The sequence below is a fragment of the Paenibacillus sp. GbtcB18 genome (assembly GCF_019091125.1).
Lineage (GTDB): Bacteria > Bacillota > Bacilli > Paenibacillales > NBRC-103111 > Paenibacillus_F > Paenibacillus_F chitinolyticus.
In genome coordinates this window covers 57,672-115,342 of sequence record NZ_JAGXJX010000002.1, presented here as the reverse complement: position 1 = coordinate 115,342, position 57,671 = coordinate 57,672, and the positions used below count along the sequence as shown (strand labels likewise).

Genomic DNA, 57,671 nt, shown 5'->3' with positions numbered 1-57,671 from the left:
AGGAGCTTGTTGAAGCGTATACATCGGGTGATGTAAAACGCGCGGCCCGTCTCAATGCGAAGCTGCTTCCGGTATTTACCGGTTTATTCTGCGCCCCGAGTCCCGCTCCGGTTAAGTACGCCCTTAATTTGAAAGGCGTGAACACAGGCAGCGTCCGTCTCCCTCTTATCGATTTAAGTGAGCAGGAGCAGGCTTTCGTGGCGTCGCTGTTCTAATCCAATCGCAAAAATTTCCTTCTTACGACCGGTGCCGCCTGGCATCGGTTTTGTCATTTTAGGGGAGACTACAAATCATATACGCACCAACTTGTAATCGGGTAGATCTTTCCTGTATAATGGTGGCAAGTGACTGGTTCGGTTTCATTATAAAAATCGTCGTCAAATGAATTCAAGGAGGTTACTTTTTTGTCTAAGAAAAATAACGATAAAGTTCTGATTTTTGCCCTTGGCGGCGTGGGCGAAATCGGTAAAAATATGTATGTGGTGCAGTATGCGAATGATATTGTGGTTATCGACAGCGGTTTGAAGTTTCCTGAGGAAGATATGCTTGGAATCGACATTGTCATTCCGGATATCAACTACCTGCTCGAGAATAAGGACAAGGTCCGCGGTATTTTGCTGACTCACGGCCATGAAGACCATATCGGAGGATTGCCTTACGTACTTCGGCACTTGAATGTGCCTGTTTACGGTACTCGGCTTACCCTTGGACTTGTGGAGAATAAGCTGAGAGAAGCGAATCTGCTTGGCGAAACCAAGCGGATTCTGATCAATGCGGATTCCGAGCTTAATTTGGGAACGATTACAGCCACGTTCTTCAAAACCAACCACAGCATTCCGGATTCCGTCGGGGTTGCTCTTGAAACTCCCGAAGGAGTCATCGTGCACACCGGAGACTTTAAATTCGACCAGACACCGGTTAATGATCAATATGCTGACCTGCACCGGATGGCCGAAATCGGAAAGAAAGGCGTACTTGCCCTTCTTTCCGACAGCACCAATGCCGAGAAACCCGGGTTTACGGGTTCTGAGAAAAGCGTCGGCGTTACTATCGAGGAAGTATTCCGCAAAGCCAAGCAGCGCGTAGTTATCGCGACTTTCGCTTCGAACATTCACCGTGTTCAGCAGGTTATCGATGCGGCTGAGGCTACCCGCCGTAAAGTTACGGTAATCGGGCGGAGTATGGTTAACGTGGTGTCGATCGCTTCGGAACTCGGATATCTCCGCGTTCCGGACGGCATGCTGATTGAACCTGAAGAGGTAAACCGTATGGCGGCCGACCGCGTGGTCGTTCTCTGTACGGGCAGCCAAGGGGAGCCGATGTCGGCTTTGACCCGTATGGCTCGTTCCACTCATCGCAAAGTGGACATTCTTCCAGGCGATACGGTAATCATTGCAGCTACTCCTATTCCGGGTAACGAGCGCTATGTCGGCCGTACGGTAGACGAACTGTTCCGTTTGGGTGCGGATGTCATCTACGGACCGGGTTCCAAGACGGGCGTACACGTTTCCGGACACGGAAGCCAGGAAGAGCTCAAGCTTATGCTGAACCTCATGAAGCCGAAATATTTTATTCCGATTCACGGGGAATACCGCATGCTTCGTCTTCACGGTCAACTTGCCGAATCCGTCGGAGTGGACCAAGAAGATATCTTCATTCTGGATAACGGGGACACCGTTGAAATCCAGAGTGGAGTAGCTCGTAAAGGCGCAAGAATTCAGGCAGGCAACATTTTGATCGATGGACTGGGTGTCGGAGATGTAGGTAACATCGTCCTGCGCGACAGAAAGCTTCTTTCTCAAGACGGCATTCTGGTCGTTGTCGTGACACTAAGCAAACAGGATGGGACCATTCTTTCCGGTCCGGACATCATTTCCCGCGGCTTTGTATATGTCCGCGAATCCGAAGGTTTATTGGACGAAGCGAATCGTATCGTGACGAGTACGCTGAATAAGTTAATGAATGATAACGTAAATGAATGGGCGTCTTTAAAAACACATGTGAAAGACGCGCTTGGACGATTTTTATATGAACAAACCAGAAGAAGACCAATGATTCTTCCGATTATCATGGAAGTTTAGTCTCTCAAACTAGTCACTTAACCCAACCGAAACCAAAGCTCTCTCCATAGCCGGAGAGGGCTTTTTTAAATGTTTACGATGACCTCATTTATGGCTGCCTGAGAAGAGGGTGAATAAAGGTATAGCGTTCCTGCCCACACTAACCTCGATGATCAATTAGGAGGAATGGCTATGGGAAACGGAAATCGATATAAAGGACAACAGAATAGACCCGGTCACACGGGAGCAGGTGTATCTTCGGAGCGCTATGCAGGCAGAAACGAATATCCGTTTCAACAAGCGAGTGCGAACGTTTCAGCGGGCAGCGGCGGCTCTTTGAGAGGAAACGGGTACAGCCAGGGTGCCGGACAGAATGCCGGACAGAATGCTTTTCCTGAAGCCGGCAATACGAACCAAACCTATACAAGCGGTGCTCCAAGAGGCGCTTACGGGCAGGGAACTGCCCATACATTTAACCCGGCACCGTACGGTCTGAGGCAAAACGATTCCTCCTACACAGCGGAAGAAACGGCTAACGATGCCGATGACGTTACGCTGCAGCAGGTTCATTTTGAAGAGCCGGGAGAGGGGATTACTGCGTTAAGAGCGGACGCTTCCGTTACAAGCGACTACAGCCCGCGTCCTCAGGCGCCGTTTCCCGGTCCGGCTCCTTTCAACGAGCCGCCTTCTTTCAGAAGCGAAGAGCAGCCCACGGAGGAACAGAAGAAGCTGGCAGCGGTAGAAACCATCCAGCAGCTTGGACAAATCAACACGCCAGCCGGCGAGTCGAACATTTATTGCATGAGCATCATCGGTCAAGTGGAAGGGCATATCGTACTACCGCCGCAAAACAAAACGACAAAATACGAGCACCTGATTCCTCAACTCGTAGCAGCCGAACAAAATCCGAAAATCGAGGGGATTCTCGTTATTCTGAACACGGTTGGCGGCGATGTGGAAGCGGGACTTGCTATCGCCGAGATGCTGGCAACCATTTCGAAACCTACGGTTACCCTTGTATTGGGCGGCGGACACAGCATCGGTGTGCCGATCGCGGTAAGCTCGAACCGTTCTTTTATCGCCGAGACGGCCACAATGACGATTCATCCGATCCGGTTGACGGGACTAGTAATCGGTGTTCTTCAAACATTTGAATATTTGGAGAAAATGCAGGAGCGGGTAACCCGTTTTGTCACGAAGCATTCCAAAATCTCCGAAGAGCAGTTCAAGGAGCTTATGTTCAAAACAGGTGAACTCACCAGAGACATCGGAACTACGGTTATCGGCCAAGACGCCGTTAAATACGGATTGATCGACGAAGTGGGAGGGATCGGGCAGGCAATGGCCGAACTGAACCGCAGAATCGAGGAACGCCGTGGTTCCCAGGGAGGCGGAACGGCATGACCCACTACACGATCCTGCCGGATGAAGTCATTTACGAAGGCTTGGATGAACACGAACCCCGTTTCCGGGATGTTGAAATCAGCGGCATCCTGATGCAGGTGGAAGCTGTCGATGAGAGCCGGGTGCGGATTGTGCGGCTTTACAGCCCGGAGCCAAAACATTACTTAAATCCGCTTTTTACGCCAGGAAGTCTGATTAATTACGTGCCCGGTCCGCAAGGGATCTAGGCACTGCCGCCCGTGTTCCGCCTACCGAAACTGTGGTATAATGATTTATCGGAGGTGGAATAGAGTGGCAAAACGCCGTAAGAAAAGCAAGACGGTCAAGACTAATCTCATGTTTGAGCTGTACGGTATTTTAATCCTGATTTTCTCGGTGATTGCGCTGGCCAGAGAAGGTCATGTGGGACGTTCGTTTCATTACGTTTGCCGCTTTTTCATCGGTACGTGGGATTTTCTAATCCCGCTGATCTGCATATACATAGCACTGCATGTTATGGTGAAGCGTTCATGGCCCTCACGATGGACAACCCGCAAAACCGGGGTTTTGTTAATTGTGGCGGGTCTTCTTGTCATGAATCATATTAATTTATTTCAGGCTCTTTTTCCAGAAGGCAACTACGAGGCGACAACGATTCTGTCCGTGACCTGGGACGCTCTGAAGCAGGGGCTGCAGCCCGCGAACGGCAAAATTCTTCTGAACGACGTAGGCGGAGGGATGATCGGGGCGGTCATCTACAGCCTGCTGTATTTTTTGTTCGACACACTGGGCGCCCGTCTCGTGGAATTCGCTTTATTTGCCATCGGGCTCATTCTGGTTACGAACTTGTCTTACGTGGAAGCCATGCAGAAGCTGCGCGCGCGCGCGAAACGCTTTTTTACCTTGTTGGAAAAGAAATTCCAGACCATGCAGCGCGGTAAAAGCAAATCTTCCTCGGCTGCTAAAACAAAAGGAAAGGCAGCCGTTTCCGCGAGTAAAAGCGAACGAACCTACAAAGAGCCGGACTTTCCTTATGACGACGAATTTGACGAGGAAGTATACCGTCCGGACCCCAAGAGGAAGAAACCCCGTTTCCTGCAGTTGTTAAAGCAGCCCGTTCCGCAACAGGATGACGACCAGGACGAGGACGACTTGGTGATTTCCGGCGCCGCCGGCGGTTATTCCGAGGAGAAAGTCGTATACAAGGTCGATTCCGGCAGAGATTCTGCGGCGCTGGACATGAACGATGAACCTCAAGCCGACCGGGAGTTTTCCACCGTTTTCCGGGATTTTCAAGAACAGGTGCAGAAGGAAGAAAAGATCGTACCCTCCTCTCCGGCAGCGGAAGGTACGGTAGAACCCGCAGCTTTGGCTGTGAGCCCTAAAGCGGTACCTTCCCCGCACGCAGAGCAGATTCCGGCCGATGAGCAGCTTGAAACTTTGGACGACCTTCAGCTGGTCGACACAGCCGTGCCGCCGGTTCTCCCGCCTTACGATCTGCCGTCTTTGACGCTTCTTTCGAAGCCGGCGGCCGGCAAGGGCTCCGAGATGGCGGATTACAAGGCCAACGCCCGTAAGCTCGAAGCCACGCTGGAAAGCTTCGGCGTGCGTGCGAAGGTGCTGGAAGTCGTCCGAGGACCTGCGGTGACCCGGTATGAAATTCAGCCCGACGTGGGGGTGAAGGTAAGCCGGATCGTCAGTCTGACGGATGACATCGCGCTTGCCCTGGCCGCCAAAGATATCCGGATGGAAGCGCCGATTCCCGGCAAATCCGCGATCGGTATCGAAGTGCCGAATTCCGAAGTATCCGTCGTTACGATGCGCGAGGTGATGGAAACTTCCGCCTTCCAGGAAGCCAGTTCCAGATTGTCCGTCACTTTGGGCAGGGATATTTCCGGACAGCCGATCGTCGGCAATCTGGCGAAGATGCCCCATCTGCTCGTTGCCGGTGCCACAGGCTCGGGGAAATCCGTCTGTATCAACGGAATTATTACGAGCATCCTGTACAAGGCGAAGCCCAATGAAGTCAAGTTCCTGATGGTCGACCCCAAAATGGTTGAACTTAATGTGTATAACGGCATTCCGCATCTCATGGCTCCGGTCGTCACCGATCCGCGAAGGGCGTCTCTTGCCCTGAAAAAGGTCGTCGTCGAGATGGAGAAGAGGTACGAACTTTTCTCCAAGAGCGGTACGCGGAATATTGAGGGCTACAATGCCATGCTGATCGAAAACGGTACGGAAGCGCCCCTTCCGTACATTGTGGTCATCGTGGACGAGCTGGCCGATCTGATGATGGTGGCTGCCAACGATGTGGAAGACGCCATCTGCCGTCTGGCTCAGATGGCGCGCGCGGCGGGCATCCATCTGATTATCGCGACGCAGCGACCGTCCGTGGATGTCATCACCGGCGTTATTAAGGCGAATATTCCTTCGCGGATCGCCTTCGGGGTATCTTCTCAGGTAGACTCGCGGACGATTTTGGACATGGTGGGGGCGGAGAAGCTTCTCGGCCGCGGCGACATGCTGTATCTGCCTGTCGGAGCGTCCAAGCCAGTCCGTGTGCAGGGAGCTTTCCTTTCCGATCAAGAGGTCGAGACGGTAGTCAATTTCGTCCGGACTCAGCAGGAAGCGAATTACCGGGAAGATATGGTGCCCCAGGTGGAAGAGCAGCCGGAGCAGCAGGACGAGTTCGGAGACGAGCTCTACGATCAGGCCGTTCAGATCGTCATCGAAGCCAAGCAGGCTTCGGCGTCTCTGCTTCAAAGACGGATGCGCATCGGCTATGCGCGCGCGGGACGGCTCATCGACTCGATGGAATCCAACGGAATCGTCGGGCCGCATGAAGGAAGCAAGCCCCGTGAAGTTCTTATTTCGCTGGAGCAGTTCCAGCACAACCGCATGAGTTCCTGAACCGAATTTAAGGACGCCCTGCCTGGTTTACGGCAGGGCGTTTTTGTTGCATAGAACGTTTCCTCCTTTCTCATAATAATCACTAACAGCCAGTCATCATGAGAGAAAGGTTGATAATGGAGCATGAATAAACGCATGAACAAACGTTTGATCGCTATCACGGTTTGCGTCGTATTTACGCTATTTGCGGCTCTGCAGATTAAGCAGAACTTCACGACTGAAGCTACTTTCAGCAAGAATCTCATCAGTTATGGAGCCAAAGGCTCCGATGTCAATGAGCTGCAGGGACGTCTCAAGTTTCTGGGATTTTACACGGGGGCTGTAGACGGCGATTACGGCTGGAGAACACTCCGGTCCGTAAAATGGTTTCAAAGCGAGTTCGGTTTGAAAGTGGACGGCCATGTGGGCCCCAAAACCAAGCTTAAGCTGTGGGAAGCCACGAAGGACTGGAAGCCGACCGCGGCTGAAGCCGGCAATGCAGGCAAAGCGGCAGAACCGGCTAACCAGGGCAATCAAGGCGGCGCGGCCGCTTCCGGATCGAATCTGACGCCGACGACGCACAAAGGATTTTCCAAATCCGACCTCGATCTGATGGCGAACGCCGTTTACGGCGAATCCCGCGGCGAGCCTTACATCGGTCAGGTGGCCGTTGCGGCGGTCATTCTGAACCGGGTGGATTCGGCCAGCTTCCCGAATACCGTTTCCGGCGTCATTTTCCAGCCGGGTGCGTTTACCGCCGTTGCGGACGGCCAAATCTGGCTTACGCCAAATGAAACCGCCAAAAAAGCGGTCCGGGACGCCATCAACGGCATGGACCCTACCGGCGGCTGCGAATACTATTTTAACCCCGAAACGGCTACGTCCAAATGGATCTGGACACGCCCGCAGGTGAAAACCATCGGCAAGCATATTTTCTGCAAATAAGCTGAACTGAATAGAACGACAGAGGAAGTGACCGCTCGGTTGCTTCTTCTGTTTATGAAGGAATATAATGGGTATAGCCATTTGGAGATCCGAATAGTTTAGACCCAAGACGGTTGTGAAGGGAGAACGACAACATTGAGCACCCAACAGTTTGAACGGAGTACACTGCGTCAGATCAGGCTGCATGTACTGCCTACAGACCGCTATAAAACATTCGCCATTTCCGCTTACATAGGACGCCCTCTTTCCGAGGAAGACGTAACGCAGACGGCATTGGTTCCTTTTGTTCTGAGAAGGGGAACGGAAAGTTATCCCGAAACGAAGCAGTTCCGAGAGCATCTCGACGATCTCTACGGAGCGGGCTTCGGTTTTGACATTTACAAGCGCGGAGACTACCAGATCGTTCAGTTCCGCATGGATGTAATTAACGACCGGTTTGTGTCGTCCCCCGAGTCTCTTTTGGAGAAAGCCCTTTCGTTTCTGGGTGAAGCCATCACGAAGCCGGCAGCCGAGGGAGACGCTTTTCTCTCCAAATATGTGGAATCCGAGAAGGAAACGCTGCGCAAACGGATCGAATCCATCATTAACGATAAAATCCGCTTCGCCGCCGAACGCTGCATTGCCGAAATGTGCAAAGGGGAGCCGTACCGGCTGCATCCTCTGGGGGAGCTGAAGGATATTCCCGCTTCCACGCCGGAATCCCTTTTTGCCTACTTCAAAAAATGGCTGGCCGAAGCGCCTATCGACTTATACGTAGTCGGCAATACGACCCTCCAGGAAGTCGAGAACATCGTGAGCCGTGCTTTCCGGCTGGAGAGGGAGGAGAATCCCGCCTATACGCGCACCGCGCCTCAGCGCCGGACAGGGGAGACCCATGTCGTGGTGGAACGATTCCCCGTCACGCAGGGCAAGTTGAACATGGGCCTGCGTACGCCGATTACGTACGGAGACGATGCGTATCCCGCCGCGCTTATGTATAACGGCATTCTGGGCGGATATCCCCATTCCAAGCTGTTTTTGAACGTGCGCGAAAGGGCGAGCCTCGCTTACTATGCATCTTCCCGCCTTGACGGGCACAAGGGCATCCTGACGATCCAATCGGGCATCGAGATGCAGAATTACGAGAAAGCGGTTGATATTATCCGCAAACAGCTGGAAGACATGAGAACCGGCTTTATCAGCGATATCGAGCTCAGTCAGACAAGAGCGATGATAGCCAACCAGCTGCGGGAAATGCAGGATTCCGCTTTCGAACAGATCGCTTTTGATTTCAATGCCGTTCTTTCGGGCAAAGAGCGCACCGTTCAAGAGCTGATCGACGGAGTGACGAACACGAGCATCGCAGAGATTCAGCAGGCCGCCGAGGGAGTATTCCTGGACACCATCTATTTCTTGAGGGATGAAAAGGAGGAAGCCAAGTGAACGTCATTCCCTATCCTCACTTAAACGAAACTTTGTACGAAGAAAAGCTTCCGAACGGCCTTCACGTCTACGTGCTGCCTAAGGAAGGGTTTCAAAAAACGTACGCGACGTTTTCCACCCGCTACGGGTCGATCGATAATCACTTTCAAGTGGAGGGCGGGCCCGAAATCCGCGTGCCGGACGGAATTGCCCATTTTCTGGAGCATAAAATGTTCGAGGAGCCTACCGGCGATGTCTTCGCCACGTTTGCATCCCGCGGAGCTTCCGCGAACGCATTTACGAGCTTCGAGAGGACGGTCTATCTCTTTTCGGCTACGGGCCAGATTATGGAGAACATCACGACTCTGATCGATTTTGTTCAGAATCCGTACTTTACCGAAGAGAATGTCGAGAAGGAAAAGGGCATCATCGGGCAGGAAATCAACATGTACCGCGACAATCCGGACTGGAGAGCGTACTACGGCCTTATCGAAGCTTTGTACAGCAAGCATCCGGTTCGGATCGATATTGCGGGCACCATCCCGTCCATTACCGAAATTACCAAGGATATGTTGTACGACTGCTACCACACGTTCTATCACCCGAGCAACATGACGGTCTTTATCGCGGGCGGCGTGAATCCCGAAGAAGTGATTTCGCATATCCGGGCGAATCAGGCGGCCAAAACATTCAAACCTCAGGGGGAAATACGCCGGTTTTTCGAATCGGAGCCGGAAACCGTCGAGACGGAACGCAAGGAAACGATCCTGCCGGTATCGCTGCCTAAATGCCTGTTCGGTTTTAAAGAAAAAGCTCTGCACGAAGAAGGGGACGCGATCCTCAAACGGGAGCTTACGACGAAGCTTGTACTGGAAGTCCTGCTGGGCGCAAGCTCCCCGATCTACCAGAAGCTGTACAATGAAGGGCTCATCTCGGACAATTTCAGTCATGAGTACAACTCGTCTCCGGAGTACGCGTTTTCCGCGATGGGCGGAGATACGAAAGATCCGGATCTTCTGCTGAGCAGAATCCGTGAAGAGTTGGACCGTGTGAAAGCGGAAGGGCTGGACGAAGAAGCTTTCGAAAGAAGCCGCAGAAAAAAAATCGGCGGATTTCTGCGGATGCTGAATTCCCCCGAGGCGATCACGAATGAATTTACCCGGTATTTGTTCAAAGGGGCCGATATGTTTGATATTTTAAAAACGTACGAATCCATCACCAAGGATGAGGCGGAGTCCAGGCTCCGGGAACACTTTGACTGGAGCCGCTTTGCCGTTTCGCTCGTGCGAAGCGAGCGTTCGTGACGGGGCTCCGACCGTTTACCGAGCAGACGGTCCTCGTAACGGGCGGCAGCCGCGGAATCGGAGCGGCCGTCGCCGAACGGTTCGCCAAGCTTGGCATGAACGTGGTGATCCATTACTTGCAGTCTCATGAAGCGGCCAACGAAGTGGCGCGCCGCTGCATGAACCATGGAGCGAAGGTCATGACGGTGTGCGCGGATCTGAACTCGAAGGAACAGATTGTGGCTATGCGCGACAAAATGGAGCAGCGGGGCTTTATACCCGATGTGCTGGTCAATAATGCGGGGATTTCCCACTACGGCCTGCTTTCCGATGTGACGGAAGAGGAGTGGGACCGGGTTATGGACATTAACCTGAAGGGCACTTTTCTGTGCAGCCAGCTCTTTATGGACCGAATGATCTCCCGGAAATACGGCCGCATTATTAACGTGTCTTCCATCTGGGGAATTTCGGGCGCATCCTGCGAGGTCATCTATTCCACGGCAAAAGGCGGCATCAACGCGTTTACGAAAGCGTTGGCCAAGGAATTGGCTCCTTCGGGCGTCACTGTAAACGCCGTTGCGCCCGGAGCGGTCGATACCGATATGATGTCCGGCTTCGATCCAGCGGAGAAAGAAGCCATCGCGAGCGAAATACCGGCCGGCCGTTTTGCGGCGCCCGACGAAATCGCCTCGCTGGTATATTTTCTGGCTCTGCCCGAGTCCGGCTACATTACCGGCCAGATTATCAGCCCCAACGGGGGCTGGCTGACGTGAACGGCGGCCTGCGGTATTCCCTTAATTACCAAGGGTTTGGATAGCTTCCCGGGAATATTTGATTGTCCGGATGCAGATATTACAGGTGTTCCTCTCATCCTAACAAATCAAAGGAGGCCCGACCCATGTCTACGGTACTTACAGTGTTTGACAGATGGAAAGAATTTTTGGCTGAACGGGTGGACCAAGCCGAGAGAGTAGGCCTGAACGACGAGAAAATTTCTAACCTTGCTTTCCAGATCGGTGAGTTTCTGTCCGATAAAGTGGACCCGGAAAACCGCGAAGAGCGTCTGCTCAAAGAACTCTGGGACGCAGGTGACGAGAACGAACGCAAGGTTATGGCCCGTTTAATGGTCAAACTGGTGAATAAAGAGTAGAATAGATGATGTACATGCGAAAAGCCCCACTTCAATGCGGGGCTTTTCCATGCCATCATTTCAGGAAAGGATTCGGTATCATGAGTTTCTCGCGGGTAAAACTTGCACTTTTCCTGCCAGTCATCACAGTCATGCTTTCTTCATGCGGGACTCGCGGGCTTCCGACGATCACCGAACAGCAGCTGGCGTCCAAACATTCGGTTCTGGTCGTAACGGCCTCGGATGTGACACAGGAAACGAAAACGAGCGTGGCGGCGGCGCTCGCAAAATGGAGAAGCGGCAGCGGGCTCACTTCGGAGTGGAAGCAGGACGCCGCTTTTGACAGCGCCATGGGAACACGGCTCGAATCGAAGCGCTATGATTATGTCGTTGTAATCGGCAGCAGTCTTGTTCCTCAAGCTTCGGCAGAGGCGGTCAGGCTCAAGAATCAGAAATTCGTCGTGCTTGCGGACCGTTTGGAAGATCCCGGTATGCAGGCGGAGCAGACGGCTCCTCCGAATACCGTTGTTCGTGGCGTAGATCATGCGATGATCGAACAGGCGATGAGCGGCTGGGTCAAAGATCAGGCGGACAAAAGAAAATCCATCGAATGGGTAACAAAATCTTCGGTTCCCATACCCTCAGGTTTATCCCCTTCCGGCTTATCCGGTCATACCGTAAATACGGACAGCAATCCCGAATGGTTCGACCAGTTGAAAAAACAGGCCGCCGAGCATCGTTCAAGCTGGATTATCCCGTATACGACTCTTCAGAAAACGGATCAGCAGAAAATCAAATCGCTCGGGATTCCCGTCGTGCCGCTGGATCAATCTTTTGCCGTACAAGTGAACTGGGAAGCCGTTATGGCAAAGGAGCAGAACCGGATGATTCAAGGGGATTGGAAGCCGGGTATACAGACCTATTCTGCGGAAGAAATGAAACAAGTCGAATTTCTAAAAAAGTCGTAGTTACAAAGAAGTTGGCAGGACTTTGTCAAACGTTGTAGAATAATAACTCGGAATGTCTAATTCGTGCCATGGCAAATGAGGTGCTTACGTTTTGGAAATCAAAGAATGGTACATGGAATATCGAATACATAAGAACCGTCCGGGACTTCTGGGGGATATCGCTTCCCTCATGGGGATGCTCGATATCAATATTGTGACGATCAACGGGGTGGAGGACCGCACGCGCGGTATGCTTCTTCAAACCAACGATGATGAAAAAATCGAGTTAATGGGTAAAATGTTAAAAAAGGTGGATAATATCACCATAACCGCCTTTAGAACCCCAAAACTGGTTGATATTCTTGCCGTAAGACACGGCCGGTACATAGAACGCGACTCCGACGACAGGAAAACGTTCCGTTTTACAAGAGACGAACTCGGGCTCCTGGTCGATTTTCTGGGTGAAGTATTCAAACGCGAGGGCAATCAGGTGATCGGACTCCGCGGAATGCCGCGGGTAGGCAAGACCGAGTCCATCATTGCAGGCAGCGTATGTTCGAACAAACGCTGGACGTTTGTTTCGTCCACTTTGTTAAGACAGACCGTTCGAAGCCAGCTTTCGGAGGACGAGATGTCCATGAACAACGTTTTTATCATTGACGGAATCGTTTCAACTATCCGTTCCAATGAGAAACACTTCTCGCTGCTGCAGGAGATTATGGCTACGCCGTCTACCAAAGTAATCGAGCATCCGGATATTTTTATCAAAGAGTCCCATTACACGTATAACGATTTCGATTACATTATCGAACTTCGTAACAATCCGGACGAAGAAATCAATTATGACAGTTTTACGTATAACACAGAACCATTTTGAGGTTTTGTTCGTCTAAAAGGGGAAGGACCCGCTGAATTTACGGAGGTGAGAACATGTCGGAACTCGGTCAGCGATTGAAGCAGGCCCGATTGGAAAAGAGAATGTCTCTGGACGATTTGCAGGAAGTTACGAAAATCAGAACCAGATATCTTGAAGCAATTGAAGAGGAAAATTATAAAGTTTTGCCCGGCAGTTTTTATGTGAGGGCTTTTATCAAAAGCTACGCGGAAGCGGTCGGTCTCGATCCGAACGAAGTTCTGAACATGTATCAGGGCACAGTTCCGGCAGCTCCGCCGGAGCCGACGGTCGAAACGATCCGCACACCGCGCCGGAGTTCGGCAAGAAGCACGGACAGACTCAGCAAGTGGGCGTCCACCATTATGGTCGTTTCGTTCGTGCTGTTGATAGCGGCTATCGTGTATTATTTCGTCGTGGTTAACAACAAGGGAGACAGCTCGGGCGCGATCAATGAGCCCAACAGACTGACGGATACGGCGGATCCCAACGCGACGTCCGTTCCGAGTCCTGCTCCGGGCAACGGAGGGGGCGCGACAGCCACAACTACGCCTACTCCTACACCGACGCCGAGCGCTACTCCTACGCCGACCCCGACGCCTGGGGGAGGAGCCTTGACGCTTGTTAACAGCAGCAACAGTCTGGACAATTACACGGCAGTGGGCGGTAAACTCGACATTACCGTGACGGCGGCTGGAACGCAGTGCTGGTACAGAGTAGATAGTTTCCCGAACAACAGCAAGAAAATGGAGAAGCAGGGAACTTTGAAACAGGGCGAAACGGAGACGTTTTCTCTGACGACTACCGCACAGATTCGTGTAGGCGCGGCCAACGCCGCTAAAATCACCGTAAACGGGCAAGAGCTCAACGTCGGAGATGCCTCCAACCCTAAGAACATTAAAATTACGCTGCAGCCGCAGCCTTGATCGTAAACTTGTGAGTGTAATTACGCAGGAGAGGACGAAGCCAAAATGAGTTCGGAAAGCTCTTTCGATATCGTATCCAAGCTGGATATGCAGGAATTAAACAACGCCATTACGCAGGCCAAGAGAGAAATCGAAACCCGTTTTGATTTCAAAGGCAGCAAGAGCGAGATCACATTGGAAAAAGAAGAACTCGTTCTTCATTCGGACGACGATTTCAAGCTTCAGAACGTGATTGACATCCTTCACGCCAAGATGGCTAAACGGGGCATCGCCCTTAAAAATCTCGAATACGGCAAAATCGAGTCGGCTTCTTTGGGAACGGTCCGCCAGCGCGTTAAGCTCAAACAAGGAATCGAAGCGGACATCGCCAAGAAGATTAACATCATGATCCGGGATTCGAAGCTGAAGGTAAAGAGCCAAATCCAAGGAGACTCCATCCGTGTAACCGGCAAAAGCAGAGACGATTTGCAGAAAGTGATTCAAATGCTGAAAGGCGCCGATCTTCCTATCGATCTGCAATTTGACAATTTCAGATAAGTGAAAGCAGCCCTCCGGTGTCCCGGTTTTTCCCGCGGATATCGGAGGGTTTCCCTATTTTGACACTCGGATTAACGTTGTATTATACTTGTAAGGATGGCTTTGCTACGACGTTTGGAGGTTTCAGCATGACGGAGAAGGTAAGAGTAGTAACGCTTGGATGTGAGAAAAACTTGGTGGATTCCGAGATCATGTCCGGACTGGTCGATCAGCGAGGGTACAGCGTGGTCGAGAACAACGAAGAAGCTACCGTGATTATTGTAAATACGTGCGGATTTATCGATGCCGCCAAAGAAGAATCGGTTGCTACCATTCTGGATATGGCCGATCTGAAAAGAACCGGGAATTTGAAAGCGCTAATCGTTTCGGGGTGTCTGACACAGAGGTACAAAGAAGAACTGATGAAAGAAATGCCTGAGATTGACGGGATTGTGGGAACGGGCGATTTTCACAACATCAATGCCATTATTGACGAAGCCCTGAAAGGCAAAAAGCCGGTCTATGTCGGGAATCCGGTGTTTAACTATGAGCAAGCGCTTCCGCGCAAGGTTTCCACCCCCCGGTATACCGCATACGTCAAAATCGCGGAAGGCTGCGATAACGCCTGTACGTTCTGCTCCATTCCGATTATGAGGGGAAAATTCCGCAGCCGTTCGATGGAGTCCGTCATTTCGGAAGCTCGGCAATTGGCATCGCAAGGGGTTAAGGAGGTCAGCCTCATCGCCCAGGATTCCACCAATTACGGAACGGATCTGTACGATAAGTTCATGCTTCCCGAACTGCTCAATCGTGTGAGTGAAGTGGAAGGCATCGAATGGGTCAGGCTGCATTACGCCTATCCCGGATTTTTTACGGATGAGCTGATCGAAACGATGGCGAACAATCCGAAGATTTGCAAATACATAGATATGCCGCTTCAGCACAGCTCCGACGCTATTCTCAAGCGGATGAGACGTCCCGGAAGAGAGAAGGACGCCCGGGAACTTATTCTCAAAATACGCAAAAGAATGCCGGATGCGGCTTTGCGCACTTCGCTTATCGTCGGATTTCCGGGTGAAACGGAAGAAGATTTCGAACATCTTGTGCAGTTCGTTCAAGATGTCCAGTTCGACCGGCTCGGCGTCTTCACTTATTCAATGGAAGAAAACACGCCGGCGTCACGCCTTCCCGACCAGGTGCCGGACGAAGTAAAAGAATACCGCGCGGCCGCTCTTATGGAGCTTCAGCGTGAAATATCCAACCGCCGCGGGGGCCGCAGACTGGGCGAAGCGGTCGATGTGCTTATCGAGCGTTATGACGGCCGCAACGACGTATATATCGGCCGTTCCCAATACGATGCGCCGGAGATCGACGGGGAAGTTTTCGTAACCGGCACGAATATCGGAATAGGCGGCGTTGTAAAAGTGCGGGTTACCCACTCCTTTGAATTCGACCTCTCCGGGGAGGTTATCGCATAATGAATTTAGCCAACAAGATTACGCTTGCCAGGATTTTCCTGGTGCCGATTATTATGTTTTTCCTTCTTGTGAACATCCAGTTTCCACATATTAAAATTCAAACGTTTTCCATCACGTACAACCAGATTATCGCGGCGCTCATTTTCATAATTGCGGCGAGCACCGACAGTCTGGACGGATACATCGCCCGCAAAAACAAACTGGTTACGAACCTCGGAAAGCTGCTGGATCCGCTGGCCGATAAATTGCTTGTAACCGCCGTTCTGGTGTCCCTCGTTGAAATGGATAAACTGGGCGCATGGATCGTGATCGTGATTATCAGCCGCGAATGGGCCGTGACCGGACTCAGGCAGATCGCTCTGCTGGAGGGGGCTGTTATTCAGGCGAGCAAATGGGGTAAAGCCAAAACAGCGGCACAAATCACGGCGATTATTGCGCTGCTGATCAACAACTTCCCGTTTGCGTTTATCAACGTTCCGTTCGATTTGATCGCAAGCTGGATTGCCGCGATCATCACGGTGTACTCCGGGCTCGATTATTTCATCAAAAATAAACATGTAATTGATTTTTCCGAGAAAACACAGTAGATACTGTGTTTTCTTCGTCTCCGGCAAATGCAGCCCACACCATGCAAGTTTACATAAGTGAAGGAGGATTTACAGCATGAAAGCAGAATTGATTGCGGTTGGAACTGAGCTTCTGCTGGGGCAGATTTTAAATACGAATGCTCAGTACTTGGCGCAGGAATGCGCGATGCTCGGCATCGACTTGTACTTCCAGACTGTCGTAGGCGACAACCCCGCCCGCATCCGGGAAGCGTTGGAACAGGCCGGGAAACGGGCAGACCTGGTTATCACGACAGGGGGACTCGGTCCGACTCTGGACGATCTGACGAAGGATGTACTGGCCGATATGACCGGCCGGGGGCTCTATATCGACGAGATTTCCATGGCCAAGATCCGCGAGCTGTTCGATTCGCAGGGGCTTCATATGGTCGAGAGCAATTCCAGGCAGGCGAACATGATCGAAGGAGCGGAACCGCTTCCGAACGATACGGGATTGGCCGTGGGGCTCGGCCTGGATCACGAGGGGACCCGGTATCTGCTTCTTCCTGGCCCGCCGAAGGAAATGAAGCCGATGTTTGAGCGCTACGCCAAGGACTGGCTGAGCGGCCTCATAACCGATGAGATGCCTTTGTATTCGAAGATGCTCAAGTTTGCCGGGATAGGCGAATCGTCCCTCGAGCATAAGCTGTTTGACCTCATCGAGAAACAGACCGATCCGACCATCGCCCCTTATGCCAAGGAGGGCGAGGTGACGATCCGCCTGGCGACGAAGGCGCACACGGAAGAGGAAGCTCTCCGCAAGATGGAACAGGTAGAGAAGGAAATCCGCAGCCGTGTAGGGGAACACTTATATGCGGAAGAGGATATTCCTATCGAGGAAGCGGTGCTCGCGATACTTCAATCCAGAAATCAGACCCTGACGACGGCCGAGAGCTGTTCCGGCGGACTCCTGAGTGATTTGATCACATCCATACCGGGGCGTTCCTCGGTGTTTCTGGGCGGAGTCGTCTCTTATTCCAACGAAATGAAGCACAGTATGCTCGGCGTTCCTACGAAGCTGCTGGAAGGTGAGGACGCTCCCGGAGCGGTGAGCGCCGAAACGGCCGAGGCAATGGTGCGGGGCCTGCTGGAGCGCACAAATGCGGATTATGCCGTATCCGTAACGGGAGTTGCCGGACCGACTACCTCCGAAGGCAAACCGATCGGGCTTGTCTATGTCGGAGTCGGCTGCAAGGACGGAGATGTTCATGTTCAAAAGCTCCAGCTCCCCGGACTGAGGGAGTCGATCAAGCTGCGCGCGGCCAAAACGGCTCTGCACCAGCTTTGGAAACTTATAAAAGCGGACGGCTGATCGGCGTTTTTTGTTGAAAAACCGCAAATTTTAAGCTATAATGAAAGCATGTTAACGGAAGAACCGTAGCGAAGAATTTGTCTTTGCTGCGGTTTTTATTTTTTTGCCGTGCAAGGACCGAAAGGAGCGCCGTTTCCTTTAAATAAGAGAAGCTTCTGTCCGAATTCCTCACCGGGCGGCGATAGAGGGCTGTCACAAAAAAAACGAATGTATGTTCGAAAAAATGCTTGGCAACGGGTGAAAAAGAAGGTATGATATACCTATAACAGTTAAAGGAAGTGAGTGTATTGTCAGATCGTCGTGCCGCATTAGAAATGGCATTGCGCCAAATTGAGAAGCAGTTTGGCAAGGGTTCGATCATGAAACTCGGAGAATCGACACACATGCAGGTGGAGACCATCCCCAGTGGTTCCCTTGCTTTGGATATAGCACTTGGAACCGGAGGTTTTCCTCGCGGTAGAATTATCGAAATCTACGGACCCGAATCTTCCGGTAAAACAACGGTCGCTCTTCACGCAATCGCAGAAGTGCAAAAATCTGGCGGACAAGCCGCATTTATCGATGCAGAGCATGCTCTTGACCCGCTTTATGCAAGCAAGCTCGGAATCAACATTGACGAATTGCTTCTCTCCCAGCCGGACACAGGCGAGCAGGCGCTTGAAATCGCGGAAGCCCTTGTACGCAGTGGAGCAGTAGATATTATCGTTATCGACTCCGTTGCGGCTTTGGTTCCTAAGGCGGAAATCGAAGGCGAGATGGGGGACTCCCACGTCGGTCTTCAGGCCCGTCTGATGTCGCAAGCGCTGCGTAAACTTTCCGGCGCCATCAATAAATCGAAGGTTATCGCCATCTTTATTAACCAATTGCGTGAGAAAGTCGGCGTTATGTTCGGTAATCCAGAAACAACTCCGGGCGGCCGCGCGTTGAAATTCTATTCGACCGTGCGTTTGGATGTTCGCCGCGTTGAAACGATTAAGCAGGGCAACGATATGGTCGGTAACCGTACCCGTATCAAGGTCGTGAAGAACAAGGTTGCGCCTCCGTTCAAACAGGCCGATATTGACATTATGTACGGCGAAGGTATTTCCCGTGAAGGCAGTATCATCGATATCGGAACGGAACTGGATATCGTGAATAAGAGCGGTGCCTGGTACTCCTATAACGGCGACCGTCTCGGCCAGGGACGCGAGAACTCGAAGCAGTTCCTCAAGGAAAACAAGGAAGTTGCCGACGTTATTGAACAAAAAATCCGGGAAGCGAGCAATCTCACGAATGTAGTTCCTCCGACGGGCGTGGATGTAGACGATCCGGACGAAGAACTGGCACTCTTTACGGAAGAAGAAGAATAAGAACAAGGGCCGCCTCTTACGTACAGCGCAGGATGCGGCCTTGTTTTAGCTCCCTGGGGAGCTTTTCTTTGTTTATGGACCCATTAGGTGTCGAAAGGGGAAAAAGCTTATGAAAGACGAAACAGAGGCTTCCGTCATTACGGGGATAGAACGGCAAAAGCGCAATAAGAAACGTTACAATGTTTATGTCAACGATGAATATGCCTGCTCCGTGCATGAAGATATCTTGATTAAGAACCGCCTGCTCAAAGGGGAACAGATAGATGCGCAGCGTTTGCGGGAAGCGATGGAGGAAGACGAGAAGCATGAAGCCTACCTGAAAGCGATCCGTTTCGTGGCGGTCAGGCCGCGATCGGTCCAGGAAGTAAAAATGAAGCTTAAGGACCTGGGCTACGAAGCCGATCTGATTGATTGGGTGGTGGGCCGCCTATTGGAACAAAAGTACCTGGATGATGCCGATTTCGCAAAGCTTTGGACGGAACAACGTATTCAATACCAGCGTAAAGGCCGCAATGCGGTCCGCTACGAGCTCGCCCAGAAAGGGCTTTCCCGGGACGAGATTTCCAAAGCGCTGTCGGCGGTCGATACGGAGGAAGAAATGGAAGGGGCCCTTATTGTGGGCCGTAAAAAATGGAAAACCGTGTCAGGCGAGAAGATGGACCGCAAAAGAAAAACGATGGCTTTTCTGCTTCGGCGGGGATATCCGTCTTCGCTCGTTAACGATGTGATGCGCCGGCTTTCCGAAGAAGAGCTCGAAAATGAGGAGTAGCTTTCCCGTGAAAGCGCACTCAGTCACGGTTGACGAAGCCAATAGCTTGACAATGTTCTTTGTGAACAGATAAAATACAATTGTATATTTTCATAAAAAATCATCAGATTTTCTATGAGGTAACAGAAGCGATTTCCGCCAAGATTGCTTCTGCTCCATGCTGTTCCGAACAACCCCCGTTGTACGGACAAACAAACCGAACCATTTTCTAGCACGGAATGTGGTCCATACGGCTTGAACAAACGAATATCGGATTAAAAAAACCGAATCATCCCAAGCTAACACCTTGGAGGAACCAACGAGGAGGTGAACATGATGAATCCAATTATCTGGGTCCTGATCATTCTCGTTGTTGGCGTTATTTGCTTAGGGATTGGTTATTTTATCCGCAAGTCTCTTGCAGAAGCGAAAATTTCCAGTGCTGAAACTGCCGCTGCACAAATTGTAGAAAATGCCCGCAAAGAAGCGGAGGCACTGAAAAAAGAAACGGTATTGGAAGCCAAAGATGAAGTTCATAAGCTCCGGGCCGAAGCTGAAAAAGACATTCGTGAACGTCGAAATGAATCTCAACGACATGAAAGACGATTGTTGCAAAAAGAGGAGTCGCTGGATAAAAAATTAGAATCTCTTGAACGCAAAGAAGAGCAAGTCGCCAACAAAGAGAAGAGAATTGAAGAAACGCAGAATCAGATTGATGAGCTCTACCGCAAACAGGTTTCGGAACTCGAACGTATTTCCGGCATGACCATGGAAGAAGCGAAGACCATCATCCTATCCGGCGTTGAACAGGAAGTTCGTCATGAAACCGCACAACTTATTAAAGAAATAGAGCAGCAGGCCAAAGAAGAAGGCGACAAGAAAGCGCGTGAAATCATCACGCTCGCCATTCAGCGCTGCGCTGCCGACCATGTTGCCGAAACGACGGTATCTGTCGTAAGTCTTCCGAATGAAGAAATGAAAGGCCGGATTATCGGTCGCGAAGGCCGTAATATCCGAGCCCTTGAAACCTTGACGGGGATCGATCTTATTATCGACGATACTCCGGAAGCCGTTATTTTGTCCGGCTTTGATCCGATCCGCAGAGAAATCGCGCGGACCTCGCTTGAAAAGCTCGTGGCCGACGGACGTATCCATCCGGCTCGTATCGAAGAGATGGTGGAGAAATCCCGCAAGGAAGTGGACGAGCGGATTCGCGAGTATGGAGAACAAGCTACGTTCGAAGTGGGCGTACACGGTCTGCATCCGGATCTGATCAAAATTTTGGGACGTCTCAAATTCCGTACAAGTTACGGACAGAACGTTCTCAAACACTCCATGGAAGTTGCTTATCTTTCCGGTTTGATGGCTGGAGAACTCGGCGAAGACGTGACATTGGCGAAACGTGCCGGGCTTCTGCATGACATCGGTAAAGCGCTTGACCACGAAGTGGAAGGGTCACACGTGGAGATCGGTGTTGAAATCGCCAAAAAGTACAAGGAACATCCTGTCGTTGTGAACAGTATCGCTTCCCACCACGGAGACGTGGAAGCGACCTCGGTTATCGCCATGCTCGTCGGAGCGGCGGACGCATTGTCTGCGGCCAGACCGGGTGCACGCCGGGAAACGCTGGAAACCTATATCAAGCGTCTCGAGAAGCTTGAAGGCATCTCCGAATCGTTCGAAGGCGTGGAGAAATCGTACGCCATCCAGGCCGGACGCGAGGTTCGCGTCATGGTTCAACCGGAGAAAATCGACGATGCGGAAGCATTCAGACTCGCCCGCGATATTACGAAGAAGATCGAAAACGAGCTTGACTATCCCGGTCATATCAAAGTTACGGTCATTCGTGAAACCCGCGCGGTTGAATACGCCAAATAAAAGAAGTATACTTGTGAAAAGTGGCTGCGTAAGCCACTTTTCCTTTTTTTAGCCGGAAAGAGAAAGAGGCAGGAGTGATGGGTTATTAAGATCGTATTTATCGGAGACATTGTCGGATCAGTCGGCCGGAATGCAGTAAAAACAATGGTGCCTAAACTGAAATTAAAATATGCGAACGCGGTATTTATCGCGAACGGTGAAAATGCGGCCGGAGGCCGAGGGATTACGTCGCAAATTACGAAGGAGCTCTACCAGCTCGGGATTCATGGAATAACGCTCGGCAACCACACCTGGGACCAGAAAGAAATTTTTGATTTCATCGACGATGAAGTTCAGATGGTGCGTCCCGCGAATTTTCCCGAAGGAGCGCCGGGGCGGGGATATACCGTTTTAAAGGTGCGCAACCAGGAAATCCTGCTTATCAATCTGCAGGGGCGGACTTTTCTGCCTCCGATCGACTGTCCGTTCCGCAAGGTAGACGAGATTCTCGAGGCGGCGAAAGGAAAGTACAAGCATATCTTCGTCGATTTCCACGCGGAGACAACGTCGGAGAAAATTGCGATGGGCTGGCACCTGGACGGCCGTGTTTCGGCGGTAGTAGGCACGCATACGCATGTCCAGACGAACGATAACCGCGTGCTGCCGCAAGGAACGGCTTACGTGACGGACGTAGGCATGGTAGGTCCCCGGGACGGCGTACTCGGCATGGAGCGCACAGCCGTTCTGCGTAAGTTTACGACGCAGCTGCCGGTAAGATTCGTCGTAGACGAAGGGCAGTGGCATTTCCATGCGACCGTTATCGATCTCGACGATACGACAGGCAAAGCGGGCAAGATCGAACTCATTCGGATTAATGAGGAAGATCTTCTTTTCGAATAGGAGCGTTCAGCAGCCGGCTTTCTGCCGCAAATTTAACTTGTACCTCCCGGTGATGCCGGTTCAGGAATGTTTGATCACCTGTCCGAATAGGATGGAAAGAGGAAACCTTAATCCTTTATCCATCAACCCAAGGAGGTACTTTTCCATGGAAGTATTAAAAGTTTCAGCAAAGTCCAATCCAAACTCCGTAGCAGGGGCGCTTGCAGGCGTGTTACGGGAGCGCGGGGCGGCGGAGCTTCAAGCCATTGGCGCGGGTGCTCTGAATCAGGCAATCAAAGCGGTAGCGATCGCAAGAGGATTTGTGGCGCCCAGTGGAGTCGACTTAATTTGCGTACCCGCCTTTACAGACATCGTCATTGACGGGGAAGACCGCACGGCGATCAAACTCATCGTAGAACCGAGATGATTCACGCGCGCTCCTCGGGTTGTACATACATGAACGGACCTGTTTACATACTCTGTAGACAGGTTTTTTTCGCATCGTGCAGCAAAGGCAAGGCCCACTAAAGAGCCTGGAGGTAACCATGATTATCGATGCTCACTGCGATGTTTTGATGAAGATGTACCGGAACCCGCTGCTTGATTTTAACGCGGCCGAGCCTCTATTGGACGTAAACTACCCGCTTATGAAGCAGGGGGGAGTCAAAATCCAGTTTATGGCGGTCTACCTGCCGGAAGAAATCAAGAATCCCGATGCGGGGCACATCCTGGAGTACGTGGATATTTTACACAGAAGAGTGCTCTGCAATCCCGATATCGTCCTGATCCAAACCCGCTCGGATCTTCAGCATGTGCTGACGACGGGCAAACGGGGCGTGCTGCTGACTTTGGAAGGAGCGGAAGGGCTGAGGGGCAGCCTGGCTCAACTGCGTATGCTTTACCGGTTGGGGCTCAGAAGCATAGGACCCGCCTGGAATTTCGCCAATTGGGCGGTAGACGGGGCCATGGAGACCCGAAACGGGGGGTTTACCCTGCGGGGGCAGCAGCTGATAAAAGAAAGTAATCACCTAGGGGTTCTGTTCGATGCCTCGCATCTATCGGAAAAAGCTTTTTGGGAAGCGGCCGACGTACCCGGCCTGCATTTGTTCGCTTCGCATTCCAATGCCAAATCGGCATGCGACCATCCGCGAAATTTGACCGACGGACAAATCTGCTGCCTTATCGAACGGAAAGGAATGATCGGAATTACATTCGTCCCTTGGTTTGTGAAGAAGAACGGTCCGGTTTTCATTACGGACCTTTTCCGGCATATCGATCACATCTGCTCGCTGGGCGGTGAAGATTTTATCGGCTTCGGATCTGATTTCGACGGGATAGACAACTATATCCACGGACTGGAGAACGCCGGCATGTACGCGAACCTGGCCAATGAACTGTACAAGCACTACACGCCCGTCCAAGCCCAGAAATTTCTCTGGCAGAACGGATACGCCTTCCTGGAACGCAGTCTGCCGGTTTCCTAGAGAGCGATCTCTTTTTGATATGGGTATGATCTAAAAAAGCTATCTGTCCCTTTTACGGAAAACCCTTGCAATTTACGGGGTCTAGGAATAGAATTTGGATAGCTTGAAAAAATTTTTTTATATCCTACAATCTATCATACAAGCATCGTTCTAAGCAGGGCTCGTTTTGCAAAATGGTTTGCAAGAGGCGGAGCAGCTCACCATCAAAAGGAGTGGACGCAAGGTGATTAGTCAGTTATCGTGGAAGATCGGGGGACAACAAGGGGAGGGTGTAGAAAGTACGGACCGTATTTTCTCGACGGCGCTTAACCGTCTCGGATACTATTTGTACGGCTACCGTCACTTCTCTTCGCGCATCAAGGGAGGACATACGAACAATAAAATCCGCATCAGTACGAAACCGATTCGCTCGATTTCGGACGATTTGGATATTCTGGTCGCTTTCGACCAGGAGACGATTGATCTGAACTCTCATGAGTTGGGAGTCCACGGCGTGATCGTCGCGGACGCGAAGTTTAATCCCACCCTGCCGGAAGGCGTTAACGCGCGTCTGTTCCCGGTGCCGATTACGGCGATTGCGGAAGAGCTTGGAACTTCCCTGTTTAAAAATATGGCGGCTTCCGGCGCTTCCTGGGCGCTGCTGGGGCTGCCTTTAGATGTGTTCAACAAAGCGGTCGAAGAGGAATTCGGACGCAAAGGCGCCGCCGTAGTCGAGAAGAATATCGAAGCGGTGCGCAAAGGAGCGGAATCCGTGCTGGAGTTGGCAGGCGGTCCGATCGCGGAACTGCAGCTGGAGCCTGCGGACGGCAAGCAGAAGCTGTTCATGATCGGCAACGACGCCATCGCTCTCGGGGCCGTAGCCGCCGGCTGCCGCTTTATGCCGGCTTATCCGATCACACCGGCTTCGGAGATTATGGAATACTTGACGAAGGTGCTTCCTAAATTCGGCGGAGCCGTTATCCAGACAGAGGACGAGATATCGGCCTGTACGATGGCAATCGGCGCCAGCTACGGCGGCGTACGCGCCATGACGGCCTCGGCGGGTCCCGGCCTGTCCCTGATGATGGAAGCGATCGGTCTGGCCGGAATGACGGAAACGCCGGTCGTGATCGTGGATACACAGCGCGGCGGCCCGAGTACGGGACTTCCGACCAAACAGGAACAAAGTGACGTAAACGCCATGATTTACGGCACGCACGGGGAGATCCCCAAAGTCGTGCTCGCACCGAGCACGATCGAAGAATGCTTCTACGATACGATCGAAGCGTTTAACATCGCGGAAAAATTGCAGCTTCCGGTCATTCTGCTAACAGATCTCCAGCTTTCGCTGGGCAAGCAGTCCTCGGAAGTGCTGGATTATAATAAAATCGTTATCGAACGCGGCAGCCTCGTCGCGCAGCCCGAGGAAGTCGAGGACAGCAAGCAGCTGTTCAAGCGTTACGAGTTTACGGAGAACGGCGTGTCGCCGCGCGTGCTGCCGGGCGTGAAGTACGGCCTGCACCACGTGACAGGCGTTGAGCATGACCAGGAAGGCCGTCCGTCCGAGAGTCCGGTAAACCGGAAGAAAATGATGGATAAGCGCCTGGAGAAGCTAAAGCACGTGGAAGTGACCAACCCGATTCTCGTCAATGCGCCTCATGAAGAGCCGGATGTTCTGATCATCGGCATGAGTTCGACGGGCGGAACGATCGAGGAGGCAAGAGGCAGACTGGAGAAGGACGGTCTTGCGACGAACCATATTCACGTTCGTCTGCTGCATCCTTTCCCTGCCGAAGAGCTGAAGCCTCATCTGGCGAAAGCAAGGAATGTAATTGTCGTCGAAAATAACGCGACTGCACAGCTGGCGAACCTGATCAAGCTGAATGCAGGCAGTGCCGATAAAATCAAAAACATGCTGAAATACGACGGAACCCCGTTCCTGCCGTCCGAAATTTATCAAGAATGCAAGGAGCTGACTGTAGCATGGCAACGTTAAAAGATTTTCGCAACAATGTAAAGCCTAACTGGTGCCCGGGCTGCGGAGATTTCTCCGTTCAGGCCTCCATTCAGCGCGCTGCCGCGAACGTGGGACTGGAACCCGAGCAGCTTGCGATCGTATCCGGTATCGGCTGCTCCGGCCGTATCTCCGGCTATGTGAACTGCTACGGCTTTCACGGCATTCACGGCCGTTCCCTGCCGATTGCCCAAGGGCTTAAAATGGCGAACCGCGAGCTGACCGTTCTGGCTTCCGGGGGCGACGGCGACGGATTCGCGATCGGTATGGCTCATACGGTCCATGCGATCCGCCGTAACATCGACATGACTTATATCGTCATGGACAACCAGATTTACGGCCTGACTAAAGGCCAGACGTCTCCGCGAAGCGGCGAAGGCTTCAAAACGAAGAGTACGCCGAGCGGCTCCATCGAAACGCCTCTGGCGCCTCTTGAAATGGCGCTGGCTGCCGGTGCGACTTTCGTGGCGCAGTCTTTCTCCAGCAACTTGAAGCAGCTGACACACATCATCGAGGAAGGCATCAAGCACCAAGGCTTCTCGCTGATTAACGTATTCAGCCCGTGCGTCACGTTCAACAAAGTGAACACGTACGACTGGTTCAAGGAAAATATCGTGGATCTGGAGACGATCCCGGATTACGACCCGAGCAACCGGATCCAGGCGATGACGAAGCTGATGGAAACCGACGGCATGTTGACCGGTATTATTTATCAGAATAAAACGAAGCCGAGCTACGAGAACCTCGTTACCGGCTTTAAACCTGAAGGTCTTGCCAAGCAGGATATGAAGCTGAGCCAGGCTGATTTTGACAAATTGGTTGCAGAATTCAAATAAGCGGGATAGAACAGCGTGCAGAGTGCTCTGCGCGCTTTTTTTTTATTCGCATAGAGGTTAAACTGAGGGGGAGAAGCTGATAGAGAGACAGAGAATGGATACAGGAAGGGATGAAGACACAATGAAACAAATACCTATCGGGATTTCCGCCCGCCACATTCATTTGAAGCCGGAGCACATTACCCGCCTGTTCGGCGAGGGCTATGAGCTGACTGTACTGAAGGACCTGTCCCAGCCGGGACAATTCGCCGCGGGCGAAACCGTAGCGGTCGTCGGTCCCAAAGGCCGGTTTGACAAGGTCCGGATCCTTGGACCTGCACGGAATATTTCCCAGCTGGAAATATCGCGCACGGATGCTTTTGCGCTCGGCGTTAATCCGCCGGTACGCGAATCGGGAAATATTGAAGGAACGCCGGGAATCAAGATTGTGGGTCCCAAGGGCGAGTTGGAGCTGGAAGAGGGCGTCATCGTTGCGGCCCGCCACATCCATTTCCATACGGAGGATGCGAAGAAATGGGGCATCGAAGATAAGCAGCGCCTGCGTGTCCGGGTGGAGACGGATCGTCCCGTCATTTTCGAGGATGTGATTGCCCGTGTGTCGGACCAGTTCGCCTTGGATATGCATATTGATACGGATGAAGGCAACGCCGCGGGGCTTAAAACCGGCGATGTCGGAATTATTGTAGATTAGGAAGCGGGCCGGGACAAGTTGTCCGCATGCGCGCAGGGAGCCGGGTACGGGGAGCTGATTTCCTCTGCCCGGCTCTTTCTTCTTTTGTCCGGGGACCAGGCATGGTATAATCAGATTTATGAGTCTAGCATGGAATATTCAGGAGGAATGGCGAAATGACGGTGAAAACCGCTAAATCCGATAAGGATTTTTCGATCTATTTTCAACCTCCTTCTTATAAGGATGCGAAAAAACGCGGCAAGGAAAACATTGAAGTGCTGTATGATTTCAACATTCCGGAAGAGATGAAGGAGTTTGGCCAAGGCAAGCGGTACATGATCCGCACGTACGGCTGTCAAATGAACGAACATGATACCGAAACGATGAAAGGCATGCTTGAGGAGCTCGGCTATACCTCAACGGAAGAGAAGCAGGAAGCGGATGTGATCCTTCTGAACACCTGTGCGATCCGGGAGAACGCGGAGGATAAGGTGTTCGGCGAGCTGGGGCATCTGAAGCATCTCAAACTGGAAAAGCCGAATCTGGTGCTCGGAGTCTGCGGGTGCATGTCCCAAGAGGAAGGCGTCGTTAAGCGGATCTTACAAAAACACGGGCATGTCGATCTCATATTCGGCACCCATAACATTCACCGGCTTCCGGCCCTTCTGCAGGATGCATACTTAAGCAAGGAAATGGTTGTTGAAGTATGGTCCAAGGAAGGCGACATTATCGAGAACCTGCCCAAGAAGCGGGAAGGCATGCGCGCCTGGGTAAACATTATGTACGGCTGCGACAAGTTCTGCACGTACTGCATCGTGCCGTACACCCGCGGCAAGGAGCGGAGCCGCCGTCCGGAGGACGTCTTGGCGGAGGTGCGGGATCTGGCCCGTCAAGGGTTTAAGGAAATTACGCTGCTGGGACAGAACGTCAACGCTTACGGCAAAGATTTCGAGGATATCTCATATACCTTCGGAGATCTGATGGCGGATATGCGTAAAATTGATGTGCCGAGAATCCGGTTTACCACTTCGCATCCGCGTGATTTTGACGATCATCTGGTCGAGGTGCTCTCGCACAAAGGCAATTTGATGGAGCATATCCACCTGCCGGTCCAATCGGGAAGCACGGAAGTGCTGAAAAGAATGAGCCGCAAATACAGCCGTGAGCTGTACCTGGATCTTGTGCGCAAAATCAAGACGGCTATACCCGACGTGGTGCTCAGCACGGATATTATCGTCGGTTTCCCGGGGGAAACGGATGAGCAGTTTGAAGAGACGCTGTCTCTCGTGAAGGAAGTCCGGTTCGATTTTGCCTACTCTTTCATTTATTCCCCTCGTGAAGGAACGCCGGCTGCCGCAATGGAAGACAACGTTCCCGAGGACGTGAAGAAAGAGCGTCTGTACCGGCTCAATGAGGTACTCGGGGCTTTCAGTAAAGAGAGCAACGAGAAGCTTCGCGGTGAAGTGGTCGAAGTTCTTGTTGAGGGAGAGAGCAAGAAGAATTCGGAAGTCCTCTCCGGACGGACCCGGACGAATAAGCTCGTTCTTTTCAAAGGATCGAAGGATCTGATCGGGTCTTTCGCCCATGTACGCGTGACGGAACCGCAAACCTGGCTTGTAAAAGGCGAGCTTGTCGCCGAGCCTCTGCAAATGTTAAGCTAAGAACGCCATAATGAAGAAGCGGAGTGTGCAAGGATGGAGCATTACACGAATACCGAAATGGTCGTAAGAGAAGATATTTTGGCGAAAACGAAGGAGCTGGCGGAGCTTCTGACCACCTCTTCCGAGGTGCAGTTTTTTCAACAGGCCGAAAAACAGATCAACCAGAACGAGCACATTCAGTCTCTGATTCAAGCCATGAAGAAAAAGCAGAAAGAAATTGTCGCTTTTGAGAAATTTGACAATGAAATCATGGTGAAGAAGATCGAGAAGGAAATCGAAGACCTGCAGGATGAGCTGGACAATATTCCGATCGTCAGTGAATTCCAGCAATCCCAGGCGGATATCAACTACCTGCTTCAACTCGTTATGGGCGTAATCCGGGATACGATTGCGGACAAAATCACGGTGGAGTCCGGTTCGGCACAACCGCCTTCCAGCTGCAGCGAATAAAGTATCCTCGTTACAGAAAGGCCGTTTCCGGTTGCGGAAGCGGCTTTTTTGGCGTACATTCCTTTGTATTGATTAGTTGACAAAAATCAAACAATCTTATAAGTTGTTTATATAAATACAAACGAAGATTGAAGGTGTTTGATTTGAAAGATGTTTCAGAGCTTTTTTGGAATGCGTCGACGGACGAAATCAAACGGGGATACGTTTTCTCGGATCAGGAAGAAGCTTATGTGTGTCTGGTTTGCGGGAAATCGTTCACTAAAGGGATCATTTACCGCGAAGACGAGACGTTTTACGAAGCCGAGAAGTTCGCGTCCCGGCATATCGCCGCCGAGCACGGGTCCATGTTCCATTACCTGCTCAACTTGAATAAGAAGCTGACGGGGCTGACCGATCTGCAGAAGCAGCTGCTCGGATTTTTTCACGACGGATTGTCCGACAAAGACATTGTGGGAGAACTTGGCGGCGGAAGCACCTCAACCATCCGTAATCACCGGTTTACGATGCGGGAGCGGGAGAAGCAGGCTAGAGTGTATTTGGCGCTTATGGGGCTTCTGGACCAGCGGCCTGATACCGGAAAAGCGTCGTCTTTTATTGCCGTTCCGAAAAGCGCTACGGTGCTCGATGAAAGATTCGCGATTACGGAAGAGGAAAACGAGCAGTTTCTGAAGCTGTATTTTCCGGACGGGGTAGACGGACCTCTCAACAAATTTCCGAAAAAAGAGAAGCGGAAGATCGCTATCCTGCGGCAGTTGGCAGTAAGATTTGAAGCGGACCGGAAGTACACGGAAAAAGAAGTGAACGAGGTACTGAAAGAAGCGTGGCACGATTATGTGACTATCCGCAGATACCTGGTCGAATACGGCTTTATGAAGCGTCACGACGACGGCAGCGCGTATTGGATAACCCGTTAAGACAAACGGCAAGCGCGGCTTGGGTCAAATTCACTAAAAGAGGTTAATATCCGTATAGCAGCAGCTAGAGACAAAGGAGGATATAACCATGCCCCACGATATGACCCATGAAGGCGTTAACGAAGAAATTCAACGCTGTATCGAGGAATGTATAAATTGTATTAAAACTTGCAATTATTGTTTCGATGCTTGTCTGAAGGAAGAAGACGCTTCCCATATGGCCGCGTGCATCAGGCTGACCCGCGAATGCGCGGACATTTGTACTTATGCCGCATCGGCCATGACCCGTCAAAGCCCGTTCATTGTGGAAATCTGCAATCTATGCGCGACGATTTGCGAAATCTGCGCCAAAGAATGTGCGGAACATGAACATGAGCACTGTAGGGAGTGCGCCAAAGTATGCCGCTCCTGTGCGGAAGCTTGCCGTAGAATGGCTGCGTAAGACATTTTAAATAAACGAGCGGCTTGAGATGCGGCACGTGGAGCAGGCAAAGTGCGGCTCGATTAGAAAAAAGGTTAGACAACAACGGCTAAAAAGGGAACCCCGCACGGGTTCTTTTTTAGTTTTCACAAGAGAGGAAAGAAGCAAAACAAGAGGTAAATACTATTAAGGGATTCTAATAATTGGGTGATCGGAATGGGGCGGTTAAGGTTATAATGAGGGAAAGAATGCCCGGAAGTGCAACCTTCCTTCCCGCATTACGTCTATGACTAAAAGCCTGTTTCAATCTGCGCTTATTTGGGTAAATGTTGCTGATGTGCATGAAACCATAGTGAAGACCTAATTTTTGTCGCCTGAGGAGTTATCGTTTATGAAGGAAACTATTATTGTGGGCCTCCCGGCCTACAACGAACAGGACGCCTTGCCTAAACTGCTTCCGAAGATGGAACAATTGTCGGTGCAGTTTGGGGAGGCTTTTCGCGTGGTTGTGGTCAACGACGGAAGCTCGGACGGAACGGCCGAGGTCTTGAAGGAAGCATGCCGAACCTACGCATGGCTTCAAGTTATCGACCATGAGCGCAACCGCGGACTCGGGGAGGCCATGAACACCCTGGTCCGATTTGTAACAAGCGAGTACCAGTCAAGCGATGTGCTTGTGACGCTGGACGCGGACAATACGCATAATCCGAACCTGATTCCGGGGCTCGTCGCGAAGCTGAAGGAGAACAAGCTGGATCTGGTTGTGGCGTCCCGTTTTGCCAGAGGGGGCCAAGAGCTGGGTTTGTCGTTTATCCGGAGGCTCTACAGCCGCGGGGCGATGGTGTTTTTCAAGTTGTTTTTTCCGATTGAGGGGGTGCATGATTATTCGAGCGGCTTTCGCGCCTACCGGATCGGATATCTCAACCAGGCTATGAACCTTTACAAACAGAGACTGATCACGACCAGCGGTTTCGATTGCATGGCCGAAATGATGGCCCGGTTCAGTAAAATCGGCATTAAAGCGGGGGAGTATCCGCTCGTGCTGGAATACCATTTAAAGGTCGGCCGCAGCAAAATGAACGTAAAGCGGACGATTGCAGGCTATTTCCGCCTGTTGATGAAAGTTAAACCCCCCGTGCAGGGAACGCAAAAGAAAGTGAAGGGTACCGTATGAGCGCACTTTGGGTCATTTTATTATCGGTCGGTATGGGAGCGGTCGGGCAAGTTCTTCTCAAAGCGGGAGCGAACCGCCTGGGCGAACTCTCGCTGGCTCCGGCTACCTTAATTCCGGATTTATTCCGGATGGTTAAAACTCCCGAGATTCTGATCGGACTTATTTTATTCGGAACGAGCTTTCTGCTGTGGGTCAAGGTGCTCACCAAGGTAGAACTGAGCTACGCGTATCCGATGATGAGCCTCAGCTACGTGATCGTGTTCGTCATGTCGTTTCTTTGGTTCCAGGAGACGTTTACGATGCAAAAGCTGGTCGGTATGGCCGTCATTATAATCGGAATCATTATCATTAATAAATAAGGAGAAGCGCATGGAACACAAGACGCGCATTCCTGCGTGGCTCATAACCGCCCTCTTGTTTATTGCGATTGCTGCGCTGAGAATTCCATACATAACTAATTCACCGTATGAAATCGATTCATGGAGACAGTCGGATACGGAATCAATCGCCCGTCATTTTGTGGAAACTAAATTTAATCTTTTCTATCCGCAGTTCAATTATCAGGGGCCGCTTCCCAATTATGTGGAGCTGGAATTTCAGATCACCCCGTTTCTGATTGCGATTTTGTACAAATTGTTCGGGTATCATTACTGGCTGGCCAGGCTCGTGCCTCTGGCATTTTTTATGGGCTCGGCGTGGTTTCTCTACTTGATCGCCCGCACGTTCTATACGAAGCGGACAGCCTGGATCGCGGTTTTGCTGTACGGGATCTTACCGGTTGCGGTGACTTATTCCCGGGCCATTATGCCGGAAGCGGCGTCGCTGTTTTTTTACCTCGGCGCGTTCTATGCGTTCACGGTGTGGATCCGCAAGGGCGGCACGGCTTTTGTGCTTACCGCGGCGCTGTTTACGGCGCTGGCGATTTCCCTCAAGGTGCCGACGATATTCGTAGGCATTCCCATGCTTTTCATGGCGGCGGCGAAGTTTAAGTGGAACATGTTCGTGCACTGGCGTTTGTGGCTGTTCGCGGCGCTGTCCCTCGGCCTTCCCGCGTTGTATTACGCCTGGGCCTCGTCCATAGCGGAATTCCAATTCGTATCGGGGATAGCGACGAAGCACATTTTCCCGAAAATGGCGACGGCGCTGTTTACCCCCGAGACCTGGGACTTTTTCCTGCGGGAGCTGCCGAAGGCCTTTTCCTGGCCGCTTCTGGCCCTGGCGGCCGCCGGTCTGCTTGCCGGCTTCCGGCAGAAGGATATCCCCATCCGAGTGTGGGGATGGGCGGTGCTTCTGGAGCTGGCCACGATCGTGGCGGTGATCAAATTTGATTATTATTTGATCTTCTTTGCTCCTGTTGCGGCTTTGCTCGCCGCGAAAACGATCGGCCGGCTGACGGAGTTCCGGTTCGGCCGGATTTCCGCCGCAGTCGTCGTTGCGGGCATCGGATGGGCCTGCGCCCTTATGATGAATCCCGATTACGGGAAGGAGAAAACGGTCATTCTGGAGCAGGCCCGGGCGGTCGAACGGCTGACAAAGCCGGACGATCTCATTGTCGTCGGCACCGACGATCCCTCGCTCCTGAACGCCAGTCACCGGGTAGGCTGGAGGGTGCTTAATTCCATCCCGGACGATCCGATCAAAGAGCTCGAATATTTCCGGGCGGGAGGAGCAGCCTATTTTGTTCCTCTCAAAGGGCAGATTGACGGAGATAGGGGCGGGGAACTGCGCCGTTATCTTAACGCGAAGTTCGAGAAAATTCCCGTAGAGGGCGGATATGACATTTACCGGCTGAACTGAAAAAGAAAGCAGGGCCTGCATGCAGGCCCTGCTTTCTTTTTTGGTTTGCCGCTTAACGCAGCCGATTATGTACTGCCGGGTGCAGAGCGACTACTTGATCACGAGCACCGGAATTTGCGCATGCTGGACGACATAGTGGCTGACGCTTCCGAGCACCCACTCGCGCACTCCGCTAAGGCCGCGGCTGCCGATTACGATCAGATCCCGCCCGGTGCGCTCGGCGTGTTCGAGAATGGCCCTGCCCGGGTTGCCGTTCAGCAGATAAACTTCCGCCGGCTGGGAAAGTGAAACTAAACGCTGCTTAGCTTCGTCTTTAATTTGTTCGGCCAATTCGTAGTATTCTCCGGACATGCCGGCAGGGGTGGAAATGAGGGCTTCGCCGACGACAAGGTTAGGCATGTTCGCCACATGAACGACTTCCAGCTTGGCGGACGGGTTGCTTTTGGCAAGTCCGACGGCTTTTTCCAACGCTTTCTTTGATACTTCAGAACCATCATACGCGACTAAAATATTCAAGAATTGCATGATCGTCACCTCTTTGGCATAATGAATTAGGGAAGCTGTCGAATTTTTAACTTATTTGTAACTCTTTACTCCGAATTTCTCACTATAATTATACCGTCTAACGAACTATAATGATATCGTCCGCATCGTACTCCTGTTTATACAATTCCATGGAACTGTATACCATACTCAAGAATTGAGGTTTTTAATTATGTCCGACCCTATTAATCCGAATTCAACCCCCGTTCCCGGTACCGATTCACGTAAATTCAAACTTAAAAAGAAAGCCAAATGGCCCTTATGGAAAAAAATAGCCGTAACCGGCGGCATTATCGTTTTGCTCCTTGTCATCGGCATCGGCACGTACGCCAGCTTTCTCATCAGTAAAGCCAATAACATCATCGACACGGTAGGAACGAAGGAAGTCGTCGCTCCGAAGGATTCCGCCAAAGTCAAACCGATCAGCATCTTGCTGATGGGCGTGGATTCGCGGAAAGAAACCGGCTCGCTGAACAGCGATGTGATGATGGCCATTTCGATGAATCCCGAGACGAAGTCCGCAACGATCGTTTCCCTGCCGCGCGACCTTGAAATGAAGCTCAAGAAGAACGGCGATTCTCATAAGGCTAACTATTTTTACCCGCATTTCACCTTAACTGAACCGGAAACCGCCATGAAAAAGACGAAGGAGTTTTTCGGCAACTTTTTTGAGATTCCTTTCGACTATATGGTGACCATCGATTTCGAAGGATTTAAGCAGGTGGTCGATCAGCTCGGCGGCGTAACGGTCGATGTAGACCAGGATATGTATTACGTCGACAACTGGGACGGCACCAGAATCGATCTCAAGAAAGGCGTTCAGAAGCTGGACGGTAAGAAGACGCTCGACTTCGTGCGTTACCGCAAATCGAATCCGGGCTCGAAGTTCGAAACCCAGGAATCGAGCGATCCGGCGCGTAACGCGAGACAGCAGCAAGTCTTGAATGAAATTCTTAAAAATCTGAAAAGCCTGGGCGGGGTCACGAAAGCTTCCGGTATTCTGGAAGCCGTCGGTAACAACCTGAAAACGGATATCCCTGCCAGTCAGATTCACGATATGATTTCCCAATATATCACAATCGATACGCAAAATATCGAACTCATTCATATGGATGGAGATTGGATCAGCCCTTACATCGTCGTGAAGGACGAAGAGCTCAGAGAGGCCAAAAATGCCTTGAAGCGCCGTCTGGATCCGAATTGGGTGCCGAGCAGCAGCCCGAATTCGACCGATTCGTCTAAAGGTACCGACAGCAGAGGAAACAATACCGGTTCGGACGGCAAAATAACGCCGACACGCACGCCGAAGTCGACGATCGCCCCGACTTATACGCCGAAGTCGACGATCAAGCCGACACCGACGCCGACACCGAAAACGTCTGTACGGCCGAACCCGACTCCGGAAGACGATGACGTTGTACCGGGCTTGACACCGGACCCGACCCGCAAACCGGGCGGAAGCGTCACTCTGCCGCCGAGCGGGAAGCCGACGACCCCTCCGAAAAATACGGAGGTCCCTAAACCGACGCCGACGCCGACTCCACAAAACCAGGAAACGGCGCAAAAAACAGGATAACCGCCTAAATCCCCGCACTTCTCGTTACGAGAGGTGCGGGGATTTCATTTTTTCGGCGCTGGAGATTCTGAACTTTTTCCCCAGAGCTTGTGTTAGAAAAGAAAGTTGCGGGTAATATCAACAGGAGAGAAATTAACAAGGATGAGGTGTTCGTGATGAGCAAACATATTCAAGCCTATTTCCGCACGGAAAACGATGCGGAGGATGTTCGCATCCGGCTCCAAACTTATTCCGTCGATCAGCTTGAAGTCGGGGAGACTCAGGGACGCGTTTCACGGACCGGTTTGATTGCGCCTCCGGCCTTTGCGGGCGGGACGTCCGGAGCCGTCGGCGTGCCAGGTGCGACGATCGGCACCTCTCCGAGTCCGGGCGGCTTCATACCGGTCCGGGCGGCGGAGGATCGTCACGATCCCGACCGAACCATTCGTGGCGAAGACGATGGGCCGCTGAGCGATTTCATCTTAGGCGAAGGCGACGATGACTCCGAAAATCTGCGCTATGTGCTGACGGCCAAGGTGCCGGATTCCGATTATACGGAAATCGTGGAGATCATCCGCAGCAACAAGGGATACGTTGAATCGATAGATTGAAACCGGATAAACGAAAAGGAGTGGAACAAACCATGAGTAAAGTCGCATTTTTGCTGGCACCCCAATTCGAGGATTCTGAAATGCAGGAACCTTATGAAGCCTTAAAGGCCGACGGACACGAGGTCGTCATTATCGGGTTGAAGCAGGGACAGCTGCTTGCCGGGAAAAACAAGAAAGCCGAATACACGGCCGATCAGGGCATCAAAGAAGCCAAAGCGGACGAATACGATGCCGTCGTTATTCCGGGAGGCTCTTCGCCGGAAGGATTGCGTCTGGATGCGGACGTTCAATCGTTCGTGAAAAAGATCGACGAGGCCGGAAAGCCAGTCGCTGCTATTTGCCACGGACCGCAGATTCTGATCAGCGCCGGTCTGATCAAGGGCCGGAAGCTCACGTCCTATCCGCCGCTTCAGGACGACGTGCGCAACGCCGGAGGGGAATTCGCGGATCAGGAAGTCGTGATCGACGGCAACCTGATTACGTCGCGGACTCCGAAGGATGAGCCTGCGTTTATCGCCGCCATCAAAAAGGCGCTGTAAAGGAATTTCTATCATCGGGCAAGAACGTCTGCGGCATATGCTTGCAGGCGTTCTTGTTTTTCCTATATGATGGGGGTATCTCATCCGAAGGAGAAGGTATCTATTTATGCTGTTCGTCCGTCAAGAAAGCTTCAAGGAATACATACGCCGGTATCCGGTGACGAGTCTTCTTGTCTTAATCCATGTGGTGCTGTTTGTGCTGATGGAGGTAAGCGGCTCGTCGACAAGCACGAGAACGCTTATCGAGTATGGAGCCTTATTTTCCGCTCCGGGTTTTGCGCCCGAGTGGTGGCGCTTCTTCACCGCCATGTTTTTACATATCGGCTTGTCCCATCTGCTGTTTAACAGCTTCGCCCTGGTCATTTTCGCACCGCCGCTGGAACGTCTGCTGGGCAGTGTCCGGTACGCGGTGTTCTACTTAGCCAGCGGGGCGCTGGGCAGCGCGTTCTCCTACTGGCTGCACACGGACGCTTATGTCGCGGCGGGGGCCTCCGGAGCCATTTACGGGATTTATGCGGCCTATCTCTACCTGGCCTTGTTCCGCAGGCAGCTTCTGGATCAGCAATCGAGACAGACGGTCATCATCATTCTGGTGAGCGGCCTGCTGTTTTCCGTGATCGTGCCGAATGTGGATCTATACACGCATCTGGGCGGTTTTCTGGCCGGTTTTATCTTGTTTGCCTTGTTCGTGGAATTTATCAAACGAAGCGGTAGAAGATAGAACGGGCCTGATTTGAAGGCAGTGCCGGATAACTGAAAAAAAGAAGCGGGAGTTCCGACGCCTCGCTTCCGCTGAAACCGAAAGAAGACTCCTGAAGGTTCCGTAGAACCGGACAGGAGTCTTTTCTGTTTACTTTTAAAGGATAACAATTAAGATTTCAGCACATCGTGGTCCACATAACGCGCGCCGTTCAGTTCGCTGACGATATTGATGGCCGCCTTGGCGCCGTCGCCCGCCGTCACAATCGTATGTACGCTCATGCCGGCAATCGTGCCCGCCGCCCAGATGCCTTCCACGCTCGTTTTGTTGTTCGCGTCCGTCTGAACGATCGTTTTGATCCGCGGCTCTGTGCCGGGAATCGTCGTGACTCCGATTTTGTCGGCAAGATCGGCCAGGGCTCCTGTCGCGAGCAGGACGTGTCTGGCTTCGTAGCTGCCCTGATCCGAAGTGACGAGAAAGCCGTCGTCCTGCTTGTCGACCGATTCCACTTTGCCTTCCGCAATTTCCGCGCCGAACTTGGCCGCTTGTTTCTTGCCCAGCTCGACCATATCGGGACCGCTGATTTCGGCGACTCCGTAATGGTTCTCGATCCAGGCGCGTTTCGTCATGCTTTGCCCACTGTCGATAAGAAGCGTCTTTTTGCCCGCTCTGGCGGCAATCAGTCCGGCGCTTGCACCCGCAGGGCCCGCTCCGATAATAACAAGATCGTACATGCTCTTCTCTCCTTCGTATGGCAAAATAAAAACTCTAGTCCAGTATAGCGGATGGACGGAAGGAAGAAAAGCAGGCGCTTACATTGTCGATCAGACCGGGTTTTCAGGACGCATACCAACCTGTAGAGGAAGTATACGGCCCCGGAGCAGAACCTGAGGCGGGCCCGGAATGTGGGTTTTTGTCTCCTTACATGGTATGATAGGAAGAGGATTCATCCCCAGTAAACAGCGAAAAACCTTGAAAAGAATAGGTGATCAAATGAACAATCGGCTCAAACAAATCAGCGATTATATCGAACAAAACAACCTAGATGCCGTTATCATTACAGTTCCGCGGCACGTGTATTATTTGACGGGGTTCGCCTCCGACCCGCACGAGCGCTTCTTGGGGCTCATTCTTCCGAGAGGAGAAGAGCCGTTTCTGCTCGTGCCGGCTCTGGATGCGGAAGCGGCCGCCCAGGCGTCCACGGTACAGCGGATTCATACACACAGCGATACGGACTCGGCTTATGAAGTGCTTCGCGGACTGCTGCCGGCTTCGCTCGGCAGCATCGGCATCGAAACCGAGCATTGGACCGTCAGCCGCTTTGAAGAACTGAAGAGCTTCATTGGCGCAAGCCGGTTTTCTTCGGTAGATGAGCTGCTGCGGGATATGCGGGTCATCAAATCCGAGGACGAAGTCGGCCTGATGAAGGATGCCGTGACCCTTGTAGAGGAAGTGCTGAGACGCGGCCTGCAGAAGGTGGCTGTCGGTGTGACGGAAATCGAGCTGGTCGCGGAACTGGAGTTCCAGATGAAAAAACTCGGAGCCCAGTCTCCCTCTTTTTCAACGATAGTCCTGACCGGTCCCGCTTCGGCGCTGCCGCATGGCGTTCCCGGAACGCGTAAAATCAGCCGCGGGGATCTGCTTTTATTCGATCTCGGCGTTTATTTGAACGGCTATGCGTCCGATATTACACGCACCTTCGCGGTGGGAGAAGTGTCGGAGGAACAGCGCCGCATTTACAATGCGGTCCTGGCCGGCAACGAAGCGGCCATTCAAGCCGTCCGGCCGGATGTTACCTGTGCGTCCGTAGACGCGGCCGCAAGAAACCGGATCGAAGCCGATGGGTACGGCACCTATTTTAACCACCGGCTCGGCCACGGACTCGGCATCGACGTCCACGAGTATCCGTCTGTCCACGGAAGAAACGAGGCGCTTCTGAAAGCCGGCATGACGTTCACCATCGAGCCCGGTGTTTATGTGCCGGGCGTGGGCGGAGTCCGTATCGAAGACGACGTTCTGGTTACGGCCGGAGGAGTCGAAGTACTGACTTCCTTCCCTAAACAATTGACGGTTCTCGGCGGCTGATCTGCTTTGATGAGAGCCTGTCCTGCGTATTCCTGACGGAATAACGGGGCAGGCTTTTTTTGCATTCGATTAATTCTAAGCCCATAAGGTTAAACATACATAATGACCAAAACGGGAGGATGTGACAGCCATGCAGGCATTGCGTAAAACGATGAATATCGCCGGTCTCCTCTTGGTTCTGATCGTGAATACGCTGGCTCAAGTGCTGCCTATTAACGGGGTGACCACCGGAGAAATATCGGACCGGCATCATACATATGTTACTCCGGCCGGGTATGTTTTCGCGATATGGAGCGTCATTTATCTGGGCCTGATCGGGTTCGTCATTTACCAAGCCCGCAAGGATACGGGGAACCGCCCGGCGGTGGAACGGATCAGCTACTGGTTCGTCGTCAGTTGTCTCTTAAACTCGGCCTGGATCTTTCTGTGGCATTATGAAAAAATCGGCTGGAGCACGCTGGTCATGGCCGCCCTTCTGCTGACGCTTATCGCCATCTACCAGAGAATCCGCTACGGCCGGGAATCGCGGGCGATCGGGGAATACAGCTTCGTGCAGGTGCCCTTCAGCCTGTATCTGGGCTGGATCTGCGTGGCTTCCATCGTAAACGTTACGGTATGGCTGCAGGGTTTGGGCTGGAACGGGTGGGGAATCGATCCCCGAATGTGGGCCGTCATTCTGCTGACGGCGGCAGGCGTGCTGGCTGTCGCTTTCAGCTACGGGAAGAAAGACGTGCCTTTCGCGCTGGTTTTTGTCTGGGCCTTCATCGGCATCGGCATCGAACAGCAGGCAGACACATGGGTACGCAATGCGGCTTGGTCACTGGCCGCCATCGTCGGAGCGGCAACCTTATGGCTCCTGACCAAAGTGATCCGGGACCGCAAAAGATGGGATCAGTCCTATATCAGCCGGTAATGAAAATCTATTCGGGAAGCTTCTCTTGAAAAAGAGAGCTTCTTTTTTTGCAATCTGTCGAAAGAAGATGAAAAAGGAGGTAATATCCAAAATAATGTAACATATAAGAAAAATATTCCAAAATGTCCAAAATGGTGCTACAATACGTGTAATCGGATTGGCAAACAGGGGAGAAAATAACAGGAGGTGATTAGCGGCTCAGCTTAACCTGCTCGGATGTTCTCCGTTTTTGTATGTCTGGAGCTAGTTTACACCTGAAGGAGGAAGATGACGGTGAAAAGATCTCTTCGCTCAAGCGGGCTGCTCCGCAGAACGCTGTTTGCTTTCCTGCTTTTGTCCGTTGCGGCTGCGGGCTGCCTTCCGCTGTACGGGATAGCCCGCGCCGCTCCCGGCTCGGCTGCGGCCGAGGGTTATCCGCAGCATTCCGGACCTTACGGAGGCATCGCGGTTCCGCCCGACAGCCCGAAATCAGGGCCTGCCGATCAGGACCCTTTCCGTTCGGCGACCAAGCCCGGGACCCCTCTGCTTCCGCACACGTCTCTTGGCGTGACGGTAAATGAATCCGTTTACGGTCCTCATATCAAGCTTCCCGACGGAACTCTGCACCCGGTAGCCGGGATGGATCAGGAGCGCAAAGAAGACGCTCTGACCGTGTATACAAGCACGTACGGGACGTATACACCTCCTTTCGATAACCGGACGATCGAGCTTATTGTGACGGAAGGCATTGTCGTTGATAAAATCTCGGACGGCAAAAAAGGAACCTATCTGCCCCCGAACGGATACGTTCTTTCGGGTACCGCAAGTACAAAGGCGCTTCTGCAGCAGTTGAATGTGGGAGACAGCCTTACCGCCGTGAACATAAAAATTCCCGTCCTGCCGACGAAATTTGTGAAGGTCGGCGATTTGATTATCCCCGTGGACCGGGTTAACGGGCCGCGGAATCAGGGCGAAGCGGTGCTTTTCGACTCGGGATACGGAGCTTCCACCCGCACGAATCCTTGGGGAATCGAAGTGACTTTTCAGAACGGGCGGGTCACGGGAGTGAAAGGGATTCTGATGGATTCGGGCGGAAAATTTATCGATAACGACTCGCCGATTCCTAAGGGAGGTTACGTCCTTTCCGTGCAGGCGGCAAGTCCTTATTATGCCGATCTGCTGGCTCTGGCGGCTCCTGGACTTGCCGTATCTATGGAGCTGAATGCGTATCCCATGTATTTTGCATCCAAAATGGCTTACGACGCGTTTAATCCCCGGACGAGGGAAGACAATCCGGCAGGGTGGGACGATACGAACAACAAGCCGTATCCCGGGCACCGCGGAGCGGAGCAGCTGATCGTATACGACAGCAGCTATGGCGCTACCACCGGCACGAATCCGTGGGGAGGAGAGGCTGCCGTGAACGCGGACGGCAAAATCATAAGCAGCGGAGGCAACAACCGGCCCATTCCTCAAGGGGGATACGTCCTTTCCGGACACGGCTCCAAAATGGCCTGGTTATCGCGCTATGCGGCCATCGGGGCGACCGTGAAGATCAACCGGACGGAGAAGCAGGTGCTGCTTATTTTTACCCCGCAGTCTTATCTGGATAAGGCGCGGTTAACCGCCGCCTCTGCGGAACAGGCAATGGAAGAGTCCAAACGCCGGTTTATGGATGTTCCTTATGAGGAAATCTCCAAAGAAATTCAGCAGGTGAAGCAGTTGGAGATACAGGCGGGCAAGCATCTGGAGGAAAAAGGCGTTGAAGGGCTGACGGAAGTGCTGGCGGAGCTGGATGGAAAAGCAACGCGCGTTCACTACATGAATGTGGAATCCAGAACCGTTGAAAACCGGGGAATCTGGATCCGGCCCAAAGAGAAGTCTCTTGAGGAAGTTAAACGGGCGCTGGATAAGATGAAGGCGGCTCACCTTAACTCCGTTTATTTGGAAACGTTCTGGAACGGGTACACCATCTATCCGACCCAAAGCAAGATAACGGCTCATAATCCCATGTACGGCGGGTTTGATGTGCTCCAGGCTTATTTGGACGAAGGGAAAAAACGGGGCATCGAAATCCATGCCTGGGTCGAAAACTTCTTCGTGGGCGGGCCGGAACCCGGGCCGATCGTGGAGCGCAAGCCCGAATGGTCGCTGCTCAGCCGGAAAGGCCAAAATTATCAGGAAGATGCATCCAGCGGATTCCGTTATTATTTTATCAACCCCGCTTTGGATGAAACGCACGACTTCCTGATCGGCGTCTATAAGGAGCTGCTCTTCAAATATGACGTAGCCGGTCTGCACCTTGACTATGCGCGTTATCCCGGTTCGGGAGATTTTACGAACGATTTCGGATATGACGCCTACACCCGGAGTCTGTTTCAAAAGAAATACGGAACGGATCCGCTCCTGCTGCACCCGGGAGATGCGCTGTGGGCGCAGTGGGTGGATATGCGGGTCGGATTCGTCGACAAATTCGTGTTCCGGCTGGCCAAGGAAGTGAAAAAGTGGAAACCCCAAGTGAAGCTGACCGCGGCGGTATGGCCCGAATACGAAATTGCACGCGGAGACGTGCTGCAGGATTCGATGAACTGGGTGAAGCATAACCTGATCGACAACGTGTTTCCGATGTCCTATAAACTGGACACTTCGCTCGTTGTGGCGGATGCGCGCAAAACGTTCGAGATCGCAAAAGATAAATCGTATGTGACGATCGGCGTCGGCTCTTTTATCGATCTGACCAAGGACGTGTTCATCGATCAGATCATTTCGAGCCATGGGCTCGGAATCAGCGGGAGCGCCGTGTTCGAGTATGAATCGTTTTTCGATCAGGGCTATGACAAAAATACCGTCCTGGGCGTGTACCGGAATGAAGCGGTCGTTCCCGACAGCGATCCCGCCCGGTCGATTGCAGCCGTACTTGCGGGACAGAAACGAAAAGTGAAGGAGCTGTATCTCCCTTTTAAAGGGATGGATGTCCGCAAAGCCGCCCGGTATACCGATGAGATCAATGAAATCGTGAAAAAGCTGGGCGGTGAGAAAAATCCGCGGCTGAATCCCGGCCGTCTGAAGCAGGTAAAGAAATCACTGGCGTCCCTGATTAAGGATATCGGGTCCGATAGCCGTTTGAATGCCGAAGTCAAAGAACGGATACTGTACGATCTGAAGGGAGCCCTGCGGATTGCCGAAATTACGGCAGCCAAATCGGGAAAGGGCGGGAAAAACGCCGATGAAGCCGATGAATTCAATGAAACCGGTGTGACCCATGCGGAAGATGAGACTGATGAGGCAATTGAGTAGGCAAAGACAGTAAGGCGGGGCATGTTGAGCTGATAACAGCGACAAACTGCCGGAAGAACCGGAAAGGTTAATAGGCCGTATGTGGTTTCAGCAGAGGCTGCAGACATAAGCTTTTCAATCCTTTAGAGGAAGAGAAGAGGTGCAGATCCATGAAATTTACGTTTGCGGTATTGTCCGATATTCATGTGGTAGCATGGGATCCCGAGTCTCACCGCCGTTTGGAAGTCTGCCTGAAAGATTACGCATCCATGAAGCATCCGCCCGAGTTTATCGTTATAAACGGGGATTTAACCGAGGGATTCGCCGAGGATTATACGGTATTGAAACGTATCTTGTCCGAACATGTCCGTGTTCCCGTCTATGTGACGAACGGAAACCACGAATATTACCGTATGTGGTATAACGACGGGGTTTTTAGCGTGGATACGTTCCCGAACGGATGGTCGACGGCGGAAGCGATGGCAAGGTTTCTCGGCTTTCTGGGAAAGCCCCTGCCTTATTACGACCTGCGCCTGAAGGGGCTGCGCTTCGTCTTTATGAGCGCCGAGCGCTACCGCGACACCGATCCGGCTATCCGGGAGGACGCCTGGATCGGCGACGAGCAGTTCGCCTGGCTGGAGCGGATTCTGCGGGAGGAATCCCATCCGCGCCATGCCGCAGCGCAAAGCCTGGCCGAAACCGCCTCCGCGTCCGAGGCGGACCCGGCAGTCCTTGAAGCCGCCGGTCCCGTACGCGGCGAAGCGGGGACTGCGGCTTCCCCGGGGGAGGAAGAGGCCGGACTACAGCCGGCGGACTTCGCGGGGGAAGAGGCATACCGCCGGCATGGCCGTCAGCGGCCGGTGTTTGTCTTCCTGCATCAGCCGCTTCCTCACACGGTGGCGGGAAGTTATGATCCCGCTGAGAAGGGGGTCGTGCAGGATGTGCGGCTTAGAAAGCTGCTGGGCCGGCACCCAAACGTGTGCTTCTTCTCGGGGCACACCCATTACACGCTGGCCAGTCCGGGGATTTATTTCGAGGACGGCTGCTCTCATATGGGGACCTCCTCTGTCCGCAGACCCATCGGAGACGGCATCGACCCTGCCGCGCCCGTTGAAAGCGAAAGCGTCCTCGTCGAGGTGGAGCCTCATTCGGTCACGATCCGCGGACGCCGGCACAATACGGGGGAGTGGCTGTCTTCGGCACGATTTGTTAAGCGATACTGACTAGCCGCGGAGCCGGACCGGAAATCCGGGAACCGGGCCGCCGCCGGGCAAACGGGGAAAGCCGCCTTTAGCAGAGCGTTCTGCATAAAGGCGGCTTTTCGGTTCAAGCCCGGGCATTTCGAGGGGGATTACAGCGGGGTGATGGTCGGCCATGCGAGTTCTACGCCGTTCCAGGACAAAATATTTTGCAGCCCCTCCAGTTTCGTCTTGTCCGCATGAACTTCACGAGGCTGATATCCGTTCTGTACGCAGTATCCTGCAAGGAATCCCGCCGCTTCTCCGATATTCCATTCCACCGGGTGGAGACGATAGCAGCCGTTCGTAATATGGGTCGTGCCGAGGTTCTTACAAGCCGGCAGGAGATTGTTGACCCGGACGGGAATGAGGCTGCCGAGCGGAATCTGGAACGGAAGGGAGGACACGTCCAGATAGTTCCGTCCCGTCATGCTCGGATGGAGATCGATCCGGTAAGCGCCGATCCCGACGGAATCCGGGAACACTTCCGCACCCTTGTCGCCGCGGATCGCCGTGCTGACGTGCTGTTCCTTGACGGTGAATTCCGCCTTGATCCGGCGGGATTCCCGGATATACGGCGCTTGAGCCATGCCGTCCTCGGTGCCGACGACGTCGGGACGCAGACGCAGGCCGGGATAACCGGCTTTGCCGTCCGGACGCGGCGCTTCGGTCTGGAGCCAGTAGAGCAGGGAATAGCTGAGCTGCTTGGCCTGCTCGAGATTTTTCTTCGCTTCCGCTTCGGGAACGTCATAAATATTGCCGAGCCAGTAATCGTTCTGCGGCCAGTTCACAAGGGAAATATCGCTCGGGAACGTACCGGGCATAAAATTCGCCTTATCGATTACCCGGCGGTAGTTGAACAGCGGATATTTGTCGGTGCCCGGAAACAGGGTATCTTCCGCAGGCTCAAGCGTCACCGGATTCGGCGAAATCCAGCTGAGCTGCTTGTCCGGCCAAAAGTCCGCTTTATAGTTGCGCCAGAAGTTGTAATCTTTCGGTTTGGCGATGACATGATTCTCGCCTTCGAAATAATCCATCGCAAAACAGACGGTAAACGCCTGGATATCCTTCGGATTGGCGACTTCCGGCGCGCTCGGCTCCCCTGTATCTTTGCGGGACTCGGCACCTGTCACATACTCGACCTTCGCGAGAGGAAGAACGTCCCCGCACTCCGTCGCGTCCAGGAAATACGGAGCGGTTAACGTATGCTTGTGACCCAGATCCAAGTGCTTTACTTTGACGGCCCTGATTTTATCTCCGTCCGTCTCGGCTGCTGTAATGCGGTGGCGCGTAAGAATAGTAAGCTTGCCGCTGTTTACGTAAGGAGCCAGCATCTGCTCAAGAACCGCAAGCATGGCTCTCGGTTCCGCGCACAGGCGGCTTACTCCTCCGTTGCCCGGATTCAGATTGACGATGGCGCGCGCCTCCGTCGTTAACGGAAAATAATCGCGGTAGTAAGAGCGCACACCGTTGCGGAACTGCCGGAAGCTGCGGGTGCAGCCGAATTGCTCGATCCACTTATGCTCGTCCGGCGGTACCGCCTGGCTGGTCAATTGTCCGCCGATCCAATAGGTTTCTTCCGTCATAATTACTTTCAATCCCATTTTTGCGGAAGCAAGAGCGGCCGCACAGCCCCCGACACCTCCACCGATAATCACGACATCTGCTTTCAGTTCACGGTTCATAGTTGAATCCCTCCACAGTCTATATATTTTCCTGATATTGGAATCATCTTTATTTTAGCAAACATATGTTCTTGTTTTAATACGACCAAAGTCTCATTTTGGAGCCGGGCTTGTGCGAATAAAAAAGAAGGGCCCCTTTTTCCGGCGGTGCCTGTTTACGTTTTTCCCAACCTTTTTTCAAAAAAATTTACTGCGGTTTTAAAAAAAATAAAAAGGACTTCTAGTTTCTATGCGGGGGATAAAAGCGGCTATTCCTGGATGTTATTCTGTTTAATAACTGAAATAAAAATCAGTATAATTATAACAATTGTATAGGTCTTTATACCTATATTAATAATAAAATATATTGCTGGAACTGATAAATAATAGTAAATATAAGTTAAAAAGAAGAAGTGCTCTCCGCCCAAAAATCGACGTTTATCAGCATGAAAACTCCTTTGTGTGACAGAAAACTACAGAAAACGACCGTCCGAGCGTGCAGGCAAACTTTGAAAAATATGGAGATGCACTAGGCAAATCGCCTAGTTTCAAGTACTATTCATGTAGAGACTAGAAAAGAAAACCGTGAACTGATTGTCTGACCGCGCAGAATGACGAAAAGGAGTCCCATCTATGAGCAAAATCGCCGATTTGAACAATTCGCTGCTGCTCCTCAACAGTATTTATTCCTCACTGACCAAGTCCGAGCAGAAAGTGGCCGACACCGTATTAAAGGATCCTGAAGCTACCGTTTTCTATACGATTACGGACTTGGCGGAGAAAGCGGAAGTAGGTGAAACCTCCGTCATCCGTTTGTGCCGCAAGCTGGGCTACAAGGGATATCAGGAATTTAAATTATCGCTCGTCCAGGTGCTGGCTACGCCAAGCGAGCAGGTGCACGGCAAGATTGAGGAAAGCGACGATCTCGACCAGATCATGAAGAAAATGACCTCCCAAAACTCGCAGGCGGTGCAGAACTCGACATCTTTACTCAACGTCCAGGAGCTGCAGCAAGCGATCGACGCTATTCTGGCGGCACGAAAAATTTTGTTTTTCGGAGTAGGGTCCTCGGGGATTACCGCCCAGGATGCCAAATACCGGTTCATGAGACTCGGATTTAATGTGGACGCCGGTTCCGACGGCCATATTATCGCCATGAACGCGTCTTTGGTGGAGAAAGGCGACGTCGTCGTCGGTATTTCCTCGTCGGGCAGCACCAAAGATCTTGTCGACGCTGTACGCCTGGCCAAGCAGAAAGGCGCTTACATCATCTGCCTGACTAACCACGCACGCTCGCCGATTGCGAATCAGAGCGATGTCGTTCTGCTCGCTACGGCGAAGGAAACGCCTCTGCAGGGCGGAGCTTTCTCCTCGAAGCTGGCGCAGATCCATCTGCTGGATATTCTATCCACGGCCGTTGCTATGCAAATGAAGGATCAGACGTACCGGGCTTTGGAGCACACGGCGAAATCTGTTCTGGATAAACTGTACTAATCGCTACTCCTGCGCGCAGCCGGGGCCTACGGGTCCCGGCTTTTTGCTGCTCCCGGAAGGGATGAACCGCCGGTCGTCATCCGTGCCGGGATCGGTCACGCTGAAAATAAATGCGGCAAGCTTACTTCTTCAGTTTATAGCAGGATGGAAGGGATGGCAAATGTTGCCAGATAAAGATAAGGTAAACGGCCGCTTGTCCTTATCAGACATGTTTCCGGCAAGAAACCCGTATAGTGTTAGCGAAGCCCTAATTCTTAGGCGGGGAGGAAACGGTGTTGCCGTCTGAAAAACGGAAAGTGGCGGAGAAAAGGAGGAACCGCATGTTTTCTTCGCCCCGGTTGGAACGGTTTATGAAAAGCAGGGCATACCGGACGGCGGTCCCGGTCATTCTGTTGATCGGCTTGGCCGAACATGCGTATTGGATCTATCATCTGGGCAAAAACGAGCCGGCGGGTTTTGTTTCCAGGCAGGAGTGGGCTTCGGTTCTTCTTCTGACGGTGATTCTTTTTAGCGGCTGTTTACGTTATATGGGCTATAAACGAGCGGAGGGATTCGCGGAAAGTCTGAAAACGCTCCTGTGCATGCTCTTGTTCGTTCTCTACGCTTTTTACTGCGGAGCGGGCTGGTCTTCGGCAGCCGAAGCCGGTAGAGGGCTGGAGGGCGGTCAATCGTATTTGCTCGAAGCCCGGACAACGGGATTTGCCGCAGCGGCAGGCACGGCGCTGTATGCGATCTGGAAGTGGCTGGGGGCAAAACTTACGCGTGAGCGCCGTGAATAACGCAAATCCGCTACGGCCGGAGTCCAGGAAGCGCCAAACCCGAAAGCGGGGAAGCGCGAAAAGCCCGAGCATTACGCCGCCACACCCGTCATCATGCGAAGCGTTTAACCCGAGTGGCGTGAGAGAGCTAAACCACGGGCGGAGGCCAGTAGCGTGCCCCGTGAGAAGACGGCCTGGCTGCGTAAAACCCGCGCAGCGAGGCAGGAACCAACGGCGGGCCACGCCCCGCCTGCTTGTCAAAAAGCCCCGAGCACGGCCGGATTACCGGCATGTTCGGGGCTTTTTTGGCGCTTCTGCGAACGGTCGCAGCAATCGCCGGTCACAGCGCTTTGCGGAATTCTTCCGTCAGCAGCGGCACGACATCGAACAGGTCTCCGACGATCCCGTAGTCGGCGACTTTGAAGATCGGCGCCTCCGGGTCCTTGTTGATCGCGATGATGACCCGCGACCCGCTCATCCCGGCCAGATGCTGGATGGCGCCGCTGATGCCGCATGCGATGTAAATCTCGGGCGTGACCACCTTGCCGGTCTGCCCGATCTGCATCGCATAGTCGCAGTACCCGGCGTCGCAGGCTCCGCGCGACGCACCGACCGCTCCGCCGAGCACGCCGGCAAGCTCCTCGAGCGGCTTGAAGCCGTCGGCGCTCTTGACGCCGCGCCCGCCGGAGATGACGACCTTGGCTTCGGCAAGGTCGATTTGGCCCGAGGTCTTCTGGACGACCTCGCGGATGACGGTACGAAGGGACGGAGCTTCGTACGCCACGTTCTCGACCGCAGCCGAGGCGCCTTCCGCGGCAGCGGGGGCGGCAATGTTGTTGGGCCGGACGGTAACGACCCAAGGGAGTGAGGTAAACGCTTTCTTCTCAAGCGCTTTACCTGCATAGATCGGGCGCGTAAACACGGCTTTGCCGCCGTCCGATTCAACGGCCGTCACATCGGAAATCTGTCCGGCCCCGAGCAGGGAAGCGATTTGCGGGGCGAGGTCCTTGCCGATGGCGGTGTGGCCCAGCAAGACCGCGTCGGGCTCCGCTTGCCGGATAATGTCGTGAAGCGCTTTGCCGTAAGCTTCGGGGTTGTAGTCTTTGAGGTCGGCATGATCGGTCACGTAAACTTTCTGGACGCCATATGCGGCTAGTTCACCGGCCAGGCCGGACACGCCCGAGCCGATCAGGGCGGCGAGAACGGAATCCCCTTCGGCGGCAATCGCCTTCGCCGCTCCGATCGTTTCGAAAGAGACCTGGCGCAGAGCGCCGCTTTTAGCTTCAGCTACAATCAGGTATGTGTTGGACATGATTCAGTCGCCTCCTAAATGGACTCGTAAAGGGAATAAGTGCGCAAAATGACCGCGGAAAAATCAAAGGACCGATCAGATAACCTTCGCTTCCGTACGCAAAAGCCGCACAAGCTCCGCAGCCGTCTGCGCGGGTTCGCCTTTGAGGGTTTTTCCGGCCTTGCGCGGAGGCGGCAGGAACAAATCCACGCGTTCGGTGCGGGATTCCACCGCGTCGAGACCGATATCGTCCAGTGTGATTTCCCGGAACGGCTTCTTCTTGGCTTTCATGATTCCCTGCAGGGAAGGATAGCGGGGCTCGTTTAATCCCTGCTGGGCCGTGAAGAGCGCCGGGAGCGTCACTTCCGCCACTTCCAAATCTCCTTCGGCGTCTCGGTGAGCGGTTGCCTTCCCGCCGGCAATCTCAAGCTTCGTAATCGAGCTGACGTGGGGGATACGGAGCAGCGTAGCCAGACGGACGGCCACCTGGCCGGCGCCGTTGTCGACGGAGAAGTTTCCGCCGAGAAGGAGGTCGTACGTTTCCCGGGACAGGAAAGCATGAAGCGCCTGGGCCACGGCATGCTCATCGCCGCCTATTCGCTCATCGTTGATCAGGACGGCTTCGTCGGCTCCCATGGCGAGCGCGCTCCGCAGAGCTTCGGCGGAACGCTCCGGACCGGCGGAAACGACGACGACTTTGCCGCCCTGCTCGTCGCGGAGCTGAATAGCCTGCTCGACTGCGTATTCGTCATAGGGATTGATGACAAACTTGACGCCATCCTCCGAAATTTGTCCGTTCTCAAGCACGATTTTTTCCTCGGTATCAAACGTTTGTTTCAGCAGCACGATAATGTCCATCGCTGTTGTCCCCTTCCTCTTTTGAAATGAGTATCCTCTATGGATAACCGGCTCTTAAGCCTGAATTCCCTGAAGAAAGAACTGCACGGTGCCGTCCACCTGAGCGGATAAGGAATATTTGCGTCCGGAAATGAGCCAGGAGGTGACGACTTCGTCCATCGCTCCGAACAGCAGCAGACGGGTCAGCTTCACATCGAGGTCGGCCCGGAACAATTTCTCCTCGACGCCCTGCATGAGAAGTTTCTCGATTAATTCAATATACGGCTTAACGGCTTTTCCTATTTCCTTGCGAAGCTCAAGCGAACTTTGCCGAAGCTCGATTTGAGTAACGAAGGCGAGATCGACGTTATTTTCCAGCTCCGTATAATGGATCTCGCAAACTTTGCGAAGCGCTTCCTTAACGCCGGTGGTCTGCTCGATATGCATATGGAACTTGCCTACAAGCTCTCCGAGCTTCTCGCGGAACAAGGAGATGAGAATATCCTCCTTTCTTTTGAAGTACAAATAAATCGTACCGTCCGCGACGCCGGCCGCTTTGGCGATCTTGGAAACCTGAGAGCGGTGAAACCCGTGTTCGGCGAATACTTTCAACGCAGCTTCGAGAATTAAATCATATTTTTCTTTTTTTTTGCTTGTCATGGAATCACCTCGGTGCTAAAATACGAATTAAATAGTGAATGAATACTCATTCATTTTCTACAGCCATCATAAAATAGATCCAGGGCAATGTCAATGACTGAATGACCCGCTGTAAAGGCGAAGTTCCGAGGTTTTGGCACCATGAGAAAAGCATGTTTGATCCGAACGTTTGCAGGAGAACCATGCTTTTATTTGCCGGGGTGATGAAAACGCTTTATATGGTGGAATTAATAGAAAATGTATGGCATCCGAGAAAGGGGTTGTTTCCGATGCTGGGAGCGATCGTACAGTTGATTCTGTTTCTGGGCGTGACGGGATTCGGCGTTTACCTGTTCGCCAAGGCTGTGTATCACCGTTATTTGTATGTGCGGCTCGGGCAGCCGGTCGATTGGGGAGGGCAGTTTAAGGAGAGGCTCAAAGATTTCGCCGTTCAAGTGTTCGGCCAGACGAAACTGCTGAAGGACAAGAAAAGCGGTATCATGCACATCGTTATTTTTTACGGATTCATTATCCTTCAGTTCGGCGCGCTGGACATTATCGTAAAAGGGCTCTCCGGCCGCGGACTGCCGCTTCCCGGTTATGAAGCTTTCGGCCTGATCCAGGAAATCACGGTCGCGGCTATTCTGATCGCGATGGGTTACGCCGCGTACCGCCGGTACGGAGAGAAGCTGAAACGGCTGAAAAGAGGATGGAAGCCGAGTCTGGTCGTCTACTTTATTTTCAGCCTGATGGTTTCGGTGCTTCTCACGCTCGCTTTCGACCGCATCCGGGAAGGACTGGAACCGTCCGCCATGGCGCCGATCTCGTCCGTGCTTGCCGCCGGGTTCGGGTGGATGCCTTTCGGGGCGGCCGTCGTTCTGTATCACGTGTTCTGGTGGGCGCACCTGCTCATTCTGCTGGCGTTCCTGGTTTATGTGCCCCAGTCCAAGCATTTCCATCTCCTTACGGCGCCGCTTAACATTTTGCTGAAAAGACGAGAACCCGCCGGACGGCTGCGGAAACTGGATCTGGAAGACGAGGAAGCGGAATCTTTCGGGCTCGGCAAGATCGAAGACTTGACGCAGAAGCAGATGCTTGACCTGTACGCCTGCGTGGAATGCGGGCGCTGCACCAACGTGTGTCCGGCCTCGGGTACCGGCAAAATGCTTTCGCCGATGCATATGATCGTGAAGCTGCGCGATCACTTAACGGAGAAGGGGGCGGCGGTTACGAGCAAATCCCCTTGGGTGCCCGCTTTCGTTTTCCCGGGGAGTTCGGTGCATGGGATGAACGCCGAAGGTCATGAGCTGGGCGCTTGGAACGGCTCGGGCATCACCGATATCGCTCCGACGATGAACGCGCAGAAGCACTCCTGGGTGACGATGGACAAAAAGCCGGAGGATATGGAGCTGGTCGGCGATGTCATGACCGAAGAGGAAATCTGGTCCTGCACGACGTGCCGCAACTGCGAAGACCAGTGTCCGGTAGCCAACGAGCATGTCGACAAAATCGTCGATTTGCGCAGGCATCTCGTTCTCATGCAGGGCTCTATGCCGCATGACGGCCAGCGGGCGATGCAAAACATCGAGCGCCAGGGCAACCCGTGGGGAATATCGCGCAACGACCGGGCCAAGTGGGTGCAGGAAATCGATCCCGAAGGCGAGCTCCATGTTCCGACGGTGAAAGAAAATCCGGAATTCGACATCCTGTTCTTCGTCGGTTCGATGGGCTCTTACGACAACCGGAGCCGTAAAATCACGCGTTCGTTTGTCCGTCTTATGAATGAAGCGAACGTCAATTTCGCCATTCTCGGCAACGAAGAGAAAAACTCCGGCGATACCCCGAGACGGCTGGGGAACGAGTTTTTGTTTCAGCAGCTCTGCGAGGAAAATACGAAGATTTTCCAAAAATACGGGGTACGCAAAATCGTGACGGCCTGCCCGCATACGTACAACACCTTGAAGAACGAATATCCCGAATTCGGACTGGAGGCCGAAGTTCTTCACCATACGGAACTTCTGGATGAACTGGTCCGCAACGGAAAGCTGACTCCGCGCCATAAGGTGAACGAACGGATCACGTATCACGATTCGTGCTACCTCGGCCGTTACAATAACGTCTACGATCAGCCTCGCAGCATCCTCAAAGCGATTCCCGGCGTGGAGCTGGTTGAAATGACCCGCACCCGTGAGAACGGGATGTGCTGCGGCGCGGGCGGAGGCATGATGTGGATGGAGGAAACGGCCGGCAAGAGAGTCAATCTGGCCCGGACCGAGCAGGCGCTGGAAGTTAATCCGACGGTGATTTCATCGGCTTGTCCGTACTGTCTGACTATGATGGAAGACGGCGCGAAAATGAAAGAGGCCGAAGAAACGATCAAAACCCGGGATATCGCAGAACTACTCGAAGAATCCGTTTTTGGTGCGAAGGCACCGGCGCCGTTCCAGACCGTTTCGTAAGATGAAACGGCCGGACGGCAGACGAAGATCAGGAGGGAATCCGACATGGTGAATCAGATTCAAAAAGCGGCCGTTATCGGCTCCGGCGTGATGGGGGCGGCCATTGCGGCACACTTGGCGGGCGCGGGCATTTCGTGTCTGCTGCTGGATATTGTTCCGACGGTTTTGACGGACGAGGAAACGAAAGCGAGTCTGACTCTGGAGCACCCGAAAGTAAGAAACCGACTGGCGGCGGGAGCGATCGAAAGGCTGAAAAAAACGAATCCGGCTCCGCTGTACAGCGAAGCGTTTGCGGCACGCATCACGCCCGGAAACTTGGAAGACGACCTGGCCCGATTAGCGGGCGTCGACTGGATTATCGAAGTGGTCGTGGAACGCCTGGACGTGAAAAAGCAGCTCCTGTCCCGGATCGAGCAGGTCTGGAAGCCGGGAACGATTGTATCCTCCAATACGTCCGGAATCTCGATTCAAGCGATGGCGGAGGACTGCGGCCCGGAATTCAAGCGGCACTTTTTAGGCACTCATTTCTTTAATCCGCCAAGATATATGAAACTGCTCGAAATCATTCCGGGACAATCTACCGATCCCGAAATCCTCCGCTTCATGGCTGATTTTTGCGAGAAGAGGCTCGGAAAAGGCGTCGTAACGGCCAAGGATACGCCGAACTTTATCGCCAACCGGATCGGCACGTACGGGCTGCTCGTCACCCTCCGGGAAATGCTGGAGAAAGGTTACACCGTGGAAGAAGTCGATGCCGTAACGGGGCCTGCCCTCGGCCGACCGAAAAGCGCCACCTTCCGCACGCTCGATCTCGTGGGACTCGACACTTTCGTACATGTCGCCAGGAACGTATACGACCTGGTCGATAACGAAGCGGAGAAAACGATTTTCGACGTTCCGGCGGCATTGACTGCCATGGTGGAGCAGGGCTGGATCGGCGAGAAGAAAGGTCAGGGCTTTTATAAGAAGGTAAAAACCGAAAAAGGAAAAGAAATCCAGGCCCTTCATCTCGGGAGCATGGAATATGCGCCGTCGCGGAAAGTTTCCTCTGCGTCACTGGAAGCGGCCAAGAACGCCAAAGGCACGGCCGGTAAAATCAAAGCGCTGCTCGCGACCCCGGACAAATATTCCGAGCTGGCCTGGAACGTGGTCAAACCCGTTCTGCTTTATTCGGCCGGCAAACTGGGAGAAATCGCCGATTCCATCGTGGAAATCGACAATGCGATGAAGTGGGGCTTCAACTGGGATTTGGGGCCATTCGAATTGTGGGACGTCATCGGTCTGGAGCGCTCGGTCAAAAGAATGGAACAGGAAGGGGATACGGTTCCTGCCTGGGTGAAGGAATGGCTTGCGGCCGGGCATACCGGCTTTTACGAAAAACGTGAAGGCACGACGTTCTATTACAACCGGGGCACGTATAAGGAAGCCGACACGCGTCCGGAACATATTTCGTTAAAAGCGCTTAAGCAGCAAAATAAAACGATTTTGAGCAACAGCGGGGCGAGCCTGATCGACATCGGCGACGGCGTGGCGTGTCTGGAGTTCCATTCGCCCAACAATGCGATTGGCGCCGATATTTTGACCATGGTGCAGAAAAGCACGGAAGAAGTGAGGCGAAACTATCGCGGCATGGTCCTCGCCAATGAAGGCCGTCACTTCTGCGTGGGAGCGAACGTGATGATCCTGCTCATGGAAGCGCAGGACGGGGAATGGGATGAAGTGGACAGCATCATCCGCCTGTTCCAGAACGCTATGATGACGCTGAAAAAGCTGGAGAAGCCGGTCGTCGCCGCGCCTCACAGCATGACGCTCGGAGGCGGTGTCGAAGCGTGTCTGCCAGCGGACCGGATTATTTTCTCGCCGGAAACCTACTTCGGCCTGGTCGAAGTGGGGGTTGGCGTCATTCCGGCCGGAGGCGGCTGCAAGGAAATGGCGCTGCGGAGCAGCCGGCTTGCCGCGGGTAATCCCGAGGTGGACCTCCAGCCGTATATTAACCATTACTTTGAAACGATCGGAATGGCGAAGGTGTCCGGCAGCGGCTACGATACGAAGCGGCTCGGCTATATGGGCCCTAGAGACTCCGTCGTCCTTAACGGCGATCACCGGATTTATACCGCCAAGCAGGCGGTGCTGGCCATGGATCGCGAAGGCTATGTGCTTCCGCAGGAAGAGAAGATCCGGGTCGTCGGCGACAGCGGCAAAGCGGTGCTGCAAATCGCGTCGTATACGATGAAGCTCGGCGGCTACATCAGCGACCACGACGAGCTTATCGCGAACAAACTGGCACACGTGCTGGCGGGAGGAGACGTTCCGGCCGGAAGCCTGGTGTCGGAACAATACATGCTGGATCTGGAGCGCGAGGCGTTCCTGAGCTTGTGCGGCGAACCGAAAACCCAGCAGCGGATGCAGCATATGCTGTCCAAAGGCAAGCCGCTGCGCAACTAATTCAGGACGAAGCGAGGGGAGAACACAATGAAAGAAGCGGTCATTGTATCGATAGTACGCACTCCGGTAGGCAAAGCGAAGAAAGGCAGCCTTGCCCAGACGAGGGCCGAAGATCTCGGGCGGATCGTCCTGGAAGAGGCGGTCGCACGGGCGCCGGGACTGCGCAAGGAAGACGTGGAGGACATCATCATCGGCTGCGCGATGCCGGAAGGCGAGCAGGGGCTGAACTTCGCCAGGACGATGGCTTTGTACGCGGGCTTTCCGGCTGCGGTTCCGGCCGTCACGATCAACCGGTTCTGTTCGTCCGGGCTGCAGTCCATCGCATACGCGGCGGAGCGGATCATGCTCGGGCATGCGGACGTGATCATTGCCGGAGGTGTGGAAAGCATGAGCCATGTGCCCATGACCGGGTTCAAGCTGTCGCCGCATCCGAAGCTGGCCGTGGAAATGCCCGAAGTTTACATGGGCATGGGGCACACGGCGGAGAACGTTGCGCAGCGGTTCGGCATCTCCCGCGAGGATCAGGACGCCTTCGCGGCGGAGAGCCACCGCAAGGCGGCTGCCGCGATTGCCGCAGGCCGGTTCCAAGAGGAGATCGTTCCCGTCGAAACGAGCGTGAAAGGGGTGGATGCCGGCGGCAAGCGCT

The 57,671-nt window shown here is 53.1% G+C and carries 52 protein-coding genes (2 of these 52 cut by a window edge); 46 read left to right on the top strand and 6 right to left on the bottom strand.

Annotated elements, in window-relative coordinates; genetic code table 11:
• The 33 genes from dapA to KVT34_RS05575 all read left to right on the top strand — a co-directional run.
• A protein-coding gene (dapA, locus tag KVT34_RS05735) for a 4-hydroxy-tetrahydrodipicolinate synthase (RefSeq protein ID WP_217557472.1) crosses the window boundary here: on the top strand, positions 1-215 show its 3' portion. The gene continues 646 nt to the left of window position 1, outside the view; 215 of the gene's 861 nt are visible here — the last part of the coding sequence; its start codon lies off the left edge, out of view; its stop codon occupies positions 213-215.
• A 189-nt stretch (positions 216-404) separates the two neighbouring features.
• On the top strand, positions 405-2,081 hold the full coding sequence (locus KVT34_RS05730; protein ID WP_217557471.1) for a ribonuclease J: 1,677 nt from the start codon (positions 405-407) through the stop codon (positions 2,079-2,081).
• Positions 2,082-2,789: 708 nt separating this feature from the next.
• Positions 2,790-3,464: a ClpP family protease gene (locus KVT34_RS05725; protein ID WP_174446841.1), complete on the top strand. Its 675-nt coding sequence runs from the start codon at positions 2,790-2,792 to the stop codon at positions 3,462-3,464.
• Positions 3,461-3,691: a YlzJ-like family protein gene (locus KVT34_RS05720; RefSeq protein ID WP_042233094.1), complete on the top strand. Its 231-nt coding sequence runs from the start codon at positions 3,461-3,463 to the stop codon at positions 3,689-3,691. Before KVT34_RS05725 ends, KVT34_RS05720 begins: the two co-directional genes overlap by 4 nt.
• A gap of 64 nt (positions 3,692-3,755) precedes the next feature.
• Entirely contained in the window at positions 3,756-6,353 is a 2,598-nt protein-coding gene (locus KVT34_RS05715; RefSeq protein ID WP_217557469.1) for an FtsK/SpoIIIE family DNA translocase, read from the top strand.
• A 135-nt stretch (positions 6,354-6,488) separates the two neighbouring features.
• Entirely contained in the window at positions 6,489-7,277 is a 789-nt protein-coding gene (gene sleB, locus KVT34_RS05710) for a spore cortex-lytic enzyme (RefSeq protein ID WP_217557467.1), read from the top strand.
• A 135-nt stretch (positions 7,278-7,412) separates the two neighbouring features.
• The gene (yfmF, locus tag KVT34_RS05705) at positions 7,413-8,699 is read left to right on the top strand and encodes an EF-P 5-aminopentanol modification-associated protein YfmF (protein WP_217557465.1); all 1,287 of its coding nucleotides are present in this window, start codon (positions 7,413-7,415) and stop codon (positions 8,697-8,699) included.
• The gene (gene yfmH, locus KVT34_RS05700; RefSeq protein WP_217557463.1) at positions 8,696-9,982 is read left to right on the top strand and encodes an EF-P 5-aminopentanol modification-associated protein YfmH; all 1,287 of its coding nucleotides are present in this window, start codon (positions 8,696-8,698) and stop codon (positions 9,980-9,982) included. The genes yfmF and yfmH overlap by 4 nt, the downstream gene beginning before the upstream one ends.
• On the top strand, positions 9,979-10,734 hold the full coding sequence (gene ymfI / locus KVT34_RS05695) for an elongation factor P 5-aminopentanone reductase (protein ID WP_217557460.1): 756 nt from the start codon (positions 9,979-9,981) through the stop codon (positions 10,732-10,734). The genes yfmH and ymfI overlap by 4 nt, the downstream gene beginning before the upstream one ends.
• Positions 10,735-10,859: 125 nt before the next feature.
• A complete protein-coding gene (locus KVT34_RS05690) occupies positions 10,860-11,111 on the top strand; it encodes a DUF3243 domain-containing protein (protein ID WP_042233104.1) in 252 nt (83 codons plus the stop codon).
• Between the two features lie 80 nt (positions 11,112-11,191).
• Positions 11,192-12,058: a hypothetical protein gene (locus KVT34_RS05685; protein ID WP_217557458.1), complete on the top strand. Its 867-nt coding sequence runs from the start codon at positions 11,192-11,194 to the stop codon at positions 12,056-12,058.
• Between the two features lie 91 nt (positions 12,059-12,149).
• Positions 12,150-12,914 carry a DUF3388 domain-containing protein gene (locus tag KVT34_RS05680; RefSeq protein ID WP_042233108.1) on the top strand — a complete coding sequence of 255 codons (765 nt, stop codon included), beginning with the start codon at positions 12,150-12,152 and terminating at the stop codon, positions 12,912-12,914.
• A 53-nt stretch (positions 12,915-12,967) separates the two neighbouring features.
• The gene (locus KVT34_RS05675) at positions 12,968-13,855 is read left to right on the top strand and encodes a helix-turn-helix domain-containing protein (protein WP_217557455.1); all 888 of its coding nucleotides are present in this window, start codon (positions 12,968-12,970) and stop codon (positions 13,853-13,855) included.
• A 45-nt stretch (positions 13,856-13,900) separates the two neighbouring features.
• On the top strand, positions 13,901-14,392 hold the full coding sequence (locus KVT34_RS05670) for a YajQ family cyclic di-GMP-binding protein (protein WP_217557453.1): 492 nt from the start codon (positions 13,901-13,903) through the stop codon (positions 14,390-14,392).
• A 128-nt stretch (positions 14,393-14,520) separates the two neighbouring features.
• Positions 14,521-15,849 carry a 30S ribosomal protein S12 methylthiotransferase RimO gene (gene rimO / locus KVT34_RS05665; protein WP_217557452.1) on the top strand — a complete coding sequence of 443 codons (1,329 nt, stop codon included), beginning with the start codon at positions 14,521-14,523 and terminating at the stop codon, positions 15,847-15,849.
• Positions 15,849-16,436: a CDP-diacylglycerol--glycerol-3-phosphate 3-phosphatidyltransferase gene (gene pgsA, locus KVT34_RS05660; RefSeq protein ID WP_009674945.1), complete on the top strand. Its 588-nt coding sequence runs from the start codon at positions 15,849-15,851 to the stop codon at positions 16,434-16,436. The genes rimO and pgsA overlap by 1 nt, the downstream gene beginning before the upstream one ends.
• A gap of 76 nt (positions 16,437-16,512) precedes the next feature.
• Complete coding sequence (locus tag KVT34_RS05655) at positions 16,513-17,766, top strand: competence/damage-inducible protein A (RefSeq protein WP_217557451.1); 1,254 nt, start codon at positions 16,513-16,515, stop codon at positions 17,764-17,766.
• 287 nt (positions 17,767-18,053) lie between these two features.
• A complete protein-coding gene (recA, locus tag KVT34_RS05650; protein WP_217557449.1) occupies positions 18,054-19,115 on the top strand; it encodes a recombinase RecA in 1,062 nt (353 codons plus the stop codon).
• Positions 19,116-19,224: 109 nt separating this feature from the next.
• The gene (locus KVT34_RS05645) at positions 19,225-19,884 is read left to right on the top strand and encodes a RecX family transcriptional regulator (RefSeq protein WP_217557447.1); all 660 of its coding nucleotides are present in this window, start codon (positions 19,225-19,227) and stop codon (positions 19,882-19,884) included.
• A gap of 312 nt (positions 19,885-20,196) precedes the next feature.
• A complete protein-coding gene (gene rny, locus KVT34_RS05640) occupies positions 20,197-21,741 on the top strand; it encodes a ribonuclease Y (RefSeq protein ID WP_009674960.1) in 1,545 nt (514 codons plus the stop codon).
• 84 nt (positions 21,742-21,825) lie between these two features.
• Positions 21,826-22,620: a TIGR00282 family metallophosphoesterase gene (locus tag KVT34_RS05635; protein ID WP_217558510.1), complete on the top strand. Its 795-nt coding sequence runs from the start codon at positions 21,826-21,828 to the stop codon at positions 22,618-22,620.
• A gap of 145 nt (positions 22,621-22,765) precedes the next feature.
• The gene (locus tag KVT34_RS05630; RefSeq protein ID WP_005550495.1) at positions 22,766-23,026 is read left to right on the top strand and encodes a stage V sporulation protein S; all 261 of its coding nucleotides are present in this window, start codon (positions 22,766-22,768) and stop codon (positions 23,024-23,026) included.
• A gap of 118 nt (positions 23,027-23,144) precedes the next feature.
• Entirely contained in the window at positions 23,145-24,083 is a 939-nt protein-coding gene (locus KVT34_RS05625) for a dipeptidase (RefSeq protein WP_217557445.1), read from the top strand.
• Positions 24,084-24,306: 223 nt separating this feature from the next.
• Positions 24,307-26,058, top strand: a complete 1,752-nt coding sequence (locus KVT34_RS05620) for a 2-oxoacid:acceptor oxidoreductase subunit alpha (RefSeq protein ID WP_217557443.1) — start codon at positions 24,307-24,309, stop codon at positions 26,056-26,058.
• A complete protein-coding gene (locus KVT34_RS05615) occupies positions 26,046-26,912 on the top strand; it encodes a 2-oxoacid:ferredoxin oxidoreductase subunit beta (RefSeq protein WP_217557440.1) in 867 nt (288 codons plus the stop codon). The genes KVT34_RS05620 and KVT34_RS05615 overlap by 13 nt, the downstream gene beginning before the upstream one ends.
• A gap of 121 nt (positions 26,913-27,033) precedes the next feature.
• The gene (pduL, locus tag KVT34_RS05610) at positions 27,034-27,603 is read left to right on the top strand and encodes a phosphate propanoyltransferase (RefSeq protein WP_217557438.1); all 570 of its coding nucleotides are present in this window, start codon (positions 27,034-27,036) and stop codon (positions 27,601-27,603) included.
• Positions 27,604-27,758: 155 nt separating this feature from the next.
• Positions 27,759-29,243, top strand: coding sequence for a tRNA (N6-isopentenyl adenosine(37)-C2)-methylthiotransferase MiaB (miaB, locus tag KVT34_RS05605; RefSeq protein ID WP_217557436.1), 1,485 nt, complete (start codon positions 27,759-27,761; stop codon positions 29,241-29,243).
• Between the two features lie 33 nt (positions 29,244-29,276).
• Positions 29,277-29,693, top strand: a complete 417-nt coding sequence (locus KVT34_RS05600) for a YlbF/YmcA family competence regulator (RefSeq protein ID WP_103993879.1) — start codon at positions 29,277-29,279, stop codon at positions 29,691-29,693.
• A gap of 143 nt (positions 29,694-29,836) precedes the next feature.
• A complete protein-coding gene (locus KVT34_RS05595; protein ID WP_217557434.1) occupies positions 29,837-30,607 on the top strand; it encodes a DUF2087 domain-containing protein in 771 nt (256 codons plus the stop codon).
• 88 nt (positions 30,608-30,695) lie between these two features.
• Positions 30,696-31,049 carry a four-helix bundle copper-binding protein gene (locus tag KVT34_RS05590; RefSeq protein WP_217557432.1) on the top strand — a complete coding sequence of 118 codons (354 nt, stop codon included), beginning with the start codon at positions 30,696-30,698 and terminating at the stop codon, positions 31,047-31,049.
• A gap of 370 nt (positions 31,050-31,419) precedes the next feature.
• Positions 31,420-32,202 (top strand): glycosyltransferase family 2 protein, encoded by a 783-nt coding sequence (locus KVT34_RS05585; RefSeq protein WP_217557430.1) that lies wholly within the window; start codon positions 31,420-31,422, stop codon positions 32,200-32,202.
• Positions 32,199-32,561, top strand: a complete 363-nt coding sequence (locus KVT34_RS05580; RefSeq protein WP_042233142.1) for an SMR family transporter — start codon at positions 32,199-32,201, stop codon at positions 32,559-32,561. The genes KVT34_RS05585 and KVT34_RS05580 overlap by 4 nt, the downstream gene beginning before the upstream one ends.
• A gap of 10 nt (positions 32,562-32,571) precedes the next feature.
• A complete protein-coding gene (locus KVT34_RS05575; protein ID WP_217557428.1) occupies positions 32,572-33,999 on the top strand; it encodes an ArnT family glycosyltransferase in 1,428 nt (475 codons plus the stop codon).
• A gap of 90 nt (positions 34,000-34,089) precedes the next feature.
• On the opposite strand, the gene KVT34_RS05570 is transcribed toward KVT34_RS05575, so the two are convergent.
• Complete coding sequence (locus tag KVT34_RS05570; RefSeq protein WP_217557425.1) at positions 34,090-34,524, bottom strand: universal stress protein; 435 nt, start codon at positions 34,522-34,524, stop codon at positions 34,090-34,092.
• Between the two features lie 190 nt (positions 34,525-34,714).
• Between KVT34_RS05570 and KVT34_RS05565 the strand changes: the two genes are divergently transcribed.
• From KVT34_RS05565 to KVT34_RS05550, 4 genes are all read left to right on the top strand, one after another.
• Entirely contained in the window at positions 34,715-36,118 is a 1,404-nt protein-coding gene (locus KVT34_RS05565) for an LCP family protein (protein WP_217557423.1), read from the top strand.
• A gap of 155 nt (positions 36,119-36,273) precedes the next feature.
• Positions 36,274-36,708 (top strand): hypothetical protein, encoded by a 435-nt coding sequence (locus KVT34_RS05560; protein WP_217557421.1) that lies wholly within the window; start codon positions 36,274-36,276, stop codon positions 36,706-36,708.
• A gap of 32 nt (positions 36,709-36,740) precedes the next feature.
• Entirely contained in the window at positions 36,741-37,247 is a 507-nt protein-coding gene (locus KVT34_RS05555; protein ID WP_217557419.1) for a type 1 glutamine amidotransferase domain-containing protein, read from the top strand.
• Between the two features lie 106 nt (positions 37,248-37,353).
• Complete coding sequence (locus tag KVT34_RS05550; protein ID WP_217557416.1) at positions 37,354-37,968, top strand: rhomboid family intramembrane serine protease; 615 nt, start codon at positions 37,354-37,356, stop codon at positions 37,966-37,968.
• Between the two features lie 149 nt (positions 37,969-38,117).
• Here the strand turns inward: KVT34_RS05550 and KVT34_RS05545 are convergent, their stop codons facing one another.
• Positions 38,118-38,681: an NAD(P)/FAD-dependent oxidoreductase gene (locus KVT34_RS05545; RefSeq protein ID WP_217557414.1), complete on the bottom strand. Its 564-nt coding sequence runs from the start codon at positions 38,679-38,681 to the stop codon at positions 38,118-38,120.
• A gap of 259 nt (positions 38,682-38,940) precedes the next feature.
• Here KVT34_RS05545 and KVT34_RS05540 point away from each other — a divergent pair, with 259 nt between their 5' ends.
• The 4 genes from KVT34_RS05540 to KVT34_RS05525 all read left to right on the top strand — a co-directional run bounded on the left by KVT34_RS05540 (position 38,941) and on the right by KVT34_RS05525 (position 45,423).
• Positions 38,941-40,032 (top strand): M24 family metallopeptidase, encoded by a 1,092-nt coding sequence (locus KVT34_RS05540; RefSeq protein ID WP_217557411.1) that lies wholly within the window; start codon positions 38,941-38,943, stop codon positions 40,030-40,032.
• 130 nt (positions 40,033-40,162) lie between these two features.
• On the top strand, positions 40,163-40,945 hold the full coding sequence (locus KVT34_RS05535; protein ID WP_254634625.1) for a TspO/MBR family protein: 783 nt from the start codon (positions 40,163-40,165) through the stop codon (positions 40,943-40,945).
• A 267-nt stretch (positions 40,946-41,212) separates the two neighbouring features.
• Positions 41,213-44,221 (top strand): glycoside hydrolase family 10-like protein, encoded by a 3,009-nt coding sequence (locus KVT34_RS05530; RefSeq protein WP_217557405.1) that lies wholly within the window; start codon positions 41,213-41,215, stop codon positions 44,219-44,221.
• 149 nt (positions 44,222-44,370) lie between these two features.
• Positions 44,371-45,423, top strand: a complete 1,053-nt coding sequence (locus tag KVT34_RS05525) for a metallophosphoesterase family protein (protein ID WP_217557402.1) — start codon at positions 44,371-44,373, stop codon at positions 45,421-45,423.
• 128 nt (positions 45,424-45,551) lie between these two features.
• Here KVT34_RS05525 and KVT34_RS05520 read toward each other — a convergent pair whose 3' ends face one another.
• Entirely contained in the window at positions 45,552-47,123 is a 1,572-nt protein-coding gene (locus KVT34_RS05520; protein WP_217557399.1) for an FAD-dependent oxidoreductase, read from the bottom strand.
• Positions 47,124-47,735: 612 nt separating this feature from the next.
• On the opposite strand from KVT34_RS05520, the gene KVT34_RS05515 reads away from it, so the two are divergent.
• Both KVT34_RS05515 and KVT34_RS05510 read left to right on the top strand, forming a co-directional pair.
• Positions 47,736-48,596: a MurR/RpiR family transcriptional regulator gene (locus KVT34_RS05515; RefSeq protein ID WP_217557397.1), complete on the top strand. Its 861-nt coding sequence runs from the start codon at positions 47,736-47,738 to the stop codon at positions 48,594-48,596.
• Positions 48,597-48,916: 320 nt separating this feature from the next.
• Complete coding sequence (locus KVT34_RS05510) at positions 48,917-49,375, top strand: hypothetical protein (protein WP_254634624.1); 459 nt, start codon at positions 48,917-48,919, stop codon at positions 49,373-49,375.
• Between the two features lie 319 nt (positions 49,376-49,694).
• On the opposite strand, the gene KVT34_RS05505 is transcribed toward KVT34_RS05510, so the two are convergent.
• From KVT34_RS05505 to KVT34_RS05495, 3 genes are all read right to left on the bottom strand, one after another.
• On the bottom strand, positions 49,695-50,666 hold the full coding sequence (locus KVT34_RS05505) for an electron transfer flavoprotein subunit alpha/FixB family protein (protein WP_217557392.1): 972 nt from the start codon (positions 50,664-50,666) through the stop codon (positions 49,695-49,697).
• Between the two features lie 75 nt (positions 50,667-50,741).
• Positions 50,742-51,503: an electron transfer flavoprotein subunit beta/FixA family protein gene (locus KVT34_RS05500; protein WP_217557390.1), complete on the bottom strand. Its 762-nt coding sequence runs from the start codon at positions 51,501-51,503 to the stop codon at positions 50,742-50,744.
• A 54-nt stretch (positions 51,504-51,557) separates the two neighbouring features.
• Positions 51,558-52,142, bottom strand: a complete 585-nt coding sequence (locus tag KVT34_RS05495) for a fatty acid metabolism transcriptional regulator FadR (protein ID WP_217557388.1) — start codon at positions 52,140-52,142, stop codon at positions 51,558-51,560.
• A 269-nt stretch (positions 52,143-52,411) separates the two neighbouring features.
• On the opposite strand from KVT34_RS05495, the gene KVT34_RS05490 reads away from it, so the two are divergent.
• The 3 genes in view from KVT34_RS05490 to KVT34_RS05480 are tightly spaced (at most 45 nt apart) and all read left to right on the top strand, a layout consistent with a single transcriptional unit that may run on beyond the window.
• Positions 52,412-54,580 carry a (Fe-S)-binding protein gene (locus KVT34_RS05490; protein ID WP_217557387.1) on the top strand — a complete coding sequence of 723 codons (2,169 nt, stop codon included), beginning with the start codon at positions 52,412-52,414 and terminating at the stop codon, positions 54,578-54,580.
• Positions 54,581-54,625: 45 nt separating this feature from the next.
• Positions 54,626-57,025, top strand: coding sequence for a 3-hydroxyacyl-CoA dehydrogenase/enoyl-CoA hydratase family protein (locus KVT34_RS05485; protein ID WP_217557385.1), 2,400 nt, complete (start codon positions 54,626-54,628; stop codon positions 57,023-57,025).
• Positions 57,026-57,052: 27 nt separating this feature from the next.
• Positions 57,053-57,671, top strand: the 5' portion of a protein-coding gene (locus KVT34_RS05480; protein WP_217557383.1) for an acetyl-CoA C-acyltransferase. Its footprint extends 566 nt past the window's final position; only the first 619 of its 1,185 coding nucleotides appear in the window; it begins with the start codon at positions 57,053-57,055; its stop codon lies off the right edge, out of view.

Bases quoted from the DNA above. Each gene is read 5' to 3' on its own strand.
- KVT34_RS05720 (WP_042233094.1), top strand. From the start codon at position 3,461: ATGACCCACTACACGATCCTGCCGGATGAAGTCATTTACGAAGGCTTG.
- sleB (WP_217557467.1), top strand. From the start codon at position 6,489: ATGAACAAACGTTTGATCGCTATCACGGTTTGCGTCGTATTTACGCTA.
- KVT34_RS05690 (WP_042233104.1), top strand. From the start codon at position 10,860: ATGTCTACGGTACTTACAGTGTTTGACAGATGGAAAGAATTTTTGGCT.
- KVT34_RS05685 (WP_217557458.1), top strand. From the start codon at position 11,192: ATGAGTTTCTCGCGGGTAAAACTTGCACTTTTCCTGCCAGTCATCACA.
- KVT34_RS05675 (WP_217557455.1), top strand. From the start codon at position 12,968: ATGTCGGAACTCGGTCAGCGATTGAAGCAGGCCCGATTGGAAAAGAGA.
- KVT34_RS05670 (WP_217557453.1), top strand. From the start codon at position 13,901: ATGAGTTCGGAAAGCTCTTTCGATATCGTATCCAAGCTGGATATGCAG.
- rimO (WP_217557452.1), top strand. From the start codon at position 14,521: ATGACGGAGAAGGTAAGAGTAGTAACGCTTGGATGTGAGAAAAACTTG.
- pgsA (WP_009674945.1), top strand. From the start codon at position 15,849: ATGAATTTAGCCAACAAGATTACGCTTGCCAGGATTTTCCTGGTGCCG.
- KVT34_RS05655 (WP_217557451.1), top strand. From the start codon at position 16,513: ATGAAAGCAGAATTGATTGCGGTTGGAACTGAGCTTCTGCTGGGGCAG.
- KVT34_RS05645 (WP_217557447.1), top strand. From the start codon at position 19,225: ATGAAAGACGAAACAGAGGCTTCCGTCATTACGGGGATAGAACGGCAA.
- rny (WP_009674960.1), top strand. From the start codon at position 20,197: ATGATGAATCCAATTATCTGGGTCCTGATCATTCTCGTTGTTGGCGTT.
- KVT34_RS05630 (WP_005550495.1), top strand. From the start codon at position 22,766: ATGGAAGTATTAAAAGTTTCAGCAAAGTCCAATCCAAACTCCGTAGCA.
- KVT34_RS05625 (WP_217557445.1), top strand. From the start codon at position 23,145: ATGATTATCGATGCTCACTGCGATGTTTTGATGAAGATGTACCGGAAC.
- KVT34_RS05615 (WP_217557440.1), top strand. From the start codon at position 26,046: ATGGCAACGTTAAAAGATTTTCGCAACAATGTAAAGCCTAACTGGTGC.
- pduL (WP_217557438.1), top strand. From the start codon at position 27,034: ATGAAACAAATACCTATCGGGATTTCCGCCCGCCACATTCATTTGAAG.
- miaB (WP_217557436.1), top strand. From the start codon at position 27,759: ATGACGGTGAAAACCGCTAAATCCGATAAGGATTTTTCGATCTATTTT.
- KVT34_RS05600 (WP_103993879.1), top strand. From the start codon at position 29,277: ATGGAGCATTACACGAATACCGAAATGGTCGTAAGAGAAGATATTTTG.
- KVT34_RS05590 (WP_217557432.1), top strand. From the start codon at position 30,696: ATGCCCCACGATATGACCCATGAAGGCGTTAACGAAGAAATTCAACGC.
- KVT34_RS05585 (WP_217557430.1), top strand. From the start codon at position 31,420: ATGAAGGAAACTATTATTGTGGGCCTCCCGGCCTACAACGAACAGGAC.
- KVT34_RS05580 (WP_042233142.1), top strand. From the start codon at position 32,199: ATGAGCGCACTTTGGGTCATTTTATTATCGGTCGGTATGGGAGCGGTC.
- KVT34_RS05575 (WP_217557428.1), top strand. From the start codon at position 32,572: ATGGAACACAAGACGCGCATTCCTGCGTGGCTCATAACCGCCCTCTTG.
- KVT34_RS05570 (WP_217557425.1), bottom strand. From the start codon at position 34,524: ATGCAATTCTTGAATATTTTAGTCGCGTATGATGGTTCTGAAGTATCA.
- KVT34_RS05565 (WP_217557423.1), top strand. From the start codon at position 34,715: ATGTCCGACCCTATTAATCCGAATTCAACCCCCGTTCCCGGTACCGAT.
- KVT34_RS05560 (WP_217557421.1), top strand. From the start codon at position 36,274: ATGAGCAAACATATTCAAGCCTATTTCCGCACGGAAAACGATGCGGAG.
- KVT34_RS05555 (WP_217557419.1), top strand. From the start codon at position 36,741: ATGAGTAAAGTCGCATTTTTGCTGGCACCCCAATTCGAGGATTCTGAA.
- KVT34_RS05550 (WP_217557416.1), top strand. From the start codon at position 37,354: ATGCTGTTCGTCCGTCAAGAAAGCTTCAAGGAATACATACGCCGGTAT.
- KVT34_RS05545 (WP_217557414.1), bottom strand. From the start codon at position 38,681: ATGTACGATCTTGTTATTATCGGAGCGGGCCCTGCGGGTGCAAGCGCC.
- KVT34_RS05540 (WP_217557411.1), top strand. From the start codon at position 38,941: ATGAACAATCGGCTCAAACAAATCAGCGATTATATCGAACAAAACAAC.
- KVT34_RS05535 (WP_254634625.1), top strand. From the start codon at position 40,163: ATGCAGGCATTGCGTAAAACGATGAATATCGCCGGTCTCCTCTTGGTT.
- KVT34_RS05530 (WP_217557405.1), top strand. From the start codon at position 41,213: ATGACGGTGAAAAGATCTCTTCGCTCAAGCGGGCTGCTCCGCAGAACG.
- KVT34_RS05525 (WP_217557402.1), top strand. From the start codon at position 44,371: ATGAAATTTACGTTTGCGGTATTGTCCGATATTCATGTGGTAGCATGG.
- KVT34_RS05520 (WP_217557399.1), bottom strand. From the start codon at position 47,123: ATGAACCGTGAACTGAAAGCAGATGTCGTGATTATCGGTGGAGGTGTC.
- KVT34_RS05515 (WP_217557397.1), top strand. From the start codon at position 47,736: ATGAGCAAAATCGCCGATTTGAACAATTCGCTGCTGCTCCTCAACAGT.
- KVT34_RS05510 (WP_254634624.1), top strand. From the start codon at position 48,917: ATGTTTTCTTCGCCCCGGTTGGAACGGTTTATGAAAAGCAGGGCATAC.
- KVT34_RS05505 (WP_217557392.1), bottom strand. From the start codon at position 50,666: ATGTCCAACACATACCTGATTGTAGCTGAAGCTAAAAGCGGCGCTCTG.
- KVT34_RS05500 (WP_217557390.1), bottom strand. From the start codon at position 51,503: ATGGACATTATCGTGCTGCTGAAACAAACGTTTGATACCGAGGAAAAA.
- KVT34_RS05495 (WP_217557388.1), bottom strand. From the start codon at position 52,142: ATGACAAGCAAAAAAAAAGAAAAATATGATTTAATTCTCGAAGCTGCG.
- KVT34_RS05490 (WP_217557387.1), top strand. From the start codon at position 52,412: ATGCTGGGAGCGATCGTACAGTTGATTCTGTTTCTGGGCGTGACGGGA.
- KVT34_RS05485 (WP_217557385.1), top strand. From the start codon at position 54,626: ATGGTGAATCAGATTCAAAAAGCGGCCGTTATCGGCTCCGGCGTGATG.